At 66.5% G+C, this 57258-nt stretch carries 53 protein-coding genes, 4 tRNA genes and 1 riboswitch (2 of these 58 running past the window's edge); of the genes, 44 read left to right on the top strand and 13 right to left on the bottom strand.

Going from position 1 to position 57258, the window contains the following annotated elements; genetic code table 11:
- Positions 1-1004, bottom strand: partial view of an aminopeptidase N gene (pepN, locus tag K254_RS0109060; RefSeq protein WP_026555098.1) — the 5' end (the start) only. It extends 1549 nt beyond the left edge of the window; only the first 1004 of its 2553 coding nucleotides appear in the window; it begins with the start codon at positions 1002-1004; the stop codon falls past the left edge of the window.
- A 200-nt stretch (positions 1005-1204) separates the two neighbouring features.
- Here pepN and K254_RS22550 point away from each other — a divergent pair, with 200 nt between their 5' ends.
- Genes K254_RS22550 through K254_RS0109045 form a run of 3 tightly spaced genes read left to right on the top strand, consistent with a single transcriptional unit; the run spans position 1205 to position 3730 of the window.
- A complete protein-coding gene (locus tag K254_RS22550; protein WP_035749158.1) occupies positions 1205-2173 on the top strand; it encodes a hypothetical protein in 969 nt (322 codons plus the stop codon).
- Between the two features lie 60 nt (positions 2174-2233).
- Positions 2234-2707, top strand: a complete 474-nt coding sequence (locus K254_RS0109050) for a ribose-5-phosphate isomerase (protein ID WP_026555097.1) — start codon at positions 2234-2236, stop codon at positions 2705-2707.
- A 3-nt stretch (positions 2708-2710) separates the two neighbouring features.
- Positions 2711-3730 carry an Fpg/Nei family DNA glycosylase gene (locus tag K254_RS0109045; protein WP_026555096.1) on the top strand — a complete coding sequence of 340 codons (1020 nt, stop codon included), beginning with the start codon at positions 2711-2713 and terminating at the stop codon, positions 3728-3730.
- Positions 3731-3865: 135 nt separating this feature from the next.
- On the opposite strand, the gene K254_RS0109040 is transcribed toward K254_RS0109045, so the two are convergent.
- A tRNA-Gly gene (locus K254_RS0109040) sits at positions 3866-3936 on the bottom strand.
- A gap of 182 nt (positions 3937-4118) precedes the next feature.
- On the opposite strand from K254_RS0109040, the gene K254_RS0109035 reads away from it, so the two are divergent.
- The 8 genes from K254_RS0109035 to K254_RS0109000 all read left to right on the top strand — a co-directional run bounded on the left by K254_RS0109035 (position 4119) and on the right by K254_RS0109000 (position 11958).
- Positions 4119-4191: transfer RNA gene (locus K254_RS0109035), tRNA-Pro, on the top strand.
- A 90-nt stretch (positions 4192-4281) separates the two neighbouring features.
- Positions 4282-5658 (top strand): trigger factor, encoded by a 1377-nt coding sequence (gene tig, locus K254_RS0109030; protein WP_026555095.1) that lies wholly within the window; start codon positions 4282-4284, stop codon positions 5656-5658.
- 262 nt (positions 5659-5920) lie between these two features.
- Complete coding sequence (locus tag K254_RS0109025) at positions 5921-6541, top strand: ATP-dependent Clp protease proteolytic subunit (RefSeq protein ID WP_269209011.1); 621 nt, start codon at positions 5921-5923, stop codon at positions 6539-6541.
- 33 nt (positions 6542-6574) lie between these two features.
- Positions 6575-7234 (top strand): ATP-dependent Clp protease proteolytic subunit, encoded by a 660-nt coding sequence (locus K254_RS0109020; RefSeq protein ID WP_026555093.1) that lies wholly within the window; start codon positions 6575-6577, stop codon positions 7232-7234.
- A gap of 193 nt (positions 7235-7427) precedes the next feature.
- A complete protein-coding gene (gene clpX / locus K254_RS0109015) occupies positions 7428-8714 on the top strand; it encodes an ATP-dependent Clp protease ATP-binding subunit ClpX (RefSeq protein ID WP_026555092.1) in 1287 nt (428 codons plus the stop codon).
- Positions 8715-8813: 99 nt separating this feature from the next.
- Positions 8814-9452, top strand: coding sequence for a mycothiol-dependent nitroreductase Rv2466c family protein (locus K254_RS0109010; RefSeq protein ID WP_035749156.1), 639 nt, complete (start codon positions 8814-8816; stop codon positions 9450-9452).
- 181 nt (positions 9453-9633) lie between these two features.
- Complete coding sequence (locus tag K254_RS22545; RefSeq protein ID WP_051389002.1) at positions 9634-11217, top strand: right-handed parallel beta-helix repeat-containing protein; 1584 nt, start codon at positions 9634-9636, stop codon at positions 11215-11217.
- A 450-nt stretch (positions 11218-11667) separates the two neighbouring features.
- Positions 11668-11958, top strand: a complete 291-nt coding sequence (locus tag K254_RS0109000; protein WP_081709979.1) for a chorismate mutase — start codon at positions 11668-11670, stop codon at positions 11956-11958.
- Between the two features lie 74 nt (positions 11959-12032).
- On the opposite strand, the gene valS is transcribed toward K254_RS0109000, so the two are convergent.
- The gene (valS, locus tag K254_RS0108995) at positions 12033-14657 is read right to left on the bottom strand and encodes a valine--tRNA ligase (protein WP_026555089.1); all 2625 of its coding nucleotides are present in this window, start codon (positions 14655-14657) and stop codon (positions 12033-12035) included.
- 64 nt (positions 14658-14721) lie between these two features.
- Here valS and K254_RS0108990 point away from each other — a divergent pair, with 64 nt between their 5' ends.
- From K254_RS0108990 to ndk, 6 genes are all read left to right on the top strand, one after another.
- Positions 14722-15072 (top strand): DUF488 domain-containing protein, encoded by a 351-nt coding sequence (locus K254_RS0108990; RefSeq protein WP_026555088.1) that lies wholly within the window; start codon positions 14722-14724, stop codon positions 15070-15072.
- Positions 15073-15094: 22 nt separating this feature from the next.
- Positions 15095-15871 carry an SDR family oxidoreductase gene (locus tag K254_RS0108985; RefSeq protein WP_026555087.1) on the top strand — a complete coding sequence of 259 codons (777 nt, stop codon included), beginning with the start codon at positions 15095-15097 and terminating at the stop codon, positions 15869-15871.
- Between the two features lie 381 nt (positions 15872-16252).
- On the top strand, positions 16253-19522 hold the full coding sequence (ileS, locus tag K254_RS0108980) for an isoleucine--tRNA ligase (RefSeq protein ID WP_026555086.1): 3270 nt from the start codon (positions 16253-16255) through the stop codon (positions 19520-19522).
- Complete coding sequence (locus K254_RS0108975) at positions 19522-20904, top strand: bifunctional folylpolyglutamate synthase/dihydrofolate synthase (RefSeq protein ID WP_026555085.1); 1383 nt, start codon at positions 19522-19524, stop codon at positions 20902-20904. The genes ileS and K254_RS0108975 overlap by 1 nt, the downstream gene beginning before the upstream one ends.
- Positions 20904-21368, top strand: coding sequence for a DUF4233 domain-containing protein (locus K254_RS0108970; RefSeq protein WP_035749154.1), 465 nt, complete (start codon positions 20904-20906; stop codon positions 21366-21368). Before K254_RS0108975 ends, K254_RS0108970 begins: the two co-directional genes overlap by 1 nt.
- Positions 21369-21424: 56 nt before the next feature.
- Complete coding sequence (gene ndk / locus K254_RS0108965) at positions 21425-21841, top strand: nucleoside-diphosphate kinase (protein WP_026555083.1); 417 nt, start codon at positions 21425-21427, stop codon at positions 21839-21841.
- Positions 21842-21927: 86 nt separating this feature from the next.
- Here the strand turns inward: ndk and K254_RS0108960 are convergent, their stop codons facing one another.
- On the bottom strand, positions 21928-22623 hold the full coding sequence (locus tag K254_RS0108960) for a vitamin K epoxide reductase family protein (protein ID WP_081709978.1): 696 nt from the start codon (positions 22621-22623) through the stop codon (positions 21928-21930).
- Positions 22624-23033: 410 nt separating this feature from the next.
- Between K254_RS0108960 and K254_RS0108955 the strand changes: the two genes are divergently transcribed.
- From K254_RS0108955 to K254_RS0108885, 16 genes are all read left to right on the top strand, one after another.
- Positions 23034-26453, top strand: a complete 3420-nt coding sequence (locus K254_RS0108955) for an Rne/Rng family ribonuclease (RefSeq protein ID WP_026555081.1) — start codon at positions 23034-23036, stop codon at positions 26451-26453.
- A gap of 143 nt (positions 26454-26596) precedes the next feature.
- Positions 26597-26696, top strand: a riboswitch (TPP riboswitch).
- Entirely contained in the window at positions 26686-28209 is a 1524-nt protein-coding gene (locus K254_RS0108950) for a bifunctional hydroxymethylpyrimidine kinase/phosphomethylpyrimidine kinase (RefSeq protein WP_035749152.1), read from the top strand. It overlaps the preceding riboswitch by 11 nt.
- Before the next feature lie 391 nt (positions 28210-28600).
- Positions 28601-28909, top strand: coding sequence for a 50S ribosomal protein L21 (gene rplU, locus K254_RS0108945; protein WP_026555079.1), 309 nt, complete (start codon positions 28601-28603; stop codon positions 28907-28909).
- Positions 28910-28957: 48 nt separating this feature from the next.
- Positions 28958-29221, top strand: coding sequence for a 50S ribosomal protein L27 (rpmA, locus tag K254_RS25295; protein ID WP_081709977.1), 264 nt, complete (start codon positions 28958-28960; stop codon positions 29219-29221).
- Between the two features lie 132 nt (positions 29222-29353).
- Positions 29354-30940, top strand: coding sequence for a GTPase ObgE (gene obgE, locus K254_RS0108940; RefSeq protein ID WP_026555078.1), 1587 nt, complete (start codon positions 29354-29356; stop codon positions 30938-30940).
- Positions 30930-32087: a glutamate 5-kinase gene (gene proB, locus K254_RS0108935; protein WP_026555077.1), complete on the top strand. Its 1158-nt coding sequence runs from the start codon at positions 30930-30932 to the stop codon at positions 32085-32087. The genes obgE and proB overlap by 11 nt, the downstream gene beginning before the upstream one ends.
- Positions 32088-32225: 138 nt before the next feature.
- A complete protein-coding gene (locus tag K254_RS0108930) occupies positions 32226-33506 on the top strand; it encodes a glutamate-5-semialdehyde dehydrogenase (protein ID WP_026555076.1) in 1281 nt (426 codons plus the stop codon).
- 149 nt (positions 33507-33655) lie between these two features.
- Positions 33656-33901: a hypothetical protein gene (locus K254_RS0108925; protein ID WP_026555075.1), complete on the top strand. Its 246-nt coding sequence runs from the start codon at positions 33656-33658 to the stop codon at positions 33899-33901.
- 49 nt (positions 33902-33950) lie between these two features.
- On the top strand, positions 33951-34568 hold the full coding sequence (gene nadD, locus K254_RS0108920) for a nicotinate-nucleotide adenylyltransferase (protein WP_269209010.1): 618 nt from the start codon (positions 33951-33953) through the stop codon (positions 34566-34568).
- A 7-nt stretch (positions 34569-34575) separates the two neighbouring features.
- Entirely contained in the window at positions 34576-36366 is a 1791-nt protein-coding gene (locus tag K254_RS0108915) for a hypothetical protein (RefSeq protein ID WP_155848485.1), read from the top strand.
- 27 nt (positions 36367-36393) lie between these two features.
- Positions 36394-36831 (top strand): ribosome silencing factor, encoded by a 438-nt coding sequence (rsfS, locus tag K254_RS22540; protein WP_051389001.1) that lies wholly within the window; start codon positions 36394-36396, stop codon positions 36829-36831.
- A gap of 14 nt (positions 36832-36845) precedes the next feature.
- The gene (locus K254_RS0108905) at positions 36846-37535 is read left to right on the top strand and encodes a histidine phosphatase family protein (RefSeq protein ID WP_231391795.1); all 690 of its coding nucleotides are present in this window, start codon (positions 36846-36848) and stop codon (positions 37533-37535) included.
- 160 nt (positions 37536-37695) lie between these two features.
- Positions 37696-37771: transfer RNA gene (locus tag K254_RS0108900), tRNA-Ala, on the top strand.
- A 73-nt stretch (positions 37772-37844) separates the two neighbouring features.
- Positions 37845-37920: transfer RNA gene (locus K254_RS0108895), tRNA-Ala, on the top strand.
- Between the two features lie 113 nt (positions 37921-38033).
- Entirely contained in the window at positions 38034-38429 is a 396-nt protein-coding gene (locus tag K254_RS0108890; RefSeq protein ID WP_035749856.1) for a very short patch repair endonuclease, read from the top strand.
- A gap of 103 nt (positions 38430-38532) precedes the next feature.
- On the top strand, positions 38533-39369 hold the full coding sequence (locus tag K254_RS0108885; RefSeq protein WP_026555070.1) for an alpha/beta hydrolase: 837 nt from the start codon (positions 38533-38535) through the stop codon (positions 39367-39369).
- Positions 39370-39461: 92 nt separating this feature from the next.
- Here the strand turns inward: K254_RS0108885 and K254_RS0108880 are convergent, their stop codons facing one another.
- The 7 genes from K254_RS0108880 to K254_RS0108855 form a co-directional block, all read right to left on the bottom strand.
- Positions 39462-40025 carry a hypothetical protein gene (locus K254_RS0108880; RefSeq protein WP_231391794.1) on the bottom strand — a complete coding sequence of 188 codons (564 nt, stop codon included), beginning with the start codon at positions 40023-40025 and terminating at the stop codon, positions 39462-39464.
- 341 nt (positions 40026-40366) lie between these two features.
- Positions 40367-40849, bottom strand: a complete 483-nt coding sequence (locus K254_RS25660; protein ID WP_155848484.1) for a DUF6318 family protein — start codon at positions 40847-40849, stop codon at positions 40367-40369.
- 310 nt (positions 40850-41159) lie between these two features.
- Positions 41160-41723: an isochorismatase family protein gene (locus K254_RS0108875; RefSeq protein ID WP_026555068.1), complete on the bottom strand. Its 564-nt coding sequence runs from the start codon at positions 41721-41723 to the stop codon at positions 41160-41162.
- 120 nt (positions 41724-41843) lie between these two features.
- Positions 41844-42047 (bottom strand): cold-shock protein, encoded by a 204-nt coding sequence (locus tag K254_RS0108870; protein WP_026555067.1) that lies wholly within the window; start codon positions 42045-42047, stop codon positions 41844-41846.
- A 177-nt stretch (positions 42048-42224) separates the two neighbouring features.
- Complete coding sequence (locus K254_RS0108865; RefSeq protein WP_231391793.1) at positions 42225-43379, bottom strand: FAD-dependent oxidoreductase; 1155 nt, start codon at positions 43377-43379, stop codon at positions 42225-42227.
- A complete protein-coding gene (locus K254_RS0108860; RefSeq protein ID WP_081709976.1) occupies positions 43372-44103 on the bottom strand; it encodes a class I SAM-dependent methyltransferase in 732 nt (243 codons plus the stop codon). Before K254_RS0108860 ends, K254_RS0108865 begins: the two co-directional genes overlap by 8 nt.
- Positions 44100-45254: a type III polyketide synthase gene (locus K254_RS0108855; protein WP_026555064.1), complete on the bottom strand. Its 1155-nt coding sequence runs from the start codon at positions 45252-45254 to the stop codon at positions 44100-44102. Before K254_RS0108855 ends, K254_RS0108860 begins: the two co-directional genes overlap by 4 nt.
- A gap of 75 nt (positions 45255-45329) precedes the next feature.
- Between K254_RS0108855 and K254_RS0108850 the strand changes: the two genes are divergently transcribed.
- A complete protein-coding gene (locus tag K254_RS0108850; RefSeq protein ID WP_026555063.1) occupies positions 45330-45752 on the top strand; it encodes a YchJ family protein in 423 nt (140 codons plus the stop codon).
- 44 nt (positions 45753-45796) lie between these two features.
- Complete coding sequence (locus tag K254_RS0108845; protein WP_051389000.1) at positions 45797-46978, top strand: class I SAM-dependent methyltransferase; 1182 nt, start codon at positions 45797-45799, stop codon at positions 46976-46978.
- Between the two features lie 30 nt (positions 46979-47008).
- Here the strand turns inward: K254_RS0108845 and K254_RS0108840 are convergent, their stop codons facing one another.
- Entirely contained in the window at positions 47009-47893 is an 885-nt protein-coding gene (locus K254_RS0108840) for an aminoglycoside phosphotransferase family protein (RefSeq protein ID WP_026555061.1), read from the bottom strand.
- 151 nt (positions 47894-48044) lie between these two features.
- On the opposite strand from K254_RS0108840, the gene K254_RS0108835 reads away from it, so the two are divergent.
- Positions 48045-49244 (top strand): ROK family transcriptional regulator, encoded by a 1200-nt coding sequence (locus K254_RS0108835; protein ID WP_035749854.1) that lies wholly within the window; start codon positions 48045-48047, stop codon positions 49242-49244.
- 64 nt (positions 49245-49308) lie between these two features.
- On the opposite strand, the gene K254_RS0108830 is transcribed toward K254_RS0108835, so the two are convergent.
- Entirely contained in the window at positions 49309-49506 is a 198-nt protein-coding gene (locus K254_RS0108830; protein ID WP_026555059.1) for a hypothetical protein, read from the bottom strand.
- Between the two features lie 186 nt (positions 49507-49692).
- Between K254_RS0108830 and K254_RS0108825 the strand changes: the two genes are divergently transcribed.
- The 8 genes from K254_RS0108825 to metE all read left to right on the top strand — a co-directional run.
- Positions 49693-50700: an AAA family ATPase gene (locus tag K254_RS0108825; RefSeq protein ID WP_026555058.1), complete on the top strand. Its 1008-nt coding sequence runs from the start codon at positions 49693-49695 to the stop codon at positions 50698-50700.
- A gap of 6 nt (positions 50701-50706) precedes the next feature.
- Positions 50707-51591 carry a DUF58 domain-containing protein gene (locus K254_RS0108820; protein WP_026555057.1) on the top strand — a complete coding sequence of 295 codons (885 nt, stop codon included), beginning with the start codon at positions 50707-50709 and terminating at the stop codon, positions 51589-51591.
- Complete coding sequence (locus K254_RS22535) at positions 51581-52057, top strand: hypothetical protein (RefSeq protein ID WP_051388999.1); 477 nt, start codon at positions 51581-51583, stop codon at positions 52055-52057. Before K254_RS0108820 ends, K254_RS22535 begins: the two co-directional genes overlap by 11 nt.
- Positions 52048-53025: a VWA domain-containing protein gene (locus tag K254_RS0108810; protein ID WP_026555056.1), complete on the top strand. Its 978-nt coding sequence runs from the start codon at positions 52048-52050 to the stop codon at positions 53023-53025. Before K254_RS22535 ends, K254_RS0108810 begins: the two co-directional genes overlap by 10 nt.
- On the top strand, positions 53022-54116 hold the full coding sequence (locus K254_RS0108805; protein ID WP_081709975.1) for a VWA domain-containing protein: 1095 nt from the start codon (positions 53022-53024) through the stop codon (positions 54114-54116). Before K254_RS0108810 ends, K254_RS0108805 begins: the two co-directional genes overlap by 4 nt.
- Complete coding sequence (locus tag K254_RS24800; protein ID WP_051388998.1) at positions 54113-54925, top strand: hypothetical protein; 813 nt, start codon at positions 54113-54115, stop codon at positions 54923-54925. Before K254_RS0108805 ends, K254_RS24800 begins: the two co-directional genes overlap by 4 nt.
- 434 nt (positions 54926-55359) lie before the next feature.
- Positions 55360-56316, top strand: coding sequence for a methylenetetrahydrofolate reductase (locus tag K254_RS0108795; RefSeq protein ID WP_026555054.1), 957 nt, complete (start codon positions 55360-55362; stop codon positions 56314-56316).
- Between the two features lie 75 nt (positions 56317-56391).
- Positions 56392-57258: the beginning of a 5-methyltetrahydropteroyltriglutamate--homocysteine S-methyltransferase gene (gene metE / locus K254_RS0108790; RefSeq protein ID WP_026555053.1), read on the top strand. The gene runs 1446 nt beyond the window's last position; 867 of the gene's 2313 nt are visible here — the first part of the coding sequence; the start codon lies at positions 56392-56394; its stop codon lies off the right edge, out of view.

Genomic DNA, 57258 nt, shown 5'->3' with positions numbered 1-57258 from the left:
TTCTCCGCGGCGGCCAGGTGCGACATGAACTCCGCGAAGGATTCATTGAGCCACAGATCATTCCACCAGCGCATGGTCACCAGGTCGCCGAACCACATGTGGGCGAGCTCGTGCAGGATGGTGATGGCACGGCGCTCAATCGTGGCCTCGGTGACCTTGGAGCGGAACACGTAGCTCTCCAGGAAGGTCACGGCCCCGGCGTTCTCCATGGCGCCGGCGTTGAACTCCGGGACAAAGAGTTGGTCGTACTTGGTGAAGGGGTACGGGGTGCCGAACTGCGCCTCGAAGAACTCAAAGCCCTGGCGGGTGAGCTCGAAGACGTTCTCCGCATCCATGTACTGCATCAGGGACTTGCGGGCAAAGACACCCAGCGGAATGACGCGGCCGTCGGAGCTGGTGAGCTCGCTGCGGATGGACTCGTACGGGCCGGCAATCAGCGCGGTGATGTAGCTGGAGATGCGCGCGGTGGGCTCAAAGTGCCAGGTGGAGCGGCCGGCGGCCTCAGCGGCAACGGGCTCCGGCGTCGTGGAGTTGGAGATGACGTCCCAGTGCGACGGTGCGGTGATGTGGAAGGTGAACGGCGCCTTCAGATCGGGCTGCTCGAAGACGGCAAACATGCGGCGGCTGTCGGGGACCTCGAACTGCGTGTAGAGGTACACCTCCTCATCGACCGGGTCCACAAAGCGGTGCAGGCCCTCGCCGGTGTTCATGAACAGCGCATCGGCCTCGATGGTGAGGACATTGTGCGCGGCCAGATTGGGCAGCTGGATGCGGACGCCGTCGGACACCTCGGCCGGATCAAGGGCGGCGCCGTTGAGCGTCACCGCATGCACGGCGTCGGTGATGGCATCGATGAACGACGACGAACCCGCCTCGGCCGTGAACACCACTGTGGTGGTGGAGGCAAAGGTCTTCTCGGACGGGGTGAGGTCGAGGGTCACGTCATAGGATTCGACGCTGATCAGGGCTGCGCGCTCGCTGGCTTCGGCGCGGGTCAGATTCATGCCTGGCAAGGTGGTTCCTCCGGTGGAAGTGTCGGATGAAGGCTGCGGGAGGACCCCGCGACAACGTGAAAGCAGTCTTTCACGTCTCTGGCGTGGTCCACGTTACACCGCGTGTTGCGCAGCGGTGCGGCCGGTTGATGTTGGACACGGCATGCGGGACGCTGGTGGAGTGGAATGGATCTTGACCAGGGGGTGGCGGCATGGCCGGCAGGACGGCTGACTCTCCGCATGGCACGGTGGACAAGAGGGCCCTGCGCTTTGCCATCGGCTTCCCGCTGGCGCTTGCGGTTGCCTTCTTTGCCGCCGGCCTGACACTGCTCAGCGACGTGCCCCGCGGCGTGGTCCTGCCCGTGGGCGGAAACCCGCTGGCCCTGCCGGTGTATCTGGCCGTGGCCGCGGTGGCCATCGCCGTCGTGGGTGCCGGCATCTCCACTCAGGCCGCGCGCACCGTGCTGCCCAGGTTGCTGCGCCGCGTCCTGCTGGGCGTGGGGATGAGCGTGCAGTTGTTCCTGGCGGCCTTGTTTGGTGCCACGCTGACGGCCCAGGCCGGGACCGATGCAGCGCCCGGCCGGCGGCTGGATGCCATCGTTCTGGCAATGGGCAGCGGTGCGGCCGTGGCGCTGGGCGTGGTGCTGGCCATGACCTTCAAGCCGGACGAGCAGTGGACGCGGGCGGACGACGAGGCCCTCACCCTGGCGCTGGACCCGCAGCTGGCTGCGGACAAGGTGGGCTACTGGGTGCATCCGCGCAGCTCCGTGGTCATCATGATCCTGCTCGCGGGGGTCCTGCCCGCGGTGTTCCTCTCGCTCATTACGCCATGGTTGGGCGTGGCATCAGTGGTGGCCGCACTAGTGGCGCTGGGGGCGTTGACAGCCCTGGTGGAGGCGGACCGGGTTGGCGTGCGGGTGCAGCTGGCCGGCGTCGTGCCGGTGATGAATGCCGCCTGCGTGGACATCGACGGCGCCGTCTCGTTGAACGTTTCCGCGGGCCACCACGGCGGCTGGGGTCTGCGCCACCACAGCGGGTCCGCATCCTTCCTGGCCGCCTCGGGAGCCGCCGTCGTCGTCCGGCGCACCGACGGCACCTCCCTGGTGATCGGTGCCCCCGAACTGGACACCGCCGACACATTGGAAGCGCTGCTCAACCGTCGGGCGGGCAAGCGGCCCTGACGACGCCGGGCCGGGTAGGCTTGACAGCGGTATTCAGCCCTCGACTTCTTAGGACTCCCCATGCGCGTTCACATTGCCACCGACCACGCGGGCCTCGAGCTCAGCGCCCACCTCATCACCGCGCTGAGCGCCAAGGGCTACGAGATGGTCGACCACGGGCCCACCGAGTACGACGCCGAGGACGACTACCCGAGCTTCTGCATCAACGCGGCCCTCGCCGTCGTGGCAGACCAGGCCGCCGGTGTGGATGCGCTGGGCATCGTGCTGGGCGGCTCCGGCAACGGCGAGCAGATCGCCGCCAACAAGGTGGTTGGCGTCCGTGCGGCCCTGGCCTGGAACCTGAGCACCGCCACGCTGGCCCGCGAGCACAACGACGCGAACGTGGTGGCCGTGGGCGGGCGCCAGCACAGCGTGGAGGAGGCCACCGAGATCATCGAGGCCTTCCTGGCCGAGCCCTTCAGCAACGCCGAGCGCCACGTCCGCCGCATTGGCAAGATCGCCACGTACGAGACCACCGGCGAGGTAGTTGCCTAGCCCATGCCCGAAGGACACTCCGTCCACCGGCTGGCCCGGCAGTTCCAGGACGTTTTTGGCGGCGCGCGGCTGGCGTTGAGCAGCCCGCAGGGCAGGTTCGCCGCCGGCGCCGCCGCCCTGGACGGCCACACGCTGGAACGCGCCCAGGCCCATGGGAAGCAGCTGTTCCTGCATTTCTCCCACGACCTGGTGCTGCGCGTGCACCTGGGGCTCTACGGGGCCTGGGATTTTGGCGGGGATGACACGTTCGCCGGGGCCTCCAGCATCGGTGCGCCCCGGCGGATCGGCGAACGCGAGCTGCCCGGGGCCTCCGGCCGTTCTGCCGGGACGGCCGGAGGAGCGCTTGTCGGGGGAGCGGGGGAGTCCGACGACGACGGCGGCCCCGCCGCCGTCTACACCGGGCCGCCCGAGCCCAAGGGCGCCGTCCGCGTGCGGCTGGTGTCGGACCACGGCTGGGCGGATCTGCGCGGGCCGACGGCCTGCGAAGTCCTCACGCCGGCCGAGGTTGCGACGGTTCTGGCGAAGCTGGGCCCGGACCCGCTGCACAATGCGCCCGGCGACATGGCCGAGTTCCGCCGCCGCATCACGGGCAGCGGCACCAACATCGCCCTGCAATTGATGAAGCAGGAGGTGCTCGCCGGCGTGGGCAATGTCTACCGCGCCGAGACGCTCTTCCGGCAAGGACTGGACCCATGGCTGCCCGGAAAGTCACTGACCGCGCAGGAGGCCGATGCCCTCTGGCTGGACATCGTCTCGATCATGGCCGACGGCGTACGCGACGGCCGCATCATCACCACGGACCCGAAACACCGTCCCGGCTCGGCCCCCACAGGCTCCGCCTCAACAGCCCCGGCGACGGGCCCCGCCAACGGAACAGACGCCGTCGTGCCCGTTCCCGTGGCCGACGCCCACTATGTCTACCACCGCACCGGGCTCCCATGCCGGCTTTGCGGCACCCCTATCGCACTGACCGACCTCGGCGCCCGCAAGCTCTACTGGTGCCCCACCTGCCAGCCCCGCTGACCCCAACTGAGTGACAGTTGTGACACGTTCCGAGGCCCGGAACGTGTCACAACTGTCACTCAGTTGGGCGCGGGAGGGGGCAAAGGGGTGTTAAACGAAGAAACCCTCCGGCAGCGGCCAGAGGGTTTGAATCTGAGGGGGCGACGGGAATCGAACCCGCGTAATCAGTTTGGAAGACTGAGGCTTTACCATTAAGCTACGCCCCCGGAAATCTCGGCCAGCGGCCGGACAACTCCTCGATAGTAGCAACCGCTGCGGCGGCCCGCAAATCGACTCCAGATGGCCGCGCGGTGAACGAGTGGTGGGCGAATGTTCACGCTGCGGCGCGTCGCGGAAGGTGCCAATTGTGCATCACAGATGTATAGGCCATAGACTGTCCCGGGCACTACGGGGCGTAGCGTAGTGGCTAGCGCGCCTGCTTTGGGAGCAGGAGACCGCAGGTTCGAGTCCTGTCGCCCCGACTCAGTACCTTCCAGCTTGGCCTCGCGGCCGGGTTGCCAGTGTGCTGGTGTGCCGACCATTTATCAACAGACCATCAGGAGTACCACGCTGTGAAGAGCGCTGTCGAAAACCTCACGCCCACTCGGGTAAAGCTCAATGTTGAGGTTCCGTTTGAGGAATTGAAGCCCAGCATTGACGAGGCTTACAAGACGATTGCTACGCAGGTCCAGGTTCCCGGCTTCCGCAAGGGCAAGGTGCCCAACGCACTGATCGATCAGCGCGTTGGCCGCGGCTACGTCCTGGAGACGGCAATCAACGAAGGCCTCAATGGCTGGTACCAGAGCGCCGTTGCCGAATCCGGCATCCGCCCGCTGAGCCGTCCCGAGGTTGAGATCACCGAGGTTCCGGACCCCACGTCCACCGACGGTGAGCTCAAGTTCCACGTCGAGATCGACGTGCGCCCCGAGATCGAGCTGCCCGATTACGCCGGCATCGAGGTTGAGGTTGAGGCCGCCGAGATCGCCGACGAGGACATCGAGAAGGCTCTGGACGAGCTGCGCGGCCGCTTCGGCACGCTGAAGTCCGTTGAGCGTCCGGCCGCCGATGGCGACTTCCTGTCCATCGACATCGCTGCCAAGATCGACGGCGAAGAGATCGACTCCGCTTCGGACCTGTCCTACCAGGTTGGCGCCGGCACCATGCTGGACGGCCTGGATGAGGCTGCAACTGGCCTGAGCGTTGGCGAAGAGGCAATCTTCGACACCAAGCTGGTTGGCGGCGAGCACGCCGGCAAGGACTCCCAGGTCACCGTGACCATCAAGTCCGTCAAGGTCCGCGAGCTGCCCGAGGCAAACGACGACTTCGCACAGCTGGCCAGCGAATTCGACACCATCGCCGAGCTCCGCGAGGACCTTACCAAGCAGGTTGCCTCCTCCAAGGCTCTGGAGCAGGGCGTTGAGGCCCGCGACAAGGTTCTGGAGAAGCTGGTTGCCCTCATCGAGGTTCCGGTTCCGGCTTCCGTCATCGAAGAGCAGATCGAGCAGCACTTCGACGGCACCGCCAACCACGGTGGCGAGGACCACGACACCGAGGAGCACCGCGCCGAAATCAAGGCCAACTCCGAGCGTGCCTTCCAGAACGAGATCATCCTCGACGCCGTTGCCGACAAGGAAGAGATCGGTGTCAGCCAGGCTGAGCTGATCGACTACATCGTCAACTCCGCCAGCCAGTACGGCATGGACCCGAACCAGTTCGCTCAGATGCTGGATTCCTCGGGCCAGGTTCCGATGGTTGTCGGCGAGGTCCGCCGCCGCAAGGCTCTGGCCGCCGTTCTGGCCCAGGCCAAGGTTGTCGACACCAAGGGTGTCGAGGTTGACCTGACCGACTTCGTCAGCGTTGCCGGCGAGGACGAGGCAGAGGCTGTTGAAGCCGTTGCCGAGGAAGCCGCTGAGGAAGCCACCACCGATCCCGGTGAAGCACGCTTCTAATCCACCAGCGTCTGTGGGCTTGAATCCCGCATAGCGCCGTAGTGGTTTCAGCTCCGCCGCCGTCCCCCGCAAGGGGGCCGGCGGCGGAGCTGTTTAACGCCGTCGTGCCCCGGCCTGCCGAACGCCCCGTGGAGCATGCGCCCACAGCGAACAGCGCCGATTTGCGAAACAAAACGAGGGCCAAAGCGGCTACTGTCCAAGTAGTGAAGATTAGTGGCCGGACGGCGTAGGCCGGCGGCCACGAGGGAGAGGTAATTCCACCATGGCACAGCACACCACACCGACGATGGCTACAGTGGACCCGGCCAGCCGGGACGACTACATCTACAACCGCCTGCTCAAAGAGCGCATCATCTGGTTGGGCTCCGAGGTCCGGGATGAGAACGCCAACGCGATCTGCTCCCAGCTCCTGCTGCTCTCCGCAGAGGATCCCGAGAAGGACATCTACCTTTACATCAACTCGCCCGGTGGATCCGTGACGGCCGGCATGGCCATCTACGACACCATGCAGTTCATCCCGAACGACGTCGTGACCGTCGCCACCGGTCTGGCTGCCTCCATGGGCCAGTTCCTGCTCTCCTCGGGCACCAAGGGCAAGCGCTATGCGACCCCCAACGCCCGCATCCTGATGCACCAGCCCTCTGGCGGCATCGGCGGCACGGCCTCGGACATCAAGATCCAGGCCGAGCTCATCCTGCACATGAAGAAGGTCATGGCCGAGCTCACCGCCGACCAGACCGGCCAGAGCGTTGAGAAGATCCTCAAGGACAACGACCGCGACAAGTGGTTCACGGCCGAGGAAGCCCTGGAGTACGGCTTCTTTGACAAGATCAGCCGCCACGCCGGATCCGTCGCCGGTGGCGGCGGAACCAACGCGAAGTAATAGGCCAAAGAGAAGATTCCAGGAGCAATGACAATGAACTACAACTTTGGTTCTACCGCCGGCAACCTGCCGAACAGCCGCTACGTCCTTCCGCAGTTCGAAGAGCGTACGCCCTACGGCTTCAAGCGCCAGGACCCGTACACCAAGCTCTTCGAGGACCGCATCATCTTCCTCGGTGTGCAGGTTGACGACGCCTCCGCCGATGACGTGATGGCCCAGCTTTTGGTGCTCGAGTCCACCGACCCGGACCGCGACATTACGCTGTACATCAACTCTCCCGGCGGCTCGTTCACGGCCATGACGGCCATCTACGACACCATGCAGTTCATCCGCCCGGAAGTCCAGACGGTCTGCCTGGGCCAGGCTGCCAGCGCCGCCGCGGTGCTGCTGGCCGCCGGTGCCCCCGGCAAGCGTCTGGCGCTGCCGAACGCCCGTGTGCTGATCCACCAGCCCGCCCTCTCGGGTGGCCAGGGTGGCCAGGCCTCCGACCTGGAGATCCAGGCCAACGAGGTCATGCGCATGCGCTCCTGGCTCGAGGACACGCTGGCCAAGCACTCCGGCCGCACGCCGGAGCAGCTGAACAACGACATCGAGCGTGACAAGATCCTCACCGCCGCAGAGGCGAAGGATTACGGCCTGATCGATGAGGTTCTGGAACCCCGCAAGATCAAGCCGGCGGCCATCACCCGCTAGCAGCAGTGCCTACCGGACGCCGGGGCATCCCATGGAAATGGAGTGCCTCGGCGTTTGGCTTCCGCCGAATGTCGTCCCCGTGGCCTAAAGTGGAGGCAAGAAGCGTGCACCGGCGGTTTGCGGCTGGTGGTTTGTCCGCTGCACTTGCAGCGGATCCAGTTCGAAGAGCAAGACATCACGAAAGGGGCCTCACGTGGCTCGTATGGGCGAGAGCACCGATCTACTCAAGTGCTCCTTTTGTGGGAAGAGCCAGAAGCAGGTCCGCAAGCTGATTGCGGGCCCCGGCGTCTACATCTGCGATGAGTGCATTGAACTGTGCAACGAGATCATCGACGAGGAACTGGCCGAGGTTGCGGACCTCGAGAGCTTTGAGCTCCCCAAGCCGCGGGAGATCTTTGACTTCCTGCAGGAGTACGTCATCGGCCAGGAGCCGGCCAAGCGTTCCCTCGCCGTCGCGGTGTACAACCACTACAAGCGCATCCAGTCCGGCCACGCCAGCAAGGGTGCCACCCTGGCCGGTGGAAAGCACGACGACGTCGAGATCGCCAAGTCGAACATCCTCCTGATCGGCCCCACCGGCTGTGGCAAGACCTACCTTGCCCAGACCCTGGCCCGCCGGCTGAACGTGCCGTTCGCCGTTGCCGATGCCACGGCGCTGACCGAGGCCGGCTATGTGGGCGAGGATGTGGAGAACATCCTGCTCAAGCTGATCCAGGCCGCCGACTATGACGTCAAGAAGGCCGAGCAGGGCATCATCTACATCGACGAGATCGACAAGATCTCGCGCAAGAGTGAGAACCCGTCCATCACCCGCGACGTCTCCGGCGAGGGCGTGCAGCAGGCGCTGCTGAAGATCCTCGAGGGCACGGTGGCCTCGGTGCCGCCGCAGGGCGGACGCAAGCACCCGCACCAGGAGTTCATCCAGATCGACACCACCAATGTGCTCTTCATCGTGGCCGGCGCCTTCGCCGGCCTGGAGGAGATCATTGGTTCCCGGGCCGGCAAGAAGGGCATCGGCTTCGGTGCACCCCTGAGCGCCCTCAAGCAGGACGAGGCCAGCTACGCGGACGTCATGCCAGAGGATCTGCTCAAGTTCGGCCTGATCCCGGAGTTCATCGGCCGCCTGCCCGTGATCACCACCGTGACCCACCTGGACCGACCGGCCCTGATCCAGATCCTCTCCGAGCCGAAGAACGCGCTGGTCAAGCAGTACCAGAAGATGTTCCAGCTCGACGGCGTGGAGCTGGCCTTTGAGGACGACGCCCTGAATGCGATTGCGGACCTGGCGCTGGCCCGGGGGACAGGTGCCCGTGGGCTGCGGGCGATCATGGAGGAAGTGCTGCTTCCCGTCATGTTCGAGCTGCCCAGCCGCGAGGACATCGCCCAGGTGGTCATCACCGCGGATGTGGTGGCCAAGGTTTCCCCGCCCACGCTGATCGCGCACGACGTGGCGGCCAAGCGCCGCAACAAGTCCGCCTAGACGCGGCTGCCCGTTCGCGGGAAGAAAGTCGGGACCGGCGCTGTTGTGACCATCAGTTGTGACTTTTTCTTTGCACCCCATTCCTGACCAGGAGACCCCATGACTGACGCTACCTTGAACTCCACCGCGCCTTCCTCCAACAAGGCCGATTTCTGGTTCGATCCGATCTGCCCCTTCGCCTGGGCCACCTCCCGCTGGATCGGCGAGGTTGAGGACGTCCGCGACGTCGCCGTCGACTGGCACGTGATGAGCCTGTCCGTGCTGAACGAGAACAACGAGACCCTGTCCCCGGAGTACCGCGAGAAGGTTGCCAAGGGCTGGGGCCCGGTCCGCGTGATCACCGCTGCCGCCGCCGCCCATGGCGAGGGCGTCATCAAGCCGCTCTACGATGCCATGGGCACCCTGATCCACCACGACAAGGTCGAGGACCTGTCCGAGGTAGTGGTCAAGGCTCTGGCCGAGGTGGGGCTGCCCGCCGAGCTGGCCGAGGCCGCCACCACCGACGCCCACGACGAGGCACTGCGTGCCAGCCACCACGAGGGCATCTCCAAGGTGGGCCAGGATGTTGGCACGCCCATCGTGGCGTTCAACGACACCGCGTTCTTCGGCCCCGTCATCACCCGGATCCCGCGCGGCGAGGATGCCGGCCGGATGTGGGATGCCACCGTCACGCTGGCCGGATTCCCGGAGTTCTTCGAGATCAAGCGCAGCCGCACGGAGTACCCCAGCTTCAACTAGTTCCTCACAGTACGACGCACCATGTGACGCAAGGGAAAGCGATTTCCCTTGCGTCACAATCGTTTTTCCCCCGATTGATATCGATAACCTGACGTAGTTGACAGAATATGACACTTTTTTGTCAATATCGATCAAGATCAAGAGGGGTAGCGATTTGAAGATTTCTCGATTCAGCACAACCATGGCCGTTGCGGTTGGCACCGCCGTCCTCGGTGCCACACTTTCGGCACTGCCTGCATCTGCGGCAGCGCCGAACTTCGTCCACGTCGACTGTTCGGCGGCTCCTTCGGGTGTTGCTGACGGGAGCCAGCGGGCTCCCTACACAACCCTCGAGGAAGCCAATGCCATCACCTTGAAGGCGGGCGACAGGATCCGCTTCAAGCGTGGTGCCACCTGCCTTGGCACATTTGCGCCGAAGGGCAGTGGAACCAGCAGGCGGCCCATCAGCATTGGAGCCTATGGGCCGGGAAGGGCGCGCCCGGTCATTGACGGCGATGGGGCAGCCGACACTATCCTGCTGCGCAACATGGCTGGCGTTGAAATCTCCGGCTTGGAGGTCACGAACGCGAAGGGGCCGGCATCACTGCGCCGGGGCGTCTACCTGCTGCTGGAGGACTTTGGGACGGCGAACCACATGGTGGTTGACGACCTGTATGTCCATGACATCAATGGCAATGATGCCAAAGACATCCGCGGAAGCGGCGGAATTCTTGCCTCGGTGGGAGGCGAGGCCAAGGCAAGCAACTACAACGATCTGCAGATCACCAACAACAGGGTGGAGCATGTCACCCGCACCGGCATCGCCGCCGTCGCCAGCCTCTGGGCCCAGCGGGCGGAAGTCGGTAGCACGGTCATCACCAAACCGTGGACGGGCAACACCGGCATCGTCATCAGCAACAACAACGTCCTCGACACCGGCGGTGACGGAATCGTTCCGCAGACTGCCCTGGACGCCGTCGTCGAACACAACAGGGTCCACAAGTTCCAGCAGCGCTCGGCAGGGTACAACGCCGGGATCTGGCCGTGGAACTCAGATGGCACGGCCTTCCGATTCAATGAAGTCTCGGGCGGTGCCACCACACGCGACGGCATGGCCTTTGACATCGACCAGGGTACGGACCGGACGCTCTTTGAATACAACTACAGCCATGACAACGCCGGTGGATTCTTCCTGGTCTGCAACGCCGCCGGCCGCGTGGCCAATGCCGTGGTGCGCTACAACATCAGCCAGAATGACACCTTCCGAGGCATTGAGACCTGTTCCGGGGGCATTGAGAGCGCCGAGTTCTACAACAACACCATTTACATCGGCCCGGGCATTTCCCAAACGGTCATCAATGAAAACAATGCCAACCAGCGAAACGTCGGCTTCCGCAACAACATCGTGGTGAAGGAAGGTGCCGGCACCGCATCCTTGAACCTGCGCTCCGGTGGCTTCAAACTGGCCACGAATAATTTTGTCAACGTTGGCGGAGCGGAGGCTGACACCACCGCCGTCAACGGTGATCCGCGGCTGCTGGCCCGTGGAACGGCATCTGGCATTGACAGTGCGCTGGGGTACAAGCTCCACCGGTCTTCGCCACTGCTGGCGGCGGGCCAGTCCATTGCCGGCAACGGAGGCCGGGACTACTTCGGCAACGCCGTGCCAGCCACCGGTCCGGTGTCCATCGGCGCCTACAACGGTCCAGGCGTGCACGGGCCTGCCCCCGAACCGATCCCGGGTCCGGCGGTCCCGCCGGGGCCCATGCCTGCCGGCCGGGAGTGAGACTCGGTCCGGTCAGCACCACTAGCCCGCTGCCCGCAACCCGGGAACCGGGAACGGGTTGGGGAGAACTACTCCCGTGTAGTTCTCCCCAACCTCTTGACGCCGCTGGTGTGCAGGAGGAGCATTCTTTCTACCCACTACTGACACAGTGGGTTTAGGGACACCAAAGATTCAGAGACGGAACCGGGCGCAGCTCTTGTGGCAAAGTTCGGGGAAGGTTGCCAGTGACGAGGCAACAGGACCTGAAGGTCTACGGAGTCCCCCAGACCGCAAAGCGTCACCAAGCGGCCGAAGTCGAAGCCCCACCAACGGCAAAACGCTGATGGGGCTTCCCCTTTGCCCAAAAACCCTCCGCCGTCGAATCTGTGTAGCAGTAGTCGCTCCAAAGACGCCTCTGAAGAACATCTACTGCCACACAGATGTGCGCTGTGCATTGCTAGGCTGGCGGGCATGACCCTGGATTCCCTGGACGCCGTCCGTGCCCGCATCGATGAGCTGGATGCCTCCATCATTGCCCTGATCGCCCAGCGCCAGGCTGCCGTGGTGCGGGCGGGGGAGCTCAAGCCGTCCGGCGACGCCGCGGCCGTCAGGGCTCCGGCCCGCGTGGAGCAGGTGGTTGCCAAGGCCCGGGCCCGGGCAACAGAGTCTGGTGCCTCGCCCGACGTCGTCGAGCAAACCTACCGCGCCATGATTGGCGCCTTCATCGACCTCGAGCACGGCGTCAATTCCGCCGAACGCTAGGTACAAAGCATCTGTGCAACAGATAACGCTCCCAAAATCGATTTTGGGAGCGTTATCTGTCACACAGTTGAGGGCTACGCCTGGGCGGGCTCCTCGGCGGGGGCCAGCTCGACGCCGGCCACGGTGAGTTCGCCCTCGGCGGCCTGCACGATGATCTCGCGGGCGTTGGCCGCTGCCTTCAGGTCGCCCAGACCGGCGGTCAGCTGGGCTGCCTGGGCCTCGGGGGCGGTGATGGTGGCGGTGAGGACCTCGGTGCGCTGCTTGACCTTGGCCTCGGACTTGGCCTTGCGGATGCCACTGAGCGCGGAACCCACGGTGGCCAGCATGGTGTTGTCGCCGTCGGCAACCTCCACCGCGGTGGGCCAGGTGGCGCGGTGCACGGAACCGGCACGCCACCAGCTCCACACCTCTTCCGTCGCGAACGGCAGGAAGGGTGCGAACAGGCGCAGCAGCGCGTCAAGGGTGGTGGCCAGGGCCGCCAGCACGCTCGCCTGCTCCGCCTCGCCGGCAGCGCCGTAGGCGCGGTCCTTGATGAGCTCCACGTAGTCGTCAGTGAACTGCCAGAAGAAGCTCTCGCTGATCTGCAGGGCGCGGGCGTAGTCGTAGTTGGCGAAGGCGGCGCTGGAGGAATCCACGACGGCGGCCAGCTGGGCCAGCAGGGCGCGGTCCAGCGGGTTGGTGACCACGGAGAGGTTCGCGGCGGTGACCACGGAATCCTGCGTGGCGCCCAGGTTCAGCACGAACTTGGAAGCGTTGAGCAGCTTGATGGCCAGACGTCGGCCGATCTTCATCTGCGCAATCTCGTAAGCCGTGTCGGCGCCGAGCTTGGCCGAAGCGGCCCAGTAGCGCACGGCGTCCGAGCCGAATTCGTTCAGCACATCGGTGGGGACCACCACGTTGCCCTTGGACTTGGACATCTTCTTGCGGTCCGGATCCAGGATCCAGCCGGAGATGGCCGCGTGCTTCCACGGTGCGGACTTCTGCAGGGCATCAGCGCGCACGGCGGAGGAGAACAGCCAGGTGCGGATGATGTCGTGGCCCTGCGGACGCAGGTCGAAGGGGTAGACCTTGGCGAAGAGCTCCTCATCCCGGCTCCAGCCACCCACGATCTGCGGGGTCAGCGAGGAGGTGGCCCAGGTGTCCAGTACATCGGCGTCGCCGGTGAAGCCACCGGGAACGTCGCGCTGGGCTTCCTCAAAGCCGATCGGGGCGTCAGCCGCCGGGTCCACGGGGAGCTGGGCATCCGTGGGCAGGATCGGCGTCTCGTAGACCGGGTTGCCCTCGGCATCCAGCGGGTACCAGACGGGCACCGGCACGCCGAAGAAGCGCTGGCGGGAGACCAGCCAGTCGCCGTTCAGGCCGGAGATCCAGTTGTCGTAGCGCGAGCGCATGAACGCGGGGTGGAATTCGATTTCCTGGCCGCGGCCGATCAGGCGTTCGCGGCGGTCCTCGTCACGGCCGCCGTTGCGGATGTACCACTGGCGGGAGGTGACAACTTCCAGGGGCTTGTCGCCCTTTTCGAAGAAGTTCACCGGGTGCATGATTTTCTTCGGCTCGCCGTCCATCAGCTCGGCCGCGGTGAGCAGCTCGACGACGGTTTCCTTGGCGCTGAAGACGGTCTTGCCGGCCAGCGTGGCGAAGTGGGCCTTGCCCTCGTCGGTGGTGATCCACGACGGAGTCTCGCCCGTGATGCGGCCGTCGCGGCCGATGATGGCGCGGGTGGGCAGCTGCAGTTCACGCCACCAGGTGACGTCGGTCAGGTCGCCGAAGGTGCAGACCATGGCAATGCCGGAGCCCTTGTCGGCTTTGGCCAGCGGGTGCGGGAAGACCTCAACCTCGACGCCGAACAGCGGGGAGGTGACCTTCTTGCCGAAAAGCGGCTTGTAGCGCTCGTCGTCCGGGTTGGCCACGAGGGCGGCACAGGCGGCCAGCAGTTCGGGGCGGGTGGTCTCGATGAAGATCTTGGTGCCGTCTTCGGCGAAGAACGGGTAGCGGTAGTAGGCGCCGGGCATTTCCCGGTCCTCCAGCTCGGCCTGGGCCACGGCGGTGCGGAAGGTGACATCCCACAGGGTGGGGGCCTCGGCCATGTAGGCATCGCCGGCGGCCAGGTTGGCCAGGAAGGCGCGCTGGGAGACGGCGCGGGAGTTGTCGTCGATGGTGCGGTAGGTCAGCTTCCAGTCAACGGATAGGCCCAGGGTCTGGAAAAGGTGCTCGAAGACCTTCTCGTCCTCAACGGCCAGTTCCTCGCACAGCTCGATGAAGTTCCGGCGGGAGACGACGTCGAAATCGCGCTGGTTCTTCGCGGGCGTGGCCGGCGGGCGGTAGTCGGCGTTGTAGGCGATGGCCGGGTCGCAGCGGACGCCGAAGTAGTTCTGCACCCGGCGCTCGGTGGGCAGGCCGTTGTCGTCCCAACCCATGGGGTAGAAGACGTTCTTGCCGTTCATGCGCTGGTAGCGGGCCAGCACATCGGTCTGGGTGTAGGAGAACATGTGTCCAACGTGCAGGGACCCGGACGCGGTGGGCGGCGGGGTGTCGATCGAGTACACCTGCTCACGCGTGGTGTTCTCATCGAACTTGTAGGTGCCTTCAAGGCCCCAGCGCTCGGTGAACTTGGCCTCAAGGCCTTCGAGGGCGGGCTTGTCGGGGACGTTGGACGGGGTGGTGGCGGGCGTGTCTGTGCCCGGGATAAGTTCAGCCATGGGTCAATTCTTTCATGCTTTGCGCTGACGCCGGGAAGTCGGCGGGTGGGGCTAGGATGCGGGCATGGGCACCGTGAGGATTCTGCGCGTGTACGACGACGGCGCGCCGGGGGAGCTGCGCGTCCTGGTGGACCGCTTGTGGCCGCGCGGGGTGAAGAAGGAGCGCGTGGACCTCTGGCTGAAGGATGCCGCGCCCAGCCCCGAGCTGCGCATCTTCTTTGACCACCGGGCCGAGAGATTCGCGGAGTTCGCCGCGGCCTACCGGGCGGAGCTGGCCGACAATCCCGCCGTCGACCAAATCAGGGAACTGGCCCGGGACCAGGACGTCGCTCTGGTGTACGGAGCCAGGGATCCGGCGATCAACCACGCCGTGGTGCTGCTGGCCGCCGTCGAGGATGCTGCCCAGCAGGGCTGAGCTGACGCGATAGATTTGTTCCATGCCTGAGAACACGCCCGCATCCACAGCCCCCTTCAAGCACGCCGTCGTCACAGGTGCCAGCTCCGGCATCGGTGCCGCCACCGTCCGCAAGCTGCGCTCCGAGGGCTGGTCCGTGGTGGCCGTGGCCCGGCGCGCCGAGCGGCTGGAGGCGCTGGCGGCCGAAACCGGCGCCGTGCCCTTCGCCGCCGACGTCACGATCGACGACGACGTTGCCGCGCTGGCAGCCTTCGTGGCCGGCAACGGTGGTCTGGACACGCTGATCAACATCGCCGGCGGCGCCCGCGGTGCCGACCCGATGGCCACGGCCAACAATGACGACTGGGAATGGATGTTCCAGGTCAACGTGCTGGGCACCATGAAGATGGTCCGGGCCTTCCTGCCGGCCCTGCGCGCGCACGGCCACGGCACCATCCTGAACCTGACCTCCTCGGCGGCCCTGGCCCCCTACGAGGGCGGCGGCGGCTACAACGCCGCCAAGTTCGGCCAGAAGGCCATCACGGGTGCGCTGCGACTGGAGGAAGCCGAGCACAATATCCGCGTCATCGAGGTGGTGCCGGGCCTGGTGCAGACCGACGAGTTTGCGCTCAACCGCCTCGGCGGCGACCCGGCCGCCGCGGCAAAGGTGTACGAGGGCGTGGCCGAGCCGCTGGTGGCCGAGGATGTGGCCGATGTGGTCTCCTACGCCGTCGGGCTTCCCCACCACATCAACCTGGACGAGATAGTCATCCGGCCGGTGGCGCAGGCGGCCAACCACAAGCTGATCCGCCGCCTGTAGAACGACACAGAGCCCAGACAGAGCCCGGACGGGGCCCCGAGGCGGCATGGTGGCCAAAGACACGCGGCCAGCGGGCTGCGCGCGGGATTTCCATGTCACTTAGACTGGCGATGTCCCCTAGAATGGGGACAAAAGCGTTGACCCGGCCATCACCGGTGAGCTTCCGGAAGAACACGTCCTTCGCCCCCTGGGTCCAGAACGCCAGTAGAACCGGACGGGTAAGCCCGTCACAGCAGTCAATGAGCGGCCGCCTAGGCCCCGGCAACGGATAACAGGGCGGTAAGCGAGGTGGTACCACGGTGCCCGCCGCCCCACTATTGGGTCGGCCGGGCAGCGTCCTTGCATCCTGAATGATCTGTTCGCTCCGACCAGGATGATGAGATGACCCATTACCCGAAGGCCTCTGCCGCTGGCAGCTCCGCTGAAAACCGCCATGTCCCCGCTTCCGTGCGTTTCCCGGAGGTCGAAGAACGCATCCTGAAGTACTGGGATGAGGACGGCACCTTCCAGGCGAGCATCGACAACCGCAGCGCGGGCGATGACGGCAGCAACGAGTTTGTCTTCTACGACGGCCCGCCCTTTGCCAATGGTCTGCCGCACTACGGCCACCTGCTGACGGGCTACGTCAAGGACCTCGTGGCCCGCTACCAGACCCAGCGCGGGCGCCGGGTTGAGCGCCGCTTCGGCTGGGACACCCACGGTCTGCCGGCCGAGCTTGAGGCCATGAAGCAGCTGGGCATGACGGACAAAAAGCAGATCGAGGCCATGGGCATCGACAAATTCAATGACGCCTGCCGCTCCTCCGTGATGAAGTACGCCGGTGAATGGCAGAACTACGTCAACCGCCAGGCCCGCTGGGTGGACTTCGACAACGACTACAAGACCCTCAACGTGGAGTACATGGAGTCCGTCATCTGGGCCTTCAAGCAGCTCCACGAGAAGGGCCTGACCTACCAGGGCTTCCGCGTGCTGCCGTACTGCTGGAAGGACGAGACCCCGCTCTCCAACCACGAGCTGCGCATGGACGACGACGTCTACAAGATGCGCCAGGACCAGACTGTCACCGTCACGTTCCCGCTGCTGGCCGGCGAGTCCGAGCTGTCCAAGGAACTGGCTGGGGTCAACGCCCTGGCCTGGACCACCACGCCATGGACCCTGCCCACCAACCAGGCCCTGGCCGTCGGGCCCACCGTGGCCTACGCCGTCGTGCCCGCCGGCCCCAACGGTTCCGCCGCAGCGGGGGAGCGCTTCCTGCTCGCCAGCGATCTGGTCGGCGCGCACGCCAAGGACCTCGGCTACGACGACGGCGCGGCTGCCGCCGAGGCCGTCACCGCCACCTACCTGGGCTCCGAGCTTGAGGGCCTGCGCTACCAGCGCCTCTGGGACTACTTCGCCGACGAGGAAACCTACGGCACGGCCAATGCCTGGCAGATCCTCGTGGCCGACTACGTCACCACCACCGACGGCACCGGCATCGTCCACCAGGCACCCGCCTATGGTGAGGAAGACCAGAAGATCTGCGAGCAGTACTCCATCCCCGTGGTGCTGTCCGTGGACGAGGGCGCGCGCTTCCTGCCGCTCTTCGCCACCGGCGAGCTGGCCGAGATCGCCGGCGTGCAGGTCTTTGACGCCAACAAGGCCATCACCCGCGTGCTGAAGGCCGGCGGCCGACTGCTGCGCCAGGCCAGCTACGAGCACAGCTACCCGCACTGCTGGCGCTGCCGCACGCCGCTGATCTACCGCGCCATCTCCTCCTGGTACGTCGAGGTGACCAAGATCAAGGAGCGCATGGTTGGCCTGAACCAGGAGATCAACTGGATCCCCGAGAACGTCAAGGACGGCCAGTTCGGCAAGTGGCTGGCCAACGCCCGCGACTGGTCCATCAGCCGCAACCGCTTCTGGGGCAGCCCCATCCCGGTGTGGCAGTCCGACGACGCCGAATACCCGCGCACCGATGTCTACGGCTCCCTGGCCGAGATCGAGGCCGACTTTGGCCGGCTGCCGCTCAACGCCGCCGGCGAGCCCGATCTGCACCGCCCGTTCATCGATGAGCTGACGCGCCCGAACCCGGACGACCCCACCGGCAAGTCCACCATGCGCCGTGTCGAAGACGTGCTGGACGTGTGGTTCGATTCCGGCTCCATGCCCTACGGCCAGGCCCACTTCCCGTTCGAGAACGAGGAGTGGTTCAACACCCACAACCCGGCCGACTTCATCGTGGAGTACATCGGCCAGACACGCGGCTGGTTCTACATGCTGCACATCCTCTCGACGGCGCTCTTTGACCGCCCGGCCTTCCGCAACGTCATCAGCCACGGCATTGTGCTCGGCTCCGATGGGCAGAAGATGTCCAAGAGCCTGCGCAACTACCCGGATGTCTCCGAGGTTCTGGACCGCGACGGCTCCGACGCCATGCGCTGGTTCCTCATGTCCAGCCCCATCCTGCGCGGTGGCAACCTGGTGGTCACCGAACAGGGCATCCGCGAGGGCGTCCGCCAGGTGATCCTGCCGCTGTGGAATGTGTACAGCTTCTTCACGCTGTACACGAACACCGCCAACGGCGGCGCAGGCTACGACGCCCAGCTGCGCTACGACGGTTACTCCGACACCCTGGACGAGTACCTGATGGCCAACACCGGCGATCTGGTGCGCGCCATGCGCGAACAGCTGGATGACTACGACGTCTCGGGTGCCTGCGACTCGCTGCGCAGCTACCTGGACATGCTGACCAACTGGTACGTCCGCCGCAGCCGCCAGCGCTTCTTCGACGAGAACCACGACGCCTTCGACGCCCTCTACACGGCGCTGGAAACCGTCAGCCGTGTCTCCGCCGCGCTGCTGCCGCTGGTCACCGAGGAGATCTGGCGCGGGCTCACCGGCGGGCGCTCCGTGCACCTGACGGATTGGCCCGAGGCCTCGCTGTTCGCCGCCAACCCGGACCTGGTGGAGCAGATGAACCGCATCCAGCAAATCTGCTCCACGGGTTCCAGCCTGCGCAAGGCCGCCAAGCTGCGTGTGCGCCTGCCCCTGCAGGAGCTCACCGTGGTGGCGCCGAACGCCGGCGCGCTCACCAGCGCCGCCGCCGTCGTCGCCGACGAGCTGAACATCCGCTCCGTGCGGCTGGTGGACGCCGCCACGGCCTCGCCTGAGGAGTTCGGCATCGAGCAGAAGCTGGTAGTCAACGCCCGCGCCGCCGGTCCGCGCCTGGGCAAGAACGTCCAGCTGGCCATCAAGGGCGCCAAGGGTGGCGACTGGTCCGTCGTCGACGGCGTTGTCACCGCCGGCGGCCTGGCGCTGGAGCCCAGCGAGTACACGCTGGAGACGGTTGTTGCCGATTCCGGCGACGGCGCGACGGCGGCTGTCGCCGTCCTGCCCGGCGGCGGGTTCGTGGTGCTCAACACCGAGCTCACCCCCGAACTGGAGGCCGAGGGCACCGCCCGCGACATGATCCGAGCCATTCAGGCCGCCCGCAAGGAAGCCGACCTGAATGTCAGCGACCGCATCCGCACTGTGGTCAGTGGACCGCAGGAGACCATCGACGCGCTGCACGCCAACGCCGAACTCGTCAAGACCGAGACGCTTACCGTGGATCTGGAACTGGTCCCCGGCGATTTTGAGACCACCATCACTGTCGACAGGACGGTAGCCTGATGAACCCCGAACACGACGCGTTCTCCGTGGAGAGCGTCTACGCCGAGCTGCTGGGCCGCGCCCCGGAAAACAAGATGGAGCCGCGCCTGGCCCCGCTGTTCCGGGCGATGGACATCCTGGGCGAGCCGAACAAGGCCTACCCGATCATCCACATCACCGGCACCAACGGCAAGACGTCCACGGCGCGGATGATCGAGTCTGGTCTGATGGCACACGGCCTGCGCACCGGCCGCTACACCAGCCCGCACTTGACCCGGGTCACCGAGCGGATCAGCATCGACGGCGCCCCGGTGCCCGATGAGACGTTTGTGCGGATCTGGGACGAGATCCACCCTTACCTTCAGATCGTCGACGCCGAGCTGGTTGCCGCCGGCGAGCCGCGGCTGACGTACTTCGAATGCCTGACGATCCTGGGCTTCGCCATTTTCGCGGACCAGCCCGTCGATGTGGCTGTCATTGAGGTGGGTCTGGGCGGCATCACCGATGCCACCAATGTCGGCGACGGCCAGGTGGCCGTGGTGACGCCCATTTCGCTGGACCACACCGAGCTCCTCGGCGACACCACCGGTGACATTGCCCGTGAGAAGTCCGGCATCATCAAGGAGGGCGCGTTCCTGGTGAGCGCCGCCCAGCCCACCGACGCCGCCCAGGTGCTGCTCGAGGCTGCCCGGGAAAAGAACGCGGAGTTCCGCTTCGAGGGCATCGAGTTCGGCGTCGAGTCGCGCAGCGTGGCCGTCGGCGGGCAGCTCATCACCCTTCAGGGCCTCGCCGCCCGGTACCCGGACATCCTGCTGCCGCTGCACGGCGCACACCAGGCGGAGAACGCCGCCGTCGCGCTGGCAGCCCTGGAGGCCTTCTTTGGCGGCGGCGCCCGCGAACTGGACCTTGACCTGGTCCGCGAGGGCTTCGGCAACGCCAGTTCGCCCGGTCGGCTGGAAGTGGTCCGCACCTCGCCCACCATCGTGGTGGACGCCGCGCACAATCCCGCCGGCATCAAGGCCTCCGCCGAGGCGCTGCAGGAGGCCTTCTCCTTCTCCAAGCTGGTGGTCATCCTGGGTGTGCTGCAGGAAAAGGACGCGGAGGAGATCCTGCGCCAGCTGCGCGAGGCCTACGGCGATGAGGCAGATGAAATCTGCCTGACCCAGTCCAACTCGCCGCGCGCCATTCCGGCCGCCGAGCTGGCCGAACTGGCCGCCGATCTGGGCTGGGACGAGGCGAACATCCACATCGCAGAGAAGCTCGACGACGCCATCGAGTGGGCCGTGGAACGCGCCGACAGCAACAATGACCTGGCCGGCGGCGTGCTCGTCACCGGGTCCATCACGCTGGTGGCCGAGGCCCGCATGCTGCTGGGCCGACCGGGTGAAAAGGAAACGTTCTGATGGCCCGTTTGACCAAGGCCCAGCGTGAATGGCGCCCGGGCATGCCCAAGAAGCGCCGCTCCACCAAGGTCATGTTTGCCTCGGTGGTGCTGAGCCTTGAGGCCTTTGTGGTGTTGTTCGCCGGGCTGGCCCTGTTTGGCCTGCGCGGCAAGGACACCACCATCCTCATCGCCTCGGTGGTGGTGGCCGTGGTGTTCATCGGCGCCTGCGCCTTCATGGGCAAGACGCGGGGCCTAGCCCTGGGCTGGGTCCTGCAGCTGGTGCTGATTGCCATGGGGTTCCTGGAACCCTCCATGTTCATCATCGGCGTCCTGTTCGCCGTCGCCTGGTGGTACGCCCTGCGCGCCGGTTCCAAGATCGACGTCGAGAATGCCCGCCGCGATCGGGAACAGGCCGAATGGGATGCCGCGCACCCCACCGGCACAGCGGACGGAACAGCCGCCGCCGGCCCGTCCGCCCCGTAGTCCCGCCGCAAGTAAACTGGTCAACGAACCCCAACCAACGAAGAAGTGGAGCAACTGTGAGCATTGAGCGCACTCTTGTACTGGTCAAGCCCGACGGCGTGGCCCGCAACCTCTCCGGCGCCATCCTGGCCCGCATTGAAGCCAAGGGCTACACCCTGGTGGAGCTGAAGAAGACCGACGCCACCCGCGCGATGCTCGAGGAGCACTACGCCGAGCACGTGGGCAAGCCGTTCTACGAGCCGCTGGTCGAGTTCATGCTCTCCGGCCCCGTGGTTGCGGCCATCTTCGAGGGCCAGCGTGTCATCGAGGGCTTCCGTGCCCTGGCCGGCACCACGGACCCGACGACGGCAGCCCCCGGCACCATCCGTGGCGACCTGGGCCGCGACTGGGGCCTGAAGGTCCAGCAGAACCTGGTGCACGGCTCCGACTCCGTAGAGTCTGCAGAGCGCGAAATCGCCATCTGGTTCGCCTAACCACACCTACAACTGAGGCGCAGCAACTGCACGAAATCCACGGATTTTCAGCAGTTGCTGCGCCTCAGTTGCGTCTCCGGAGGGTGCTAGCCGACGCCGCCGCCTAGGAAGACGTTGATGAAGCGGAAGAAGATGCTGGCGATGACGCCGAGGTAGAGAAGGCCGATGATGATCCAGGTCCACTCGGCGAGGAACTTCTTCACGCCAGGGGAGGCCGGGATGACGCCGTTGAGCACATTGCGCACCGTCACCCAGGCGAACAGGGGGATCATCATGGCCCAGACCACCATGCAGTAGGGGCACAGGACGCCGATGACGTACAGCGCCTGCGACCACAGCCAGACGATCATGGCCATGCCGAGCGTGACGCCGATCTGCAGGCCGATCCAATACCACCTGGCCAGCTTCGCCCCCGAGAGCAGCACCATGCCGGTGGTGATGATGACGGCGAAGGCTGCGACACCGATCAGCGGATTGGGGAACCCGAAAAGGGCCGCCTGGGGCGTTTTCATCACCGTGCCGCAGGCAATCCACGGATTGATGTCGCAGCTGGTGATGGCATTGGGGTTCTTGTACAGCTCAAGGCGCTCCAGCACTAGGATTCCCGCGGCGAGCCACGAGATGGCTCCGGTGACCACCAGCAGCCAGCCGAATGCCTTGCGGCGGGCGAACAGCGGCAGCTTCGCCTCGCCGTCGTCGCCGGCCCCGGCAGAGGCAGGAATGGGGGCACCGGCGGCGCGAGCCGCCACGGAACCGCTAGGGGAAATCTTGGACCGAGCCATGGTTGCCTGTCTCCTTAAAGGTTCTTGTGCCCCTGATTGTACCTACGCAAACTTGGTGCCCGGTGTGCCGTCCGGGCCGCCCCACTGGTGCGTGTGAGACAATGGGTTCGGCTGGAAACCGATCCACATGCGGGTTCCGGCCCTGTGGCAAGCTTTCACGGCTCGCCGGTGATGATCGCAGTGCGGACGGGGTGAAGATACCCGGCGCTGGGACGATCCACCGGGCGGCCCCGCCGGAACCACCGGCGGAAGGACAAGCAACCCACGGGCTTGCCAGTGATGCCGCACCCCACCGATGGTGCCGCCTGGCAGGTATTCAATCGACTTCTGTCGGCCCCTGCGGGTGCCGACGTTTTAGCCCTTCTGGCGCCGGATGTGGCGGTGTTGGCAGGGCCGGAGTAACGCCACAAATGGATAAAGACATCACTTCACAGGAATCAGCAGCAGCTCCCGAGGAAGCCGAGGCCGCGCCGAAGCGGGCCCCGCGCACCCGCCGGAAGGCCACCACGACCTCCGACGCCGCAGCCCCCGCCGCGACCGAAACCGCCTCCGTTGACGCCGATGCCGAGACTGCCCCAGCCGAGCCGGCTGCCAAGGCACCGGTCAAGCGCGCCACCCGCAGCCGGGCCAAGAAGGTCGCAGAGCCGGCCGTCGAGGCTGCCGCAACCGAGGCGTCCGCCGAGACTGCAGCGGTTGTTGAAGCCGACGCCGCTGGGATCCCCGCAACTGAAATTCCCGCCGCGAAGGCACCCGTCAAGCGCGCCCCGCGCCGCCGGGCCACCTCGGCAGTCACCTCCCCGGCCGCGACGGTGGACGCTGCCGCCGAGGCAGCACCCGTTGAGGCGGTTGTTGAGGCCCCCGCCGCCGAGGCAGTGGTCGAGGCGGAGGCGCCCGCGAAGGCTCCGGCCAAGCGCGCCACCCGCAGCCGCACCCGCAAGCCCGCCGCCGAAACCGCCGTCGAGGGCGCAGCCGAAGAGGCAGCCGAGCCCGCCGTCGTCGAAACCGTCGAAGCCGTGGAAGCACCCGCCGAGGAAGCAGCCCCGGCCAAGACCACCCGGACCGCAGCGAAGGCTCCGGCCCGCAGCCGTGCGCGCCGCACCACCGCCGAGCAGCGTGCCGCCGTCATTGCCGAGGCCGTCCAGGCCGCCGAAGCCGCAGCACAGGACGAGGCACTCGAGGCCGAGGGCGAAGCCACCGCCGAGGCCCCGGCGGCAGCGGCTCCCGTTGTTGAAGCCGTGGCCGAGAACGCCGTGCCGGTCCAGGACGCGCTGTTCCTGTCGCCGTCGCTGCTGTTCCAGGCCCCCGATCTGAGCCTGGCCGTGGCCATTCCCGCGGTTCCCACCGTGGACGAGGTCGATGAGGACGAAGAGGGCGAGGAGGCCGGTGACGGCAACCGCCGCCGCCGCAGCCGTTCGCGCAAGGGCCGTGCCCGCACCGGTGCCGAAGAGGGCGAGGCCGGCACCGAGACCGAGGGCGAAGACACCGAAGAGGCAGCCGCAGCCGACGACGGCGTGACCTCCCGCCGTCGCCGTCGCCGTCGCCGCGGAGATGCCGATCTGGAGCTGACCGGCGGCACGGATGAGGATCCGCCCAACACCATTACCAAGGTCCGCGCCCCGCGCCAGCCCTCCGAGGCCCCCGTCTCCAACCGCGTCACCAGCCTGCGCGGCTCCACCCGCCTGGAAGCCAAGAAGCAGCGCCGCCGCGAATCCCGCGATTCCGGCCGCCGCCGCCAGGTCATCACCGAGGCCGAGTTCCTGGCCCGCCGCGAGTCCGTGGACCGCACCATGGTGGTGCGCCAGAGCGATGACCGGATCCAGATCGGTGTCCTCGAGGACGGCATTCTGGCCGAGCACTTCGTCTCCAAGACGATGCAGGATTCGCTGATCGGCAACGTCTACCTGGGCAAGGTCCAGAACGTGCTGCCGAGCATGGAAGCCGCCTTCGTGGACATCGGACGCGGCCGCAACGCCGTGCTGTACGCCGGCGAGGTCAACTGGGATGCTGCCCAGCTGAACGGCCAGCCGCGCCGCATCGAGAACGCCCTGAAGTCCGGCGACGCCGTCTTGGTGCAGGTCACCAAGGATCCGGTAGGCCACAAGGGTGCCCGCCTGACCAGCCAGATTTCGCTGCCCGGCCGCTACCTGGTCTACGTACCCGGCGGCTCCATGACCGGCATCTCGCGCAAGCTGCCCGACGTCGAGCGCAACCGCCTCAAGCGCATCCTCAAGGACCATCTGCCCCAGGACGCGGGCGTCATCGTGCGCACCGCAGCCGAGGGTGCCAGCGAGGAAGAACTGACGCATGACATCAACCGTCTGCGTGCGCAGTGGGAGGGCATCCAGACCCAGACCAACTCCACCAAGACGCTGGCCCCGGAGATGCTCTACGGCGAACCGGATCTGACCATCAAGGTGGTCCGTGACGTCTTCAACGAGGACTTCACCAAGCTGATCGTCTCCGGCGACGACGCCTGGGACACCATCGAGGCCTACGTGACCTATGTGGCCCCGGACCTGGTGGACCGCCTCGAAAAGTGGACCAAGACCGAGGACATCTTCGCCGCGCACCGCATCGATGAGCAGATCAACAAGGCCCTGGAGCGCAAGGTCTTCCTGCCCTCCGGCGGCTCGCTGGTGATCGACCGCACCGAGGCCATGACGGTGGTTGACGTCAACACGGGCAAGTTCACCGGTTCCGGTGGAAACCTGGAAGAGACGGTCACCAAGAACAACCTGGAAGCGGCCGAGGAAGTGGTGCGCCAGCTGCGTCTGCGCGACATCGGCGGCATCATCGTCATCGACTTCATCGACATGGTGCTCGAATCCAACCGCGATCTGGTGCTGCGCCGGCTCGTCGAGTGCCTGGGCCGCGACCGGACCAAGCACCAGGTGGCCGAGGTGACCTCGCTGGGTCTGGTGCAGATGACGCGCAAGCGCATGGGCACCGGCCTGCTGGAAGTCTTTGGCGAGCAGTGCGAGACCTGCGCGGGCCGCGGCATGGTGACCCATGAGGTTCCCGTGGAGCACCGCCGTGCGCACACCATCGCCGCCGAGGCACACCACCCGGCACCCCGTGGCGACCACGCCCGTTCCGACAATCGTTCAGACAACCGTGCTGACAGCCGTCCCGAGGGGCGCGGCGACGGCCGCAGCACCGCCGGTCGTGACGAGCAGCGCTCCGATGGCCGTGGCGAGGCGGGCCGTGGATCGCGCAACGAGCGCAAGCGCAGCCGCAGCCGCCAGCAGTCCCCGGCCGAGGTCGAGGCAGCTCCGGCACCGGTGCACCACGAGGAACTCAGCGACGAGGCCAAGGCATCCAAGGCAAGCGCCGCCCGCGCCGCCCTGGCAGCCGTGGCAGCAGCCACAGCCGCGTCGCACCACGACGACCACGTCCACGCAGAGCCGGCGCATGCCCCGGCCCCGGCCAGCGTCCCGGTGCTGACCTTCGGTGACGAGGCAGTGGAACTGCCCCGCGGCGACGGCCACGGTGCCGAAACCGTAGCCGACAAGGCCGCGACGCTTGCCGATCTGGCACAGGCCCTGGACCAGCTCTCCGGAGCCGAGCCGGCCGAGGATGAGCGGGAGGGTGCTCCGCAGCGCTCCTCGCGCAGCCGCCGTGGACGCCGCAACCGCAGCGCCAGCCGCGCCCAGGGTGCAGCGAACGAGAACGAAGTGACCCAGCACGAGGGGCATGAGGGAGCGGACGCCGCTTCCGAGGCAGCTCCGGCCCACGTGGCCAAGGTTGAGCCGGCCGCCGCGCCGGTGAAGACCGTGCCCGCCAATGAGCCCATCATCCTGGGTGTTGGCGTGCCGGCGTCCGAGCTCTAGCCTCTGGCACCGCGGGAACCCGTCGGCCGCCGTCCACCATGTTTACGCATGGTGGACGAGGGCAGGCGGGTTCTGTGTTTAACGCGCCGTGGCGCGATGTTGCGTCCTCCGTTTAGCCCCAGCCGGGGCCACGGGTAGGCTGGATCACAGACACGGGGTGCCTGGACAATCGGTCCGGCTGAGATCCAAACCCGTTGAACCTGTCCGGTTAGAACCGGCGAAGGGATGTCCAGTGGCCTCTTTTGTTGCGTCCGCACCGTCCACCTCCGCTTTCCCGGCGCTGCGCCCCGTGCCGCGGGTCCTGAGCATTGCCGGCTCGGACCCCTCGGGTGGAGCCGGCATCCAGGCCGATCTGAAGAGCATCGCCGCCAACGGTGGCTACGGCATGGCTGCCATCACGGCCCTGACCGCGCAGAACACGCACGGTGTTGCAGCCGTCCATGTGCCGCCGGCGGAATTCCTCACCGCGCAGCTGGACTGCCTGTCCGCCGATGTGGCCATCGATGCCGTGAAGATCGGCATGCTCGGCCAGGCGGACGTGATCGACGCCGTAGGTGCCTGGCTGGACGCCCACCGGCCCGCCGTCGTCGTCTTGGACCCGGTGATGGTGGCCACCAGCGGTGACAGCCTCCTGAGCCCGGAGGCCGCCGCGGCCCTGCGCGCCCTGGTGCCCAAGGCACATCTGGTGACCCCCAACCTCGCCGAGCTGGCCATCTTGGTGGACCAGCCGCAGGCCGCCACTTGGGCCGACGCTGTGGACCAGGGAAAGCTGCTGGCCGTCGACGCCGGTGTGCTGGTGCTGGTGAAGGGTGGGCATCTGGATGCACTCGACTGCCCGGATGCCCTGGTGGGGCCGGATGGATCGGTGGTGGAGGCCATTCTGCCCCGTGTCGCCACGGGCAATACACATGGCACCGGCTGCTCGCTGTCTGCGGCGCTGGCCACGGCCCAGGCGCAGCTGGGGGACTGGCAGCAGGCTCTGCACCAGGCCAAGGGCTGGCTGCACGATGCCCTGGCGCATGCTGATGTGATGGAGGTTGGCACCGGCAACGGCCCCGTCAACCACTTCCACCGCCTGTGGGCCAGTGCCGCCCCGGTGGGGGACGAGTTCTCACGCAGCCTGTGGCAGGAGACCGAAGAGGTCCGCGGCGAGATCTTCGCGCTGGACTTCATCACCGCGCTGGGAGACGGCACCTTGGCGGAACCGCATTTTGCCTATTACCTCGCCCAGGACGCGCTGTACCTGAACAGCTATTCCCGCGTGCTCGCCAAGGCCAGCGCCCTGGCCCCCACGGAGGACGAACAAAGGTTCTGGGCCAAGGGCGCCCAGCAGTGCCTCGCCGTGGAATTGGATCTGCACCGCACCTGGTTGAGCAAGCACCCCACCTCGATGATGCAGGGACCGGTCACCAAGTCGTATGTGGACCACCTGGTGGCCGCCTCGGCACAGGGGAGCTATGGCGAGCTGGTGGCGGCGCTGCTGCCCTGCTACTGGCTCTACGCCGAGGTTGGCGCCGTGCTGCACGGCCAGTACATCCAGGGGAAGGACGCCGGCACTGCCGGGCACCCCTACGGATCCTGGCTGGAAACCTACGCCGATGAGGACTTTGCCGAGGCCACCCGGACGGCCATCGGCTACACGGATTCTGCGGCCCGCAACGGATCGGCAGCCGAGCGGGAGCGGATGCGTGCGGCATTCATGGATTCTGCCCGCTATGAGCGTGACTTCTTCGACGCGCCCCGGCTCCACGCCTAGGGACGTGCGTGGCGCGCCAACGGCCCAGGTCCCGCGGCTGCTGCGGTTTAACGCTAGGATGGTGCTGCAAGGTTCCGTGACAGGGCTGAAGCCGGCGCAGTACATGAAGCAAATGCAGCATATGCGCCGCATCACAGCCGCCAGTCCGGTACCGGTCTCATTTGCGGCCGAGGGCAGAATTAGCGTATTCTAGATCTTCGGTGCTTACGCCAACCACAGGGCAATCACTCCATGGCTTTATTCCATGTGAGGTCCTCGGCGTTGAGGCACATGGTGCATGGCATGCAATGTTCATAAAGCAATGCGGGCCATGCACGGTTGGAACCAAAGCAGAATATCTGCCGGTCCAGCGAGAAACTTTGTAATGACGTCGAGAGAAGTGAGTTCCCCAGTGGTGTACGCGATTGTCCGCGCAGGCGGCCGCCAAGAGAAGGTTTCCGTCGGAGACTTCGTGACCATGAACCGCGTCCCCGGTGGAGTTGGCAGCACGCTTGAGCTGCCCGCTTTGCTCTTGGTTGATGGTGAGAAGATCACCTCGGCCGCTACGGACCTGGCTAAAGTAAAGGTTACGGCTGAGAAGCTGGAGGATCTTCGTGGCCCGAAGATCGTCATCCAGAAGTTCAAGAACAAGACCGGCTACAAGAAGCGTCAGGGCCACCGTCAGGAACTGACCAAGGTCAAGATCACCTCAATCGCTTAATTGCGGTTGTTGAACTAAAAGTCTTAGTCGAAAAGGTAGGCATTTTAAATGGCACATAAAAAGGGTGCGAGCTCCACTCGCAACGGTCGTGATTCCAACGCTCAGTACTTGGGTGTTAAGCGCTTCGGCGGTCAGGTAGTCAAGGCTGGCGAGATCATCGTCCGCCAGCGTGGAACCCACTTCCACCCCGGCGCAGGCGTTGGCCGCGGTGGAGATGACACGCTGTTCGCTCTGGCTGCCGGTGCAGTCGAGTTCGGCACGGCCCGTGGCCGTCGCGTTGTGAACATCGTCGCAGCAGCTGCTGCAGAGTAATACACACGCTTTTCCCAGTGGAGCGGGCCGCATGGCTCGCTCCACTGGCTTTTAACAGTACGTCCGCCTTACCAGGCACCAACCTGCGGCAGCTAAACTTGGCTTGAACGCAGAAAAATAAAGGAGACTCCATTGGCCAGCTTTGTTGACCGGGTTGTATTGCACGTATCCGGCGGGACAGGTGGCCATGGCTGCGTCTCCGTGAAGCGCGAAAAGTTCAAGCCCCTCGGTGGGCCGGACGGCGGAAACGGCGGCGACGGCGGCGACGTCATCCTGCGCGTGTCCGACCAGACCACCACCCTGCTGGACTACCACCACGCCCCGCACCGCCACGCCAGCAATGGCGGCCCCGGCATGGGCGACTGGCGCAACGGCAAGACCGGCGAGACGCTGATCCTCAACGTTCCCGATGGCACCGTCGTGAAGACCAAGGACGGCCAGGTTCTGGCCGACCTCGTGGGCGAAGGCACCGAATACATTGCCTCTGCCGGCGGCCAGGGCGGCCTGGGCAACTCCTCGCTGTCCTCGCAGAAGCGCAAGGCCCCCGGCTTCGCCCTGCTGGGTGTTCCCGGCGAGTCGCGCGACGTCGTCCTCGAACTGAAGTCCATTGCAGACATCGCCTTGGTGGGCTTCCCGTCCGCCGGCAAGTCCTCCCTCATTGCCGCGATGTCTGCGGCACGGCCCAAGATTGCCGACTACCCCTTCACCACCCTGATCCCGAACCTAGGTGTGGTGGAAGCCGGCGACGTCCGCTTCACCATTGCCGACGTCCCGGGTCTGATCGAAGGCGCCAGCGAGGGCAAGGGCCTCGGCCACCACTTCCTGCGCCACGTGGAGCGCTGCGCCGCTCTGGTGCACGTGCTGGACTGCGCCACCCTGGAGTCGGACCGCGATCCGCTCTCCGACCTGGCCATCATCGAACAGGAGCTGGACCGCTACGCGGTGGACATGAGCTTCGCCGGCGTCGACGGCGACGTCGTCCCGCTGAACGAGCGCCCCAAGCTGGTGGCGTTGAACAAGATCGACACCTCCGACGGCCGCGACATGGCCGAGTTTGTCCGCGGCGATCTGGAAGCCCGCGGCTACCGCGTGTTTGAAATCTCCGCTGCCAGCCACGAGGGCCTGCGCCAGCTGGGCTTCGCCATGGCCGAGATCGTCCAGAATGCCCGCAATGAGGTCAAGACGACACCGCCGAAGGTCCAGCCCGTTGTGCTGCGCCCGCGCGCCGTCAACGAGGCAGGCTTCCGGATCCGCCGCGAGGAGAAGAACCTCGAGCCGCTGTTCCGCGTCATCGGCGACAAGCCGGAGAAGTGGGTGCTGCAGACGGACTTCACCAACGAGGAAGCCATCGGCTACCTCGCGGACCGTCTGGCCAAGCTGGGTGTTGAAACCCAGCTGTTCAAGAGCGGCGCCAAGCCGGGCGACACCGTCGTCATTGGCGAGGGCGATGGCATGGTCTTCGACTGGGAGCCCACCATGATGGGTGGTGCCGAGCACCTGGCCTCCCCGCGTGGCACCGACCTCCGCATCGCCGAGATGGGCGACCGCCCCACGCGTGCGCAGAAGAAGGAAGAGCAGGCCGAGCGCAGCGACGCCAAGGCGGCGGGCCGTGCCGAGCTCGAGGCAGAGCGCAAGGCCGGCATCTGGACGGAGTCCACCAGCCGCAAGCGCAAGGATGTCAACATGGTTCGCGAAAGCCAGCTGGGCGATGACGACTGAGTCTGTCGCATCCGTGGGTGAACTGCCCGTGGTGCTCGGAGACCGGGGGAGCATTGCCACGGCCGGACGCATCGTGGTCAAGGTCGGATCGTCGTCCCTGACCACCGTGTCCGGCGGCATCTCCGACGAGGCCCTGACGGCATTGGCGGATGTCCTCGCTGCCCGGCGCAACGCCGGCACCGAGGTCATCGTGGTCTCCTCCGGCGCCATCGCCGCCGGTCTGGCCCCCTTGGGGCTGGCCCGCCGGCCGAAGGACCTGGCCACCCAGCAGGCTGCTGCCAGCGTAGGCCAGGGGCTTCTGATGGCACGCTACAACCATGCCTTCGGCGTGCATGGCGTGACGGTCAGCCAGGTGCTGCTGACGGCGGAGGATCTGATCCGCCGCACCCAGCACATCAACGCACACCGCGCCCTGGAGCGCCTGCTCAACCTCGGCGTGGTGCCCATCGTCAATGAGAACGACACGGTGGCCACCCACGAGATCCGCTTTGGCGACAACGACCGCCTCGCAGCCCTGGTGGCGCATCTGGTCAAGGCCGATGCGCTGGTGCTGCTCTCCGACGTCGACGCCGTCTACGACGGTCCGCCGAAGGATGGTGCCAAGCGCATCAGCCACGTGGCAGGTCCCGAGGATCTGGAGCACATTGTCATTGGCGGCACCGGTGGAGCAGGTGTGGGCACCGGTGGCATGGCCACCAAGATCCAGGCCGCCTCCATCGTGGCCGACACGGGCATCCCCGCCCTCGTCACCTCCACGGCCAACGCGGCCGCCGCGCTGGCGGGGGAGGACGTGGGAACCTGGTTCTCCGTCACCGGTCCGCGCCGGCCCGTCCGCCTGCTGTGGCTGGCCCACCTGGCAGACATCGGCGGTTCAGTGATGCTCGACGACGGCGCTGTGAAGGCCGTCCGGCACCGCCACAAGTCCCTGCTCCCGGCTGGGATCACCGGGGTGAGCGGGACGTTTGAGGCCGGCGACGCCGTCGAACTGACGGACAGCCACGGCGTGGTCATTGCCCGCGGCCTGGTGAACTACTCCTCGGCGGAGCTGCCCGGCATGCTCGGCCGCGGCACCAAGGAACTGGCCGAAGAGATGGGCCCCGAGTACGAGCGCGAAGTCATCCACACGGACGATCTCATCCTCATCTAGCGCTATCCCATGTGGGGCGCGCCAACTGTCGAAAATCCACGGGTTTTCGACAGTTGGCGCGCCCCACATGCGTTTGCACGGTGTCACAGTGCGGACCCCACTGGTGCCCGGCCGGGTGGGCTGGCCTAAACTGGTGCCATGAGTGAGCAGATTGTTGAACAGGACGTGACTGAGGCTGTCCATGCGATTGCCGATCGGGCGCGGACGGCCTCGCGCAAGATGGCCCGTGCCAACCGGTCCTGGAAGGACAAGGGCCTGCACGCTATTGCCGAGGCATTGGTGGCAAACCAGGCCTCCATCATCGAGGCCAATGCCCTGGATCTGGCCGAGGGCCGTGCCAACGGAACCTCCGCCGCCATGCTGGACCGCCTCACCCTGACCAAGGACCGCGTCGCAGGATTGGCCGCGGCGTTGGAGAACCTCGCCTCGCTGCCGGATCCGGTGGGCAATGTGGTGCGCGGCCAGACCCTGCCCAATGGACTCCGCATGCGCCAAATCAACGTTCCCATGGGTGTGGTGGCGGCCATCTACGAGGCCCGCCCCAACGTCACGGTGGACATCGCCGGGCTGGCCCTGAAGAGCGGCAACGCCGTGATCCTTCGTGGGGGATCCGCGGCCGCGAACACCAACAACGCCCTGCTGGCGATCCTGCGCGAGGCTCTGGACAAGGTGGGCCTGCCCGCCGACGCTGTCCAGAGCGTCGACCAGTACGGCCGCGAGGGCGCCAATGTGCTGATGCGTGCCCGCGGCCGGGTGGATGTCCTCATTCCCCGCGGCGGCCGCGAGCTGATCCAGACGGTTGTCACCAATGCCGCCGTGCCGGTGATCGAAACCGGTGAGGGCAACGTCCACATCTACCTGGACAAGAGCGCCGCCGCAGATATGAGCGTGGACATCCTGCTCAACGCCAAGACCCAGCGCCCCAGCGTCTGCAACACGGTGGAGACCCTGCTGGTCCACAAGGACGCCACGGTGCTCGCCCCCGTGCTCAAGGCCCTGGCCGCCGCAGGCGTCCGCCTGCACGTGGATCCCCGCATCATGGCAGCGCTTCCGGCTGGGCTCACGGCCACCGAGGCCGACGACGACGATTGGGCCCGCGAGTACATGGACCTGGATCTTGCGGTCGCCATGGTGGACACCCTGGACGACGCCGTGGCGCACATCCGCCGCTGGAGCACGGGCCACACCGAGGCCATCATCACCAATGATCTGGCCAACGCCGAGCGCTTTGTCGCCGAAATCGACTCCGCCGCAGTGATCGTCAACGCATCCACCCGCTTCACCGACGGCGGCGAAATGGGCCTCGGCGCCGAGGTGGGCATTTCCACCCAGAAGCTGCACGCCCGCGGCCCGATGGGCCTTGCGGAACTGACCACCACCAAGTGGATTGTCCAGGGCGAGGGCCAGATCCGCGGCTAAGCCTCCCCTCTCAACACGTGGCAAAGGGCGGTGGGTGCAGGCAGCGTGCCAGCGCCCCCGCCCAACACCGCGTACCATAGAGGGAAGTCCGAAACATCTATGGCCAGGCACCGACCTATCGTGCCCGGCCCACCACCTAGGGGAGAAACATGCTGACCCAGCTTGCCGGCGTCGTCCTTGCAAACGTCGAACACGAGGAACTGGCGCCGCTGATTGCGCCGCCGATCGTCATCGGTGGCGTGATGCTGGGGTTCCTGCTGCTGCTGATGTTCATCACCATGTCCTTCAGCAACCTTGGCAACCGCCACGAGGCACACGCCGAGCACGCTGACCCGCACCGCCAGCACACCAACAAGCACGACCACGGCCAGGGCCAGGCAGCGTCCGATCACTAAGTCGATCGATCGGGCGGCCTCGGTCGAGGGTGCCCGAAAGCGCTTCCGGGTGGGCGTGATGGGTGGGACGTTTGATCCCATCCATCACGGCCACTTGGTGGCTGCCAGTGAAGTGGCGGCCGTTTTTGAACTGGACGAGGTGATCTTCGTCCCCACGGGTGAGCCGTGGCAGAAGTCCAACCGCGACGTCAGCCCCGCCGAACACCGCTATCTGATGACGGTGATCGCGACGGCGGCCAACCCTGGTTTCACCGTGAGCCGTGTGGACATCGACCGCCCGGGACCGACGTTCACCATTGATACGCTGCGGGATTTGCACCGGCTGCGCCCGGATGCGGACCTGTACTTCATCACTGGTGCGGACGCGATGGCCCAGATCCTTTCGTGGAAGGATTCGGACGAACTCTGGTCGCTGGCCCATTTTGTGGGCGTGACGCGCCCGGGCCACGTTCTCGACGATTTGGGCCGGTCGGACGTAAGTTTGTTGGAGGTGCCTGCCATGGCGATCTCTTCCACTGATTGCCGCCGGCGCGTCCAAGAGCACAACCCCGTTTGGTACCTGGTGCCGGACGGCGTGGTGCAGTACATCGCAAAACACCGGCTGTATGTGGAGTCGAACGGGCACAGCCTCGGGGACCACTTGCAGGTGAGTTCTAGTACTGAATGAGTAGTGAATGAGCAAGGAATCCGAGCCCATCCGCAGCCGTAGGGATCTACGGCGCGAATCAGGCCAGCAGGAGCAGGCAAGCGCCGCAAGGGGAAACCCGGCGGTGCCATTGGCGTCTGCCCCGAAGATTCCAGCGCCGGTGGACAAGCCGGCGCCCGCGGCCAAATCGGCGCCGGCAGTGTCTGCTCCGGCTGATTCCGCCCCTGCCCGCCGCGGCCGCCGCACGGGAGAACAGCAAGGCTCGACGGCGTCTGCCGCACCTGGCGCTGTTCCCGCCGCATCGGCGGCTCCGGCAGCACCGGCTGCTTCGGTGGACGAGGCGCCCCGCGAACGCTCCTCGCAGACCCGTGCCCGCGACAGGGCAACCCTGCGTGCCTACAAGGAGTTGGCCGAGCCGGCTCCTGCGGCGGATCTGCCGTCACGGCGTGCCATGCGGATCGCCCAGCTTGAGGCGGACCGCGCCCCCATCACCAGCGTCAACCAGATCGTGCCCCCGGCCCGTGTTTCGACACCCGGCCCCGCCACGTCTGCCACGCCCATTGTTTCTGCCAAGGCGCCTGCCACATCGTTGACGCCGATAGTCCAGGCCAGGCCTGCGGCGCCCAAGGCCGTGCCGACCCCGGCCAAGCCCACCGCCCCGGTCCCCACGGCTGCAGCCAAGGCCAAATCGCCCGTAGGTTCCAAGCCGATGCCGCCGGTCCAAGCGCCCCGGACGGCCATGCAGGCGGCGGTGCCCGCTGCCAAGCAGGCCGCGCCCGTGCAGCAGCCTGCCGAGGCCCGCGCTGCCTCCCGGTCCGGCCGCCGCTCCGCGCCCCTTGCCGCCGGCAAGTCCGGCCTGAGCTACCCCGCCACCACTTCCGCCGTCGGCCCCGGCGAAGCTGCACGGCAGCCCACGGCCGGCAGCACCAAGACAAAGCCGTCCAAGCGCAGCGCCGAGCCCATGTCCGTCGAGGCGGCACTGGCGGCCCGCAATGCCCTGGTGAACGATGCCACCAGCCAGCTGGATGCCCTGGCGGGCCCGGCGGCTGCCGACCCGCTGCATGTGGACCTGGAGGTCCTGGCGCAGCAGCGTGCCCTGGCCGAGCGCGCGGCGGTCCTGAACCGCCGTGCCGCCGATAGGGAACGCCTGGCCCAGGAGGGTGCCAACAGCCGTCCGCCGGTGAACGACCCCACCTCGGCCCACAACCTGGCCATGGTGACACCGCTGGAGTTCATCCGCGTGCCCGGCGTCGACAACCCCGTGCTTCGACCGCCCAGCACCTCGCACGTGCCGGTCATCACCCGTTCCACGCCCAGGCAGCAGAGCCGGACCGCTGCAGCCCAGGCCAAGACGCACAGCCCGCTGGGCGCCAAGCCCGCCACTGCCTCCAAGGCGGCTGCCGCCGCAAAGCCTGCGGCCTCAGCGCCGTCGGCCGCAAAGCCCGGCGCTCCGGCTGCCCGCAAGAGCGTTGCGGCGCCCTCGATCACGGGTGGGCTCGACCCCGCCATCGACTCGGCACTGGCGGCACACGCCCACCCGGGCACCAGCCGCCGGCCACCGACGGGCCACACCCGCGTGCTCAAGCGTGCCGAGGCCGTGGCCCGCGGTGGAAAGACCGCAGCCAAGGCCCCTGTGGAGCGCACGGAAATGCCTCCGCTGCCCGCCGAAAGCGCCCACGGCCTGGAGCCGCTGGATGCCATCACCGCCGGGTTGGGCCGCACGCAGCGCAACCGCCTCATCCAATGGGGCAGCATCGCGGCCGGAGCCGCAGCACTTATTGCAGGAATTGCCATGATCATTTCGTCTTTGGCGCCCTAAGCCATTGCACCAACCAAAAGGAATATAGTGACCGCAACTCAAAGCTCCATCGACCTGGTACGGGCAGCAGCCCGCGCAGCTTCGGAAAAGCTTGCCCAGGATGTCATCGCCCTCGATGTGAGCGACCACCTGGCCATCACGGACATCTTCTTCATCGCCTCGGCACCCACCGAGCGCCAGGTCAACGCCATCGTTGACGGCATCGAAGAGGAACTGCTCAAGCTGGACCTGCGCCCCGTGCGCCGTGAAGGCCGTTCCGAGGGCCGCTGGGTCCTGCTGGACTACGCGGACATCATCGTCCACGTCCAGCACGAGGAAGACCGTGTCTTTTACGCTCTGGAGCGCCTGTGGAAGGACTGCCCCACTGTGGACCTTCAGCTCGACGCGGCAGACCCGTCGCTCAAGAGCGCCGCGGCTGCTGAGCCCGCCGCCGAGTCCGGCGACGACGCCACCACGGCCAACTAGTCTTCGCCTAGTCCGTGGAAATCACCGCTTCACTACAACCCGCCGGCCTGCGCCGGCGGGTTGTTTTATGGCGCCATGGGCGCACGTCATGGAATGCCGCCGGCAGGTTCCAAGGCCAGACGGACATTCCGCTCGATGAGGTTGGCCGGGCACAGGCCCACAAGGCCGCCCGGCTGCTGTCCGGACTGCACCCGAGCCGCATCGTTTCCTCGGATCTTGGGCGCGCCCGCGACACCGCCCGCTACCTTGGCCGGTTGACCGGACTGCCCGTGTCCATTGATCCCAGGCTCCGGGAGACGGATGGCGGCGATTGGGAGGGAATGGCCTTTGCCGACATCAAGGCCGCCTATCCCGAGGACACCGCTCTGTGGGAGCGCGATGACACCTCCGTGCGGGCCGGTGGGGGAGAGACCCGCCAAGAGGTTGCCCACAGGCTTCGCGAGGGTGTGCTGGCTGCCGTGGAAGGCCTGGCACCGGGGGAGACAGTGGTTGTCGCCACGCATGGCGGTGCTGCACGCGTGGGGATTGCCCACCTCTTGGGGCTGCCGGTGGAGCACTGGTCGATCCTCTCCGGGCTGTCCAATTGCAATTGGTCGGTTCTGGAGGAGGTGTCAGGTTCTTCCGATCCCGGTTCGATCCAGTGGAAGCTCACGGAGCACAACGCCGGCACGCTGCCCCAGCCCGCGGACGAGGTTGAGGACTAATTGCCTTCTTGGGACAGGCACGTGGCGCGCCGTCAAAAAGCCGGCAATTCCGGTGAAATCGACAGTCATTTCGCTCGATTTGGCACATGGCGAAATCGTGTTCTAAGATAGACGAGTTGCTTCGGCCGGGAGAGAAACCCGGAGGAAATAACAACCGTTTGGGGCTGTGGCGCAGCTGGTAGCGCACCTGCATGGCATGCAGGGGGTCAGGGGTTCGAGTCCCCTCAGCTCCACCAAGCGGGTCACAATAAACTGTGATAAGTTAGTGTGGCTTTTGTTTGAGAATGTAAAACCAATTGTTTTGCAATTGGGGCTGTGGCGCAGCTGGTAGCGCACCTGCATGGCATGCAGGGGGTCAGGGGTTCGAGTCCCCTCAGCTCCACCATATAGGTGGGAAACACCCTGGTCTTCGGACCAGGGTGTTTTTTGTTTGCCCGGAGTCCCTGACCAGGTACTTCCGCTGTGAACCCGCGTAAGATTGCTGCCACTGTGGACAACATGACGCCGGAGCAGCGGCACCGCACCATGAGCAGGATTCGCGGCAAGAACACGAAGCCGGAGATGGTGGTGCGCCGGCTCCTTCACGGATCCGGCTACGGATACCGGCTCCACGCGATGGACCTTCCCGGGCGGCCGGATGTGGTGTTTCGCGGCCGCCACAAGGTCATTTTCGTCAATGGGTGCTTCTGGCACACCCACAGCTGCCCGTCTGGCCAGCATGCTCCGGCCAACAACGCCGAGTTTTGGGCTGCCAAGCGCCTTCGGACCATCGAACGGGACGCCGCCAACCTTCGCCTGCTTCAAGACCGGAGCTGGGGCGTGCTGACCGTGTGGGAGTGCGAAATGGCAGACACCGACGAACTGCTGTTGAGGCTGCGCGGCTTCTTGGACTGACTTCTGGCTCATCAAAAGTGGACCGATCCCACTACATGTGGACCATCGGAAGGCGAACCGTGACAAGAGGTGATGCCGAGACAGACCACTAGACTTCCCTACTGTGACCATCGAGCTCCCATACCAACCGCTTCCGGTTGACCAGTCCTCCGTACGCTACGCCCACGGACCTGACTCCATTCGGCGGCCGGGCGTGCCCGCGGGCGAGACATTCGAATTCCAGTGGAACCAGAGCACGGTCTATCCCGGTACCTCCCGGAAATTCTGGATCCATGTCCCGAGCCAGTACCGCCAAGACGAGCCGGCTTCTCTGATGGTTTTCCAGGACGGACGCTTGTATCTCGACCCGGACGGGGAGGTCCGCGGTGGGATTGTCTTGGACAATCTCATCCACAACGGCGACATTCCGGTTACCATCGGCGTCTTCGTCGACCCGGGAATATTCGCCGGCAGCGCACAGCCGAAGAACCGCAACAATGAATATGACGCGTTCGATGACCGGTACGTCGAGTTCCTGCTGACCGAGATCATCCCGCAAGTCACCGCGCGCTACTCGATCTCCGAGGATCCGGACGCATGGGGGATTTGCGGTGGCAGCAGTGGCGGCAATTGCGCCTTCACCGCCGCGTGGGTGCGCTCCGACAGGTTCCGCCGCGTCATCGGGTTCCTGTCCAGCTTCGCGCAGATGCCCGGCGGAAATCCGTACCCCCAACTAATCTCAGGCACTCCCGGCAAACCGCTCCGGATCTTCTTGCAGGCCGGCCACCGTGACCTGCAATGGAACGAGCCGGACCGGAACTGGCTGTCAAGCAACCTCCACGTTGCGGCGGCGCTTGCCGAAGCCGGCTACGACTTCCGCCTCACCCTCGGCGACGGCGGACACAGCCCCAACCACGGCGGTGTCCTGCTCCCCGACGCCCTCCGCTGGCTGTGGCGATAGCAACAAGGCGGTGGGCGGAGCCGTGAATCGCGGCAATGGATGGCGCAATGTTGCTGGCCGATCCACGATGAATCCGGACGTGGTTCGTCTACCTAGCAGCCGTTTCCCCGGGGGTTCTGCAGGCAATTGTCCGCGTAGTTCTTGGTGATGGACCGCCAGACGCTCAGGGGCAGTCCTGCGGAGGTGAAATCACCCTGGCCGGGGATGGGCAGGTCCGGGCCGCCATTGACGCTGTACGTGCCCCTGAAATGCGTGGTGACCGCGGCAGAGTAGTCGCCTGTCTGCGTGTAGATGTGGCTTGTCTGCGTAGCTTCACCCCAGCGGTCCTCCGGCAGGGGAGCGCCGGGGTACGGCGTGGGCCCGAGCATTGCGCCGTCGCCATAGTTCCACGTGTAGGCAATCGGCGTGGCGGTGATGTGGACGCGCTGGCCCAGCAGGGTGATGTCAAAGGACTGCTCGACGGCGGTTGCGTAGAAGTTTGTTTCGGCGCCGCGGAGCGTGTGTGGGCCCGGCTGGCTGGCTACGCTTGCTGCGATGACGGGGGATTGCTGGAACTCATGCTGGATCTGGGCGGCGATTTCCTCCAGGATGTCCCGGGGCTTGGTGTCGTAGACGCACGTTGGATTGCCGACGTTTTCGTAGACCGGAGGATCCAAGAGCTTTATTGATTGCAACCACTGGACAAGTTGACCGTCGTCACCCGCTGAACAGAGCCGCAACTGCTCGCGGCAGGAAAGACTAAAACTGTCGTTCTTGTCCAAGCAAAGCAATGTGTATGAATACTGGTATGGATCTTCTGGACCAAAAATTGGAGCATCCGTCCATTCCCCGGATCCGGGGTCTAGATGCCACCCTTGACTACCGACCCCCTCGCCAGTCCAAGTATTGCCAATGTCACCTGAATCGTCGGCACGAGCCTGTGGCTGCCCCATCGGTAGTCCTAGCACCATGGCCAGGACCACTATTGATAGTGACGAAGTGACTAGATTCTTGCGTGTCATGAACCTGCGCCGAACATGTGCGCGACGTTTTCCGCTTTCCAAGTATGACCATCGTGGCGCGCTTCGATGATGTCGCCGAGGAGTGCAGAGGCAGGAACAGTGTTGCTAAGTTTGCCGTCCGTTCCATAGAACGAGGCCTCTTCCAATTTCAGCTGAATAATCACTTGATAGAGACCTTCATCAGTTTCTACAAATTTGGATTGAGTTGCTGAGATGTCAAACCGCCCGCCGGCTATCCATCTTCCGTCCGAAAACCATTTCGTCACCGTTTTTGTAGCACCTGCACACGCCTCACAGTTGGGCCCTGTGATTGCGCCCAATGGACCGAGATCACCGCTTTCGTATGCGTAGTCAAGCGTCGCGTACCAATATTTGGCGAATGCCTCGATGCCTTCTTTGGAGAATTCATCAGCAATGGCCGGCTTGACCGGGACGGGGACGTTTTGTGCGGGGCCGGATGCGTCGGCCGGCTTGTACACGGGTTTGGCCGTTGGTGTCGGTGTCAGCGTCGCTGATGGTGCCGCGGAACTCGTTGAACCTCCCGCCGTCGAGGGTGTTCCACCGGCCTCTGCAGGGCCACTGCAGCTGGCCAGCGGAATCAGTGCGGCAAGGGCCAATGCGGCGCCCAGCGGCCACCGTGGAGCCCTCTGGCGAGCAGGACTGGTGGGCCGAGACGATGTGACCATGCGATCCCCCAAGTGATCCGTGAGCTGGGTGCGTTAAAAGTAGCGCAGATCACGAGATGCGTCCAAAGGTTTTCCACAGGCAGTTTGCGGCTCTGCCCGCTGGCTACAGCGGGCCGCCGAGGCCAACGACGTCGTGGGTGGCGATGCCGATCTGCTGTCCGGGGTAGCGGAAGCCTTGGAAATACTGGTTGGTGTGCGCGACGATCTGCTCGCCGCTGACGCCGACTCCGCCAAATTCCGTGTCGGTGGTGGTGTGGCAGTCGCTGACCAAAACGACGTCGTATCCGTCGGCTGCGGCGCGCTGGGCCGTGGTGCGTACGCAGTAGTCGCTCTGGGCTCCGGCGATGACCAGGCGCGACACTTTGGCGGCGGACAGGACACCCCGGAGGGTTGTCTCGACGAACGAGTCACGATAGTTCTTGAATATATTGGGATCGGTGTCCAGCGGAACCAGGGGAGCGGCGATCTGCCAGCCGTCGCTGCCGTGGACAAGCTCTTCGTCGGCGTGCTGCACCCAGATGACGGGGATCGAATCGGCCCGCGCCCGGTTCACCAGTGCGGCGGTCCGGTCCATGATGGAGTCCCGGTCAAAGCAGCAGGCCAGAACGTCCACCTGCATGTCGATCACGAGGAGGGCAGTGTTGGAGTGCCCGGGAATGGTAGCCATGGGACTAGTCTGCCAGTTGGGCGGCAGGGTCACGGGGTCTCCATGCTCGACCAGCGGGGTGGTTAAACAACAGTAGGGCGGGAGAAAATCTCCCGCCCTACTGTCAGAAAAGTCTAAAGACTATGCAACCTGGATGTTGACGGCCTGGGGACCCTTGGGGCCCTGCTCGGTCTCGAAGGTGACAACCTGGTTCTCCTCGAGGGAGCGGTAGCCGCCGGCGTTGATTGCGGAGTAGTGAGCGAAGACATCGGCGCTGCCGTCTTCCGGAGCGATAAAGCCGAAGCCCTTTTCAGCGTTGAACCACTTCACGGTACCTTTTGCCATTTTGAATATTTCCTTACTCAGTGTGAGGCGACTCCGACTGTCGGAATCGCTCAGCTGCGGCGTTCATTTTCCGCTTTTACAACAAAAGCGGCTAGCCCTATTGGGTTTCGCCGCTTGAAATTCAAAATGCGCAACACTACAACTGCGTTCCAGTCTACATGGGAATGGCCGGGAAACCTAGTGCTGGGTCATGGTGAACCGTTTGGCGACCGCAGTCTGGGCCGCTGGGTGCCGAAGAACCGCGCCAATCAAGGAGTTTCGGGCCCTCAAAACAGTTTCGGGCGCCGGGCGTCCCAATGTCATATTCAGCGCTGAGTGCCCCATGGCGCGTCGAGCGGCTGCCATTCTGCTGCGTTCAAACACGTCAAGCTGGGCGCCCACAGTGCCGCCGGCCAGGGCCGTCGCAATGATCGGTGCCAGTGCTGCGGCATCGAGCCAGCCTAGGTTCATGCCCAACCCGCCAATGGGGCTGATCTCGTGGGCGGCATCGCCGATGAGCGCCGCACGCCCCTGGACCATGGACCCGGCCAGCTGTGCCCGCACGCCAAAGCTGCTGAGCATCGAATGCTCCCCGGCGGAGACGACGACGCCGGTCCTGGCCTCGATGATGCCGGCCAGGTGGTCTGCGCTGGGTTGGGCAACGGGGCCGGGCATGCGTGCCACCCAGCGGCGGATTCCGTGGGGCAGCGGGAATGACTCCACAATGCCGTCAGAGGAGAGATAGAGCAGTGCGGTGTCCTCGCCCAGACCATCGGCGGGGAAATCGCCCATCAGATAGTGGTCTGGGTAGGAGAAGGCCCGCGTGGGGATGCCCAGCTGCCTGCGGACGGTGGAGCGGGCGCCGTCGGCCCCCACCAGAAACCGCGAGCGCACCGCAAGAGTCTTGCCGCCAACGGTGCCCGTCAACCGGGCCTCGTCTGCGTAGCTGTGGGCGGCGGTGATCCGGCTGCCGCGGTGCAGGGCGCCAGGAGCCAGTTGCTCGAGCCGTTCCTCCAACACCGATTGGGTGACGGGCTGGGGTACGGCCAGCACATAGGGGCGGGTGGGATCGGCGAGGGCGAAATCGATGCCCGCCACCGTTCGCCCTTGGGCAATGGCGCGGCCGTGCTGGATCCTGATGCCCCTGGCCAGGAGGGGCTCGGCTGCACCGATGGTGTCAAGGACTGCCAGTCCCGGCGGGTGGATGCCTATCGCCCGGGTGTGGGTGCCGTTGCTGGGGCGTTGTTCGAAGACTGCCACCGTGATGCCGTGGGCCGCCAGAAGCGAGGCCAGGCACAGGCCCACGGGGCCGCCGCCCACGATGGCAACGTCCAGCATGGCCGGCTCAGGCATCGGGGCCGCGGTGGATCAGCAGGTTCCGGAAGGGCGGCCGGGTTTCAACCGTCCACCCCGGGGGTGCAACCTGGGCCAGTTCCTGGGCCGTGTAGCTGCGGCGGATGGAAGCCAGCCCGTCGTGCCGGATGAAGGAGCCGCGGAACCAGGGCAGCGTACCGGCGGAAAAGAGGGCGTAGGCCATTGGGTGGCGGCGGATGTCGCTGTGGATGGCCAGCCGCCGGGACAGTGCGACGGAGTCGGACAGCAGGTTCTGCAGCTCGGCTGCGGAGAGGTGGTGCAACAGGTGGTTGGAGATCACGATGTCGAAGTGTGCACCCCTGGCCACCAGCTCCGCCGAATGTCCCTGCAAATAGTCCACCCCCAGGGCCGAGGGGTGGCGGGTGGCGTAGTTGTGGGCGCGGGGATCCGGGTCAAGGGCCGTGATGTGCAGGCGCAGGGAGTCGGCGCGGGCCCACCGGGCCAGCGCTGCCGCAATGTCCCCGGCGCCGCTGCCGATGTCCAGGGCATGCGTCCGCTTGGTGGCGCTGAGCAGTGGGCGGATGTGGTCCTCGTAGACTCCCCGCCAGCCCGCGACGGCGGTGTTGACCCGGGCAAAGTGCCCATAGGTCGCCTCAAGGGCCTCCGGATCGGCATCGGGACTGTCCATCTCCTCGCGCAGTTCCGCATCCCGCTGCCGCAGAAACCCCAGCGGGGGGAAGGGAGGCTGGCGGTCCGTGGTCATGGCGCCGGTGCCACCTTGGTCAGCAGGGCCGTCTCCACTGTCAGGCCCGGGCCAAAGGCCATGGAACAAATGCGCTCGCCGGCTCCGCCAACCGGACCGGGTACGCCGTCGTCGTTCTCCAGAATGTGTTTGAGGACAAACAACACAGTGGCCGAGCTCATATTGCCGTGGCTGCGCAGGATGGCGCGCGCCGGGACCAGCTGCTCCTCGCTCAACCCCAGCTTGGCCTCCACCTTGTCCAGGATGGAACGGCCGCCGGGGTGGATGGCCCAGTGCTTGATGTCCGCATAGGGCGCGGCGGCCAGGGCGGGCTCGGTGCCCAGCAGCGGAGCCAAGGCGCCAACAATGTGGTCATCGATGATGTGCGGGACGTAGGTGCCCAGCACCATCTCAAAGCCCTCGTCCCCAATGTTCCAGGCCATGGCATCCTCACCCACCGGCGTCAGGATGGTTTCGAAGGCATCCAAGGTGGCCACGGCATGAGGCTGGGGCAGCTCCCGGGCGCTGACAATGGCCGCCGCGGCGCCGTCGCCGAACAGGGCCGAGCCCATGATGGTGTCCGGATCGGAGGAGGAGCGCACATGCAGGCTGCACAGCTCGACGGAAACCACCAGCACCACGGCCGTTGGATCCGCTTGGCAAAAGGCCGCGGCGGCCCGAAGTGCGGGGAAGGCGGCATAGCAGCCCATGAACCCCAGATGGTAGCGCTGCACCGAGGGGCTCAGCCCCAGACCGCGCACCACCTTGTAGTCCGGGCCGGGATTGAAGAAGCCGGTGCAGGAGACGGTGACAACATGGGTCACATCCTCCGGGCCGATGCCTGCACAGGCGTCCAAAGCCTTCTGCGCGGCCTCGATGAACAGGGGAGTGGCCTCACGGGCGAAGATGTCATTGCGGGTCTTGGTGCTGGGGCTGAACAGGCCACCGGTGGCGGGATCGTAGAAGACGGGATTCTCAACGTCGGAATCCAAGGTCAGCTCGGCCAACGCTGTATGCCGCGTGTCGATGGCGGCGGAGTCGAAGCAGGTCTGCACCAGCCGCGCCCCCAACCGGGTCAATCCAGGCTGCGCGGCAAAGACGTCACGTACCTGTGATTGCACCAAGATGGTGGGCGGAACTGCGGTTTGAAGAGACATCAGCGTCACCGTCATGGTTCATTGTTGCACGCACCCTCCGACAGGCAAGGGAGGCCGAAGGACGGGGAACACCGCGGGGATAATGGACCCATGACGACGCCCCCGACCAAGCTCCCACGGACCCCGGATGCACAGGACCGCTGCCCCTGCCTCAGCGGGAACACCTACGGCGAGTGCTGCGGCCGGTATCTCAGTGGCGACTCCGCTGCGCCCACCGCGGAGGCGCTCATGCGCTCGCGGTTCACGGCCTTCGCCACGGGGGATGGAGACTACCTGCTGCGCAGCTGGTGGCCCGCCACCCGCCCGGTCGACCTTGAGCTGGATGAGGACATGCGCTGGTACCGCCTGGACATTCTGGACACCGTCCGCGGGAAGGTGGGCGACGACGACGGCGTCGTCACCTTCCGTGCCTACTACCGCCACCCCGACGGCGCGGGCCAGCAGCAGGAAACCAGCCGCTTCCGCCACCGGGACGGACACTGGTACTACGTTGACGCCCTGGCCCTCGACTAGACTTCAATGGCCCCGAATCCGGGGAATACGCGTGGAAAGGCGCCATGAGCCGCAGTGAGCAGACCGGACCCACCCCGGACGCAGAGGCACCAGCAGCATTTGATTTCAGCGCGCTGCGCCGCTTCCCCGATGTAGAGGCGGACAACCTCTTCGCCTGGGACCCCACGGATGAACTGATCCTGGACAGCACCGCCGCGCGCCTGGCGGACCCTGCGGCCTGGCCCATCGCCGTCGTCGGCGACCGCTACGGCGCACTGGCCCTGGCCACGGCCGCCCGGTACGGCCGGAACGCAGGGGAGCTGCGCGTCCACCAGGATGTCCGCTCCGGAGAGCTGGCGCTCGCAGCCAACGCCGAGGCGCTGGGCCTGGCCGGCAGCTACACCTCAATGCCCCTGGATGCGGCCCTGTTCGAGGGCGTCCGCACCGTGCTGTGGCAGTTGCCGCGCAACCTCGAAGAGCTGGCCGAGGTGGCCGACTTGATCGCCCGGTACGCCCATGAGGATGTGCGGCTGGTGGCCGGCGGGCGGGTCAAACACATGACGGCCGCGCAGAACACGGTGCTGGCCGAATCCTTTGGCACCGTCCAGGCATCACTAGCGGCAAAGAAGTCCCGGCTGCTCACGGCCAGCGGACCACTGCGCCCCAGCGAGCCCTCGCGTTTCCCGGCCAGGGAATTCAACGACGAGCTGGGCCTGTGGCTGTGCGCCCACGGCGCCACCTTTGCCGGCACCAAGCTGGACATCGGCACACGATTCCTGCTGACGTTCGTGGAGAAGATGAAGCCCGGTGCCGCCACCGCCATCGATCTGGGCTGCGGCTCCGGCGTGATTGCCGCCTATGTGGCGGCCAACCGGCCCGAACTCACGGTGGTGGCCACCGACCAGTCCGCCGCCGCGGTCGCGAGCGCGGCCGCCACGGCCGCCGCCAATGGCCTGGCGGAGCAAATGACGGCCGTCCAGGACGATGCCCTGGCAGGCTTTGCCCCTGGCAGTGCCGAACTGGTGGTCCTCAACCCGCCGTTCCACGTGGGCGGGGCCGTCCACGCCGGGGCCGCCTTGAAGCTCTTCGATGCCGCGGCGCGGGTGCTCAAGCCGGGCGGGGAGTTGTGGACCGTCTACAACCACCACCTGGACTACCGGGCCCAGCTGGAGCGCCGGATCGGCCCCACCTGGATCCAGGGCAAGAACCCCAAGTTCACCGTGGCCCTGAGCGTCCGCTCAGCCTAGGGCCCCGGGCGAGCGAGGGGCCGCTGGGCACTAGGACCCCAGCACCGCGTCCACGGCATGCCGGCCCAAGGCGTACAGCGCGGGGTTGTCGTCGGAGTGTGCCAGCAGGGCGGTCCCGATGTTCAGCGCCCAACCGCGGGCACGCAGCCACGTGGCAGCGTCGGTGCCCGTGAGCTCGTCCACCCGTTCCATGAAGAGGCGGCGGCCGGCGCCGTCGAAGGTCAACCAGGCGGTGGCCAGATCCGTGGCGGGATCGCCGCGGCCCAGATCGCCAAAATCGATGACGGCGCTGAGCCGGCCGTCCTTGGCCAGGATGTTCCCCGGGTGCAGATCACCGTGGATCCACTGGGCCGGTCCGGCAAAGACCGGGGCGGCCAGGCTTTCACGCCAGCTGGCCAGCAATGGGCCCGGATCCGGCATGCCCGCCAGCTCCAGCCTGCCGCGGAACGCCTCGTCCCGGGAGGACAGCGGCGTGCCGCGCACGGGGTTGCGGGGCGCATCGGCCGGGGCCTCCTGGTGGATGTCCGCCACGAATCCGGCCAGCTCGACGGCGAGTGCCGTCCGCTCGGCCACGGGCAGCCCCAGCAGGTCATCGCCGTCGAACCAGCGGGTGATGGTCCACGGCCATTCAAAGGCCGGCGACGGCGCCCCGAGGCGCACAGGTACAGGCACCGGAACCGTGGTTGCTGCAGCCAGTTGGGGCAGCCAGCGGTGCTCATGCAGAATCAGCGGCACGGCGGCGGCGCGCCGGGGGAGCCGAACGGTGAACTCGGTGCCCAGGCGGAACAGGGTGTTGTCCCAGCCATTGGCCAACGGCTCCAACGGGAGCCCGGCGAGATCAGGGTGCTGCGCGGCCAGCAGGGCGCGCACACGGTGCGGGTCGATGGACGTTTCGGCAGGGGGCATATCGGGCATGGACGGAGTACCCTTTCAATCGGTGTGGAGTGCGGGGGCCGCTCCCAGCCATGGACCGTAGACTTATTGGAATTCGACTCCCGAGGGGATGATCCACCCAGTGCCCGACGTACGCACCCCAGCCCCCCGGCGCGGAACCAATCTGCCCCGCATGGGCGACTACAACCTTATGGTGATTCTTGATGCCATCCGGCGCGCCGAGGGTGGTTTGAGCCGGGTTGAGCTCTCCGCCGCGGTGGGCCTGGCACCCCAGACGGTGTCCAACATCTGCCGCCGCCTGCTGGACCAGGATCTGATCATGGAAGCCGGCAAGGAAGGCACCGGCCCGGGCAAGCCCCGCACCATGCTGCGGCTGAAGCCCTCGGGCATGTACGCCGTCGGCGTGCAGATCGATCCGGCCGTCACCTCCTTCGCCCTGCTGGATGTGGTGGGCAATGTCGTCCTCAACTCCGCGCTGACCACGGACGCGTCCATCCCGCCGGAGGCCTTTGTTGAGGTCATGGCCGCTGAAGTGCTCCGCCTGATTGCCGATTCCGGCGTCGACGCCGAGCGCGTGGCAGGTGTCGGCGTCGCCACCCCCGGTCCGGTGGATGCCGCCGCCGGCCTGGTGGTCAGCCCGCCGCATCTGCCCGGCTGGACCCGGGTGGCCCTGCGCGATGGACTGGCGCGCGCCACCGGCCTGCCGGTGGTCATGGACAAGGACGTGACGGCTGCGGCCGTCGCGGAGATGTGGTCCGGCGGCCCCAACGCCACCGGCTCCTTCGTATTCCTCTACATCGGCACCGGCCTGGGCGCCGGGCTGGTGTTCAACGACGAGGTGATGCGCGGAAGCTCGGGCAACGCCGGGGAGATCGGCCACATCATCACCGATCCCGACGGGCCGCTGTGCGATTGCGGCCGCCGCGGCTGCGTGAAGGTGACCTGCATGCCCGAGACCCTCGTGGAGCAGGCCCAGGAACGCGGCGTGCTTCCCGTGGACGATCCGCAGGAGCCCCGGTCCCTGCACGAGCAGATGGCCGCGTTGGCTGCCGCTGCCGAGCACGGAAACTCCGCCGCCGTGGACGTGCTCGAATTCTCGGCCCAGCGGGTGGCCCGCGCCATTTCCGCGCTGACCAATCTGCTCGACGTCGAACGTGTGGTGGCCGGCGGGCCATTCTGGCCGTACCTGGAACCGACCTACCTGCGGGTGATTCCGGCGCTGTTGGATTCGCTTTCGGCCACCAGAACGGTGCATGAGATCGGCCTGACCAGTGCCAGCTCGGGGCGTGACGGCGGAGCCATCGGCGCGGCGTGTCTGGTCCTGGAAAGCACGCTAAGTCCGCATGCGGCGAAGCTGCTGCTCCAAGGCTGACCCGCTGCCCGGCGCACTGGCACCAACGCCACCGGCACCAACAGCGCCGGCTGCGTGCAACCAGCTAGTCGATGCTCTCGACGATGGAGCCGTAGGGGATCTTGTCGTCCAGATGCGCCTGCAGGACATGCGGATTCATGATCACCCGCACCCCATGCAACTCGTCCGCCGCGGACTGCTTGAGGATCGGGGCGATGGTGTCCACGAAGTCCTCGGTCTTGCCCTCAAGATACTGCCGGTAGGCCACTGGTAGTTCATTCATGGGCACAGCTTAGACCGGCGCTGAAGGGCGCGGAAGAGGCATGGTGAAGCCCCGGCGGGGCGGATGGGCAGGAGTCCCCATTGCGGGCGGTGGCCATGATTGGATTGGATGGAGGGACGATCAATGCCGCCGGGCCGCCCACGAGGGACTCCGGCGGCCGGACCCACCACCTAGGGAGAGAACCACTTGTTGCAGAGCACCGCCACGGTCCGGATTGAAGCGGCGGATCTGCAGGCCGCCCAGCGTGTGCTGGCCGCCATCTCCCGCAGTTTCGAGGCAAAAGTGGTGGGGCAGACGCGGCTGCGCGAAACCCTGCTCATTGGGCTGGTCACCGGCGGCCATGTGCTGCTGGAAAGCGTCCCCGGACTGGCCAAGACGACGGCGGCCCAGACCCTGGCCGATTCCGTCAGTGCCGCCTTCCACCGGATCCAGTGCACGCCCGACCTGCTGCCCAGCGACATTGTGGGCACGCAGATCTACGACGCCGCCAAAGGCACCTTCACCACTCAGCTCGGTCCCGTGCATGCCAACATCGTGCTGCTGGATGAGATCAACCGCTCCAGCGCCAAGACCCAGTCCGCCATGCTCGAGGCCATGCAGGAGCGCCAGACCAGCATTGGCGGGGAGGTCATCCCGCTGCCGGATCCGTTCCTGGTGCTGGCCACGCAGAACCCCATCGAGCAGGAGGGCACCTACCAGCTGCCCGAGGCGCAGATGGACCGGTTCCTGCTCAAGGATGTCCTGGACTATCCCACTCCGGCCGAAGAGGCGGAGATCATCCGCCGCATCGATGCCGGCGTCTTCCTCCCCGAGGCCAAGCCCACCGCCGTCGCCTCCCTGGATGAACTGCGGATGGTGCAGCAGCTGGTCAAGCGGATCTACATGGACCCCGCCATCGTGCGCTATCTGGTGGGCCTGGTCTACGTCACCCGGCATGCGGGGCAGTACATCGACCCCCGCCTGGCCACGCTGGTCGAGTTCGGGGCCAGCCCCCGCGCCAGCATTGCGTTCAGCCAGGCGGCCCGGGCCCTGGCGCTGCTGCAGGGCCGCGACCACGTGATTCCCGAGGATGTGAAGTCCCTGGCCCACCGCGTGCTGCGGCACCGGATCATCCTGGGCTTCGAAGCGGTGGCGGAGCAGGTGCCGGTGGAGAGCATCATCGACGCCATCCTGGCCTCCGTCCAGACACCGTAGGCTGCCGTGCCATCGCTGCTGACGCGTGTGAAATCGAAGATGTTCGTCTTTGCGCACCGCCGGGCCCGGGGCATGCTCGACGGCGAATACGCCTCTGTGTTCCGCGGCAGAAGCCTGGATTTTGACGATCTGCGGGCCTACATCCCGGGTGACGAGGTCCGGGACATCGATTGGAAGGCCTCCGCCCGAGTGGGCGCCCCACTGATCAAACGCTATGTCGCGGTGCGCCGCCAGACGGTGCTGCTGGTGGCCGATACGGGCCGGAACATGGCGGCGCTGGCCCGCGGCGGCGAGGTCAAGAAGGACATCGCCGTCATGGCCCTGGGCGTGGTGGGCTATCTCGCCGTCCGGCACGGCGACAACGTGGGCCTGGTCCACGGCGACGCCGGGCACACTGCAGCCCGCCCCGCCAAGGGCACCGAGGGGCATCTGGAGCAGCTCTTGCAGTCGGTTGATGCCGCCGCCACCTTGGAGGCGGGCAGCAGCGACCTGAAGACGCAATTGGCCCACATTTCCCGCAGCTACGCCACCCGCATGCTTCTGTTTGTGGTGGCCGACGAGCTGGCCCTGGATGAGGAAACGGCGCGCCTGCTGCGCCGGCTCCAGGCCCAGCACGAAATCCTGTGGGTGCAGATCCGTGATGCCGAGCTGGCCGGTGAGCACGCCCTCGCCCTTGACTCCTACGACGTCGCCGATCGGCAGGCGATTGCCGCGGCTCTGGGCCGGGACGCTGAGGTGGCCCGCGACTACGCGGATGCCGTCGCCGCCCGCAGCGAGGCCACGGCGTCGTTCATGGCCGCCCGTGGCATCGTGATGGCTCAAATTGGGCACAGCAGCGAGGTTGTCGGCACACTCTTTTCCCTTCTGGAAAGGCACCGCCGTGCCCGCTGAACCAAGCTTCTACGCACCCGTGGGCTATTCCATTTGGTGGCCGCTGATCGGCGTCGCCCTGCTGCTGCTGGTGGCCGGCTGGTACGGCTATGTGGTGCTCTCCACCCGTACCGCCAACGCCGCGGGAATCCCTGGCTTCGTGCCACCGCGGAACCCGGGATCGGTGCAGAGCCGCTATCTGGGCATCGTTGACGACATTGAGCGCCGGCACGACGGCGGAGCCCTGGACGGGCGGTCCGCCCACCAGGAACTCAGCGTCGCCGTGCGCGCCTTTGTCCACGAAATGACGGGCATCGCGGCCCAGCGCATGACCCTGGCCGAACTGCGTGCCCGCGAGCTTCCCGCCGTGGCAGCTGCCGTGCGCCAGTTCTACCCCGCGGAGTTCGCCACAGCCGATGCCGCCGGGACCGTGGACGTGCACAGTTCGGCAGCCGCGGCGCGGATGGTGGTGGCCGGATGGCGCTGATCTTTTGGTGGCTGCTTCCCGTGGGGCTGGCCGTGGCCGCCGGTGCGGCTTGGTTGGTGTTCCGTTCCCGCCGCACGGCGGACGCCGCGCCTGTGGCCCACGCGGACCGGTTGACCGGGCTGCCCTCCTACCAGCGTGCCCTGGGGCGGCACCGGCGCTGGCTGTGGGTGCTGTGCGCCAGCGCCGTCCTGCTGGCTGGAGCAGCCCTGACGGCCGCCGCGCGTCCGGCCCAGCAACACAGCATCCGGCCGGAGCAGGCCAACCGGGACATCGTGCTCTGCCTGGACGTGTCGGGTTCCATGGTGGAAACGGATGCCGCCATCGTCAACGTCTTCACCCAGCTGGTGAAGGAGTTCGAGGGGGAGCGGATTGGATTGACCATCTTTGATTCCTCGGCGGTCCAGGTCTTTCCCCTGACGGACGACTATGAGCTGGTCAAGGAGCAGCTCGACGTGGCCCGCACCGCCCTGGGCCTGGACTCGGACAACTTCGGCTTCTTTGAAGGCACCTATGCGGGTGCCGGGTCGAGCCTGATCGGCGATGGCCTGGCCAGCTGTGTCACGGGGTTCCCGAAACTGGACTCCGAGCAACGTTCGCGCACAGTGGTGCTCGCCACCGACAATCTGCTGGCCGGCACGCCGCTGTTCACCCTGGATGAGGCCGCCGCCCTGGCGCAGTCATCCAAGGTGCGGGTCTATGCGATCAATCCCAATGGGCAGGAATCGGGCAAGGCCGCCACCGCTGCCCAGCGGCTGCAGGACGCCGCCACGGCCACCGGCGGCGGCTACTTTGCGCTGGACAACGCCGACGCCGTGTCCAAGATCGTGGGGCAGGTCCAGTCCACGGAGGCAGCCCGGCTCACGGGGGCTCCGGTGGTGAGTGTGGCGGATGTGCCGGCACTGCCGCTGGTGCTGGCCCTGGTTGGTCTGGCCGGCATGCTGCTGGCCCTGTGGAAGGTGCGCCCATGACGCTGCTGCCCGTCCTGCCGCTCTGGCTGATGATCCCGCTGGCCCTGGCCCTGGTCCTGCTCGGTGGCGCGGCGGCCCTGCTGTGGCGCAGCCGCACCGCCGCCGTTTCTGCAAACGGTGCCCGGCCGGCCTCGATGGCCCCCGCGGTCCGGGCCGCCGCCCTGGTGGCGCTGGTGCTGCTGGCAGCGCTGCGTCCGGGGTTCCCCGGGGGCACGGCACAGCAGATATCCACACAGTTGAACGTGTTCTTCGTGGTGGACACCACCAGCAGCTCCAACGCCGAGGACTTTGGCCCGTCGGCGACGCGGCTGGATGGCATGAAGACGGACATTGAGGCCATCGCCGCCGCCCTGCCCGGCGCCCGCTATTCCATGCTCACCTTCGACAGCTCCGCCGTCGTGCGCCTGCCGCTGACCACCGATGCCAACGCGCTGGATACCATGGTGGACATCCTGTCCCCGGAGGTCACCCTGTTCTCGCGGGGGAGCAGCGTGACGGTGGCCGCCGATGCCCTCAAGGACAGGCTGGAGGCCGCCCGGAAGGCCCACCCCGACCGGCCCCGGCTGGTGTTCTACCTCGGCGACGGCGAGCAGACGGCCGACAAGGCGCCGGCACCGTTCAACCTGCCGGAGAACCTGGTCAACGGGGGAGCGGTGCTGGGGTACGGCACGGTGGACGGTGGCCGGATGCGGGAAAACAGCGGCTACCCCTTGGACCGCCCGGAGCAATACATCACCGACTATTCCACCGGCGGGTCCAAGGATGCCGTCTCACGTCTGGATGAAAAGATGCTGCGCACCCTGGCGGACCAGCTCACCGTCCCGTACGTCCACCGGAATGCCGGGGACCCCATCGCCGCGGCCCTGGTGGATGCCAGCGCGGCCGGCATGGCCCCCGACGATGCCGCCACGACGGCCGGGCGGATCGAGCTCTACTGGATCTTTGCCCTGGCCGCCTTTGCCGTGGTGCTCTGGGAAATCGTGGACAGCGGCCGCCGGCTGCGCAGGCTCTCCGTCCGCACCGCCGGCAGAACCGGTCCAGGCCCCAAGCCGGAACCGGCTGCCAGCGATCTGGAAGGAATGCTGCGATGAGCGCCCCCACCCCGCCGTCCGGAACCACCCTTCCCGCCGGGACCACCCCCCAGGCCGCCGGCCCTGACGCTGCGACCGGGCCAGATGGCACACCCGCGCTGCTGCGCCGTCGCCGCCGGCTGCTGCTGGCCTCCGCCCCGGTGGTGGCCGTCGTCGTCCTGCTGTCCATCAAGCTGCTCAGCCTGCCGCTGCTGGCCGGTCCGGCCGCCGATGCCTTTGCCCGCGGCGACGGCGCCACCACGCAGCAGATGGCCAAGGGGCTCAAGGTGGCCAATCTGGTTGAACGCTTCAAGGCGCCGTTTGCCGCCGGGGATGCCCTGGTGCTCACCGGTGACCTCCCCGGGGCGCGGCGGGAATTTGAGTCCGCTCTGGCGCTGGCCGGGCCCGCCGCGGACTGCATGGTGCGGGTCAATCTGGTGCTGACCATTGAGAAGCTGGGCGACGCGAAGGCCGCCGAGGGAGACGCCGCCGGTGCCAAGACGCTGTATGAGGAGGGCCTGGCGCAGGTCAAGGCCGCCCCCGAGGGCTGCTTCCAGCCCAACAGCGAGGCCAACTCCCACGGCGAGGGGGGACAGTTGCAAGAGGCGGGGGACCGGCTGTCCCAGAAGTCCGACGGCGCCGAGGGTGGAACACCGGAGGCTGGGCAGAACCCGCAGCCCGCCGAGTCCACGCCGGCCCCGGAGGTCCAAAGCAAGTTGGACCAGCTCCAGGAACAGCAAAAGGGTGCCCAGAAGGAGCGCTCGGACGGCGCCACCATGGACAAGAACCTGGACCAGGAGCCCGGAAACTACCAGGAAAAGCGCTGGTAGCCGGCACGCGCAAGTGCTGCCGATTCCTCCTCAAATGCGGCATAAATTCGGTTTGGCACCGCTGACGCGCCATGAGGCCGCATCTGTGGATGTCACGGGGCGTAAAAGAACGTCTTAATTCGGCGGCAATTTTGTCCACCCGTCCGCGCGGCGGGTAACGTTATAGCCAAGTTACTCCTCGTAGCGTGTCAGCGATCTTTGCAGGTCCGTCTCGAACGGATTCATCAGCCAAGGGTGTGGGTGCCCCCATGTGGGCCTGACATTTGCCGCAGGGCGTCAGTACTGTCGAGCGTGCCCTTGGGGCGCGCCCTGTCCGCCGAGAGGCGCACTGGTGCTGGCTGGACCTGCGTTCCCTTTACCTGATTCCACTTCCTTCCGGGCACAGTTCTAGACAAGTGTTCCGGCCGGTGGTGGCCCGTAGCCAAGGACAGCAAATGTCTCCACCAAGCCTGATACAAACACATCCCAAGCTCACCGGTGCAGCGCCCATCGCGCTGTCCTACGAGCTTTTCCCGCCCCGCAATGCGGCCGCCGAGGAATCCCTCTGGGCCACCATCCGCGAGCTGGAGAGCACCAACCCGGACTATGTGTCCGTCACCTACGGTGCCTCCGGATCCAACCGCAGCACCGCCGTCGCGCTGTTGAACCGGCTGCTGACGGAAACCACGCTGCGGCCGCTGGCCCACTTGACCTGCGTCGGCAACAACGCCGAAGAGCTGGCTGAGATCATCTCCGAACTGCTGGACCACGGGGTCCGGGGCATCCTGGCCCTGCGCGGCGACCTGCCCAAGGGCGCCTCCACCGCGCCCCAGCCGGGACAGCTGAACTACGCCCAGGATCTGATCGAACTGATCCGCCGCGTTGAGCAGCGCCGCACGGCCCTGCTGTGCGCCGGCAAGGTGGCCATCGGCGTCGCCGCCTACCCGGCCAAGCACCCGGAATCGCCCAGTGAGCAGCACGACGTCGAGGTTCTGCTGGCCAAGCAGCGCTCCGGTGCTGACTTCGCCATCACCCAGGTCTTCTTCCACCCCGAGCAGTACGCGGATCTGCTGACCCGCGCCCGCCGCGCCGGAGTGACCATCCCGATCGTTCCCGGCGTCATGCCGCTGACCAGCGTCCGCCGGCTCGAGCGTTTGGCGACGTTGACCGGCGTCGAGCCTGCCCCCGCGCTGCTGGAGGCGTTGGGGCGTGCCGACGACGACGGCGAACGCCGCCGGATCGGCGTCCGCGCCACCGTCGACCTGGCCCGTGCGGCCCTGGACGCCGGAGCCCCCGGCATCCACCTGTACACGTTCAACGAACACGGCGCGGCCCTGGACGTTCTGGACAAGCTTCAACTCCTGCGCCCGGGGCGGCCCGCGCTTCCCCGTCGCACCCTGGCCCCGGCCTGAACCCGCAGTCTTGCAGCACCCGCAGAATCCTCTGCAGCCAACTTCCTTATGCACCGATCTACCCAAGGACATGACATGACCACCACTGCATTCCCCTCCGCCTCCCTGCTGGGCTACCCCCGCATCGGCCGCCGCCGCGAACTGAAGAAGGCCATCGAAGCCTTCTGGGCCGGCAAGATCGACGCCGCCGCCCTGGACGCCGCCGCCAAGGAGATCCAGCTGGCCACCGCCAAGCGCCTCACCGGCCTGGGCCTGACCGAGGCCGCTGCCGTCCCCGGCACGTTCTCCTACTACGACCAGGTGCTGGACGCCTCCACCCACATCGGTGCCGTCCCGGCCCGCTTCGGCAACCTGCTCAACGCCGAAGGCCAGCTGGACATCAACGCCTACTTCACCCTGGCCCGCGGCACCGCCGACCAGCAGCCGCTGGAAATGACCAAGTGGTTCGACACCAACTACCACTACTTGGTCCCCGAGATCGGCCCGGAGACCACCTTCTCGCTGACCTCCACCCGCATCGTGGAGCAGTTCGAGTACGCCCTGGCCAACGGCGTCGAGACCCGCCCGTACCTGGTCGGCCCCGTCACCTACCTGCTGCTGAGCAAGGCCTCCGACGACGCCCCGGCCGGCTTCTCGCCGCTGTCCCGCCTCGAGGACGTCCTGCCGGTCTACGTTGAACTGCTGGGCAAGCTTGCCGCAGCCGGTGCCAGCTGGATCCAGCTGGACGAGCCCGCCCTGGCCGTCGACAACGACATCGACGTCGCCGAGGTCAAGGCCGCTGTTGCCCGCACCTACGAGGTTCTGGCCGCCGCCACCGAGCGTCCCGCCATCCTGGTCAGCACCCCCTACGGTGCCATCAACGAGCTGCTGCCCACGCTGGCCGCCACCAACGTTGAAGCCATCCACCTGGACCTGTTCAAGGGCGCCGTTCCCTCCAACGAG

It is taken from the genome of Arthrobacter sp. 35W (assembly GCF_000482545.1).
Lineage (GTDB): Bacteria > Actinomycetota > Actinomycetes > Actinomycetales > Micrococcaceae > Specibacter.
The sequence above is the reverse complement of the archived record's forward strand: the minus strand, read 5'-3'. Positions and strand labels throughout refer to the sequence as shown.

Bases quoted from the DNA above. Each gene is read 5' to 3' on its own strand.
- K254_RS0109000 (WP_081709979.1), top strand. From the start codon at position 11,668: ATGACCCTGGATTCCCTGGACGCCGTCCGTGCCCGCATCGATGAGCTG.
- K254_RS0109010 (WP_035749156.1), top strand. From the start codon at position 8,814: ATGACTGACGCTACCTTGAACTCCACCGCGCCTTCCTCCAACAAGGCC.
- K254_RS0108850 (WP_026555063.1), top strand. From the start codon at position 45,330: ATGACGACGCCCCCGACCAAGCTCCCACGGACCCCGGATGCACAGGAC.
- K254_RS0108865 (WP_231391793.1), bottom strand. From the start codon at position 43,379: ATGCCTGAGCCGGCCATGCTGGACGTTGCCATCGTGGGCGGCGGCCCC.
- K254_RS22550 (WP_035749158.1), top strand. From the start codon at position 1,205: ATGGCCGGCAGGACGGCTGACTCTCCGCATGGCACGGTGGACAAGAGG.
- proB (WP_026555077.1), top strand. From the start codon at position 30,930: ATGACGACTGAGTCTGTCGCATCCGTGGGTGAACTGCCCGTGGTGCTC.
- K254_RS0108955 (WP_026555081.1), top strand. From the start codon at position 23,034: ATGGATAAAGACATCACTTCACAGGAATCAGCAGCAGCTCCCGAGGAA.
- K254_RS0109025 (WP_269209011.1), top strand. From the start codon at position 5,921: ATGGCACAGCACACCACACCGACGATGGCTACAGTGGACCCGGCCAGC.
- valS (WP_026555089.1), bottom strand. From the start codon at position 14,657: ATGGCTGAACTTATCCCGGGCACAGACACGCCCGCCACCACCCCGTCC.
- K254_RS24800 (WP_051388998.1), top strand. From the start codon at position 54,113: ATGAGCGCCCCCACCCCGCCGTCCGGAACCACCCTTCCCGCCGGGACC.
- rpmA (WP_081709977.1), top strand. From the start codon at position 28,958: ATGGCACATAAAAAGGGTGCGAGCTCCACTCGCAACGGTCGTGATTCC.
- K254_RS0108845 (WP_051389000.1), top strand. From the start codon at position 45,797: ATGAGCCGCAGTGAGCAGACCGGACCCACCCCGGACGCAGAGGCACCA.
- K254_RS0108960 (WP_081709978.1), bottom strand. From the start codon at position 22,623: ATGGCTCGGTCCAAGATTTCCCCTAGCGGTTCCGTGGCGGCTCGCGCC.
- K254_RS0108970 (WP_035749154.1), top strand. From the start codon at position 20,904: ATGGCCCGTTTGACCAAGGCCCAGCGTGAATGGCGCCCGGGCATGCCC.
- K254_RS0108890 (WP_035749856.1), top strand. From the start codon at position 38,034: ATGACGCCGGAGCAGCGGCACCGCACCATGAGCAGGATTCGCGGCAAG.
- K254_RS0108805 (WP_081709975.1), top strand. From the start codon at position 53,022: ATGACGCTGCTGCCCGTCCTGCCGCTCTGGCTGATGATCCCGCTGGCC.
- K254_RS0108855 (WP_026555064.1), bottom strand. From the start codon at position 45,254: ATGACGGTGACGCTGATGTCTCTTCAAACCGCAGTTCCGCCCACCATC.
- K254_RS0108925 (WP_026555075.1), top strand. From the start codon at position 33,656: ATGCTGACCCAGCTTGCCGGCGTCGTCCTTGCAAACGTCGAACACGAG.
- K254_RS0108860 (WP_081709976.1), bottom strand. From the start codon at position 44,103: ATGACCACGGACCGCCAGCCTCCCTTCCCCCCGCTGGGGTTTCTGCGG.
- ileS (WP_026555086.1), top strand. From the start codon at position 16,253: ATGACCCATTACCCGAAGGCCTCTGCCGCTGGCAGCTCCGCTGAAAAC.
- K254_RS0109050 (WP_026555097.1), top strand. From the start codon at position 2,234: ATGCGCGTTCACATTGCCACCGACCACGCGGGCCTCGAGCTCAGCGCC.
- K254_RS0108840 (WP_026555061.1), bottom strand. From the start codon at position 47,893: ATGCCCGATATGCCCCCTGCCGAAACGTCCATCGACCCGCACCGTGTG.
- K254_RS0108830 (WP_026555059.1), bottom strand. From the start codon at position 49,506: ATGAATGAACTACCAGTGGCCTACCGGCAGTATCTTGAGGGCAAGACC.
- K254_RS0108835 (WP_035749854.1), top strand. From the start codon at position 48,045: ATGGGCGACTACAACCTTATGGTGATTCTTGATGCCATCCGGCGCGCC.
- K254_RS0108795 (WP_026555054.1), top strand. From the start codon at position 55,360: ATGTCTCCACCAAGCCTGATACAAACACATCCCAAGCTCACCGGTGCA.
- K254_RS0108985 (WP_026555087.1), top strand. From the start codon at position 15,095: ATGCCTGAGAACACGCCCGCATCCACAGCCCCCTTCAAGCACGCCGTC.
- K254_RS0108915 (WP_155848485.1), top strand. From the start codon at position 34,576: ATGAGCAAGGAATCCGAGCCCATCCGCAGCCGTAGGGATCTACGGCGC.
- K254_RS0108930 (WP_026555076.1), top strand. From the start codon at position 32,226: ATGAGTGAGCAGATTGTTGAACAGGACGTGACTGAGGCTGTCCATGCG.
- K254_RS0109020 (WP_026555093.1), top strand. From the start codon at position 6,575: ATGAACTACAACTTTGGTTCTACCGCCGGCAACCTGCCGAACAGCCGC.
- K254_RS0108975 (WP_026555085.1), top strand. From the start codon at position 19,522: ATGAACCCCGAACACGACGCGTTCTCCGTGGAGAGCGTCTACGCCGAG.
- K254_RS0109045 (WP_026555096.1), top strand. From the start codon at position 2,711: ATGCCCGAAGGACACTCCGTCCACCGGCTGGCCCGGCAGTTCCAGGAC.
- K254_RS0108810 (WP_026555056.1), top strand. From the start codon at position 52,048: ATGGCGCTGATCTTTTGGTGGCTGCTTCCCGTGGGGCTGGCCGTGGCC.
- K254_RS0108990 (WP_026555088.1), top strand. From the start codon at position 14,722: ATGGGCACCGTGAGGATTCTGCGCGTGTACGACGACGGCGCGCCGGGG.
- K254_RS0108875 (WP_026555068.1), bottom strand. From the start codon at position 41,723: ATGGCTACCATTCCCGGGCACTCCAACACTGCCCTCCTCGTGATCGAC.
- K254_RS22545 (WP_051389002.1), top strand. From the start codon at position 9,634: ATGGCCGTTGCGGTTGGCACCGCCGTCCTCGGTGCCACACTTTCGGCA.
- K254_RS0108870 (WP_026555067.1), bottom strand. From the start codon at position 42,047: ATGGCAAAAGGTACCGTGAAGTGGTTCAACGCTGAAAAGGGCTTCGGC.